The organism is Nonomuraea composti, assembly GCF_012034275.1.
Classification (GTDB): domain Bacteria; phylum Actinomycetota; class Actinomycetes; order Streptosporangiales; family Streptosporangiaceae; genus Nonomuraea; species Nonomuraea composti.
This window is the reverse complement of record NZ_JAATEP010000076.1, coordinates 1-41,637: the sequence shown is the minus strand read 5'-3', so window position 1 is coordinate 41,637 and position 41,637 is coordinate 1. Positions and strand designations below refer to the sequence as shown.

Genomic DNA, 41,637 nt, shown 5'->3' with positions numbered 1-41,637 from the left:
CTCAGCGCTCGATGAGCGTGACCTCCAGGGAGTAGTGCGAGGCCCGGTAGACGTGGGAGCCGTGCTCGACGGCCCGCCCCTGGTCGTCGTAGGTGGTGCGGATCATCGTCAGCAGCGGCGCCCCCCGCCGCTCCTCCAGCAGCCGGGCCTCGGCCTGGGTGGCGGCCCTGGCGCCGATGCGCTGGTTGGCCACGCGCATGCGGACCCCGGCGCCCCGCAGCAGCTCGTACAGGCCCCGGCCCTCCAGGTCGGCGGCCGTGAGCTGGGCCAGCCCCAGCGGGAGCCAGTTGTGCAGGACCGCCAGCGGCTCCCCGGCCGCGAAGCGGACGCGCTCCAGGTAGAGGATCTGCGAGCCCGGCTCCACGCCCAGGATGGCGGCGATCTCCTCCTCCACCGGGCGCGGCTCCAGCGCCAGCACCTGCGTGGCCGGCTCCTGGCCCGACCTGCGCAGGTCGTCGTAGAGGCTCGTCAGCTCCACCGAGCGCTTGACCTGCCCGTGCACGACCTGCGTGCCGACGCCGCGCTTGCGCACCAGCAGGCCCTTGTCCACGAGGTACTGGATGGCCTGGCGGATCGTGGGCCGCGACAGGCCCAGCTTGTCGGCCAGCAGGATCTCGTTGTCCAGCCGCGAGCCGGGGGCCAGGTCGCCGCGGCGGATCGCCTCCGCGATCTGCTCGGCCACCTGGAAGTAGAGCGGCACGGGACTGGACCGGTCCAGGTCGATGGCCAGGTTCGCGGTCATGCTGATCAGCTTAACCCAGGTCAGAATGTCCAGACAAACGAGCGTCATTCGGGACGGGTTCGTGCCGAACGGACCCCCGCGTACGCGCCCGCGCGGGTCCGTGGATGATGTCCGGATGACCAACCGCGCACGACTGCCCGCCGGGCTCATCGCGCTGACCCTCGGCAGCTTCGGGATCGGCCTGACCGAGTTCGTCATCGCCGGGCTGCTCCCGCAGGTGAGCCAGGACCTGAGGGTGTCGGAGGCGGCGGCGGGCCGGCTGATCTCCGGGTACGCGCTGAGCGTCGCCGTCGGCGCGATCGTGCTGACCGCCGCCACCGGCGGGTTGCCGCGCAAGCCGGTCCTCCTCGGCCTGGTGGCATTGTTCGTGGCGGGCAACCTGCTGTCCGCCGTCGCGACCGGCTACCCGATGGCGCTGCTCGGGCGGGTCGTCGCGGCCCTGTGTCACGGCTCGTTCTTCGGCATCGGCTCGCTGGTCGCGCGCAGCATGGTGGCGCCGGAGCGGGCGTCCGGAGCGGTGGCGGTGATGTTCGCGGGGCTGACGCTCGCGAACGTGCTCGGCGTGCCGTTCGGCGCCCTGGTGGGGGAGCGCTGGGGCTGGCGGGCGACGTTCTGGGCGATCACCGTGATCGGCGTGCTCGCGCTGGCCGCCATCGCGGCCCTGGTGCCGGGCTGGGCCGGCGCGGTCGATCGGGCGCATCCGTCGGCGGGCTCCGGGCTGGGCGGGCTGCGGGCCCAGGGGCACGCGTTCCGCTCCTGGCAGGTCTGGCTGACGCTGGCGGCGACCGCGCTCGGATACGGCGGCATGTTCGGGGCGTTCAGCTACATCGCCTACACCTTCACCCGCGTCACCGGCTTCTCCGGCGCCGACGTGGCCTGGCTGCTCGTCGTGTACGGCGCCGGCCTGGTGATCGGGAACCTGGCCGGCGGGCGGGCGGCGGACCTCGACCGGGACCGCACGCTGATCGTCTCTTTGGCGGGTCTGGCGCTGACGCTGCTGGCATTCGGGGCGCTGGCGGCGAGCCCGGTCGCGTCGGTGGTACTGGTCTTCCTGCTCGGCCTGTTCGGGTTCGCGAGCGTGCCCGGCATGATCACCCGCGTGACCGACCACGCGAACGGTGTGCCGCTGGCCGCCAGCGCCAACGTGTCGGCCTCCAACGTGGGCAACGCCCTCGGCGCCTGGCTCGGCGGGCTGGCCATCAGCGCCGGCCTCGGCTACACCGCGCCGCTGTACGTCGGCGCCGCCCTCGTCCTGGCCGCGCTCGCCGTGATGGTGGTCAGCGCGCGACGAGCGGCGGCAGCTCCGCCAGCGCCGTGATGGCGGTCAGCGTGCGACGAGCGGCGGCAGCTCCGCCAGCGACGTGATGCGGGGGAATCCGTCGGGCGGCGGCCCGGCGGTGAGGCGGTCCAGCCAGATCGAGCGCATCCCCGTGACGGCGGGCCCGGTCACGTCGTTGTCGAGGTCGTCGCCGACCAGCAGCACCTCGTGCGGCGGCAGGCCCAGCGCGGCGGCGGCGCCGGTGTAGCAGGCGGGGGCCGGTTTGAAGTGGCCGCCCAGGACCTCGCCCGTCAGCACCGGCCCCACCAGCCCGGCCAGCCCGATCGCGCGGACCTTCGCCTCCTGCATCGGCAGCGTGCCGTTGGTCAGCACCCCGATCGTGTATCCGCCCAGCTCGGCCAGCGCCCCGGCCGCGTCGGGGAACGCCGCCCAGTGCTCCCGGTACAGGGCGGCGAAGGCGTCGTAGGCGGCGTCGAGGTCGCCCGGCACGGGCAGGGCCAGCTCGTCGCACAGCGCGGCCAGCCGCAGCCGCCGCTGCTCCTGCACCGAGCACCGCCCCTCCTGCCACATCGCCAGGTACGGGGCCTCCAGCGCGGCCCAGATCGCCGCCGCCTCGCCGAGCCGCGGATGGCCGGGGAACCGCCGCGCCACCCAGGCCGTGACGGCGGCGTCGGCCGCGCCGCGATGGTCGAACAGGGTGCCGTCGAGGTCGAACAGGATGGCCTTGATCCGGGTCACGGGGTGGCCCCGCGCCGCTGCGGGCCGCCGATCCGGTTCACGGGGCGGCTTCCGCGCCGATGCGGGCCGCCGATCCGGTTCACGGGGCGGCTTCCGCGCCGATGCGGGCCGCCGTCTCCCGGGGCGGGTAGCCGAGCGTCAGGCCGCGCACCGACAGGGCGGCCTGCGCGAACAGCGCCTCGGCGTTCTCGGTGAGCACGTAGTCGAGCGCGGGGGAGCGGGAGCGGTGCGCCTCGAGCGCCTGCGCCTCACGCTCGGCCAGGTCCTTCGGCAGCGCCTCGCGGTAGTCGGCGATCAGCGCGTCGAGGTCGAACAGCTGCCCGTACCGCTCCGACGTGCCCGCCACCACCCGCACCAGCTCGCCGTCCAGTTGCGCCCGGTAGACGAGGTTCGTGCCGCCGCTCTTGGCGAACCAGCGCATCACCTCGTCGGCGGGCAGCGTGAACGCGCCGTACGGCTTGCGGCCGTACAGCAGCGCCTCGGCGATCCACCGGTCGCACCACAGCTCGTCGCGGTAGGGCGCCGGGGCGTGCGGATCGACGGCCAGGCCCTGCGCCAGCACCGGGTTCCAGGCCGACACCATGGGGCTGCTGAAGCGGGGCATGCGCGGGCCGCGCCAGTGGCTCAGCGCGTAGCCGTACCAGACGGTCACGACCTCGACCCTGCGCCTGGGCAGGGGACGCTCGTAGGTGCCGTTCATGATCTGGCCCCCGTCGGGGTGCCGCCATGGGCCGGGGGTGAGGCCGAGGTCTGTGGGGGCCGGAGGGGTCCGGTAGTCGGGATGGAGTATCCACGCGTCCGCCACAGTTTCTCTGCCTTTCGGATTGGCGTATGCATGACGTGTCTGACCACTAGAGTGGCCATCGTGCAACACCCGTCACTCGGTTTCAATAGACCAGGTGTAAACGCTGATATTTGTCATCGATGGTTGTGACAGACGTATGCAGTTAAGCGTTGTCGCGGCCCGGCTCTCCGCTCTGCGCGCCGCGGCCAGGCTGTCGATGAAGTCCGCGGCCGACGCCGCGGGGCTCAACACCTCCACGATCTTCCGCATCGAGCACGGGCTCGTGGCGCCGCGCGAGGCCACCGTGCGCACCCTGCTGGAGCTGTACGGGCAGGGCGAGCACACGGCCCGGCTGCTGTCGCTGCTGCGGGAGGAGCGGGTGCCGGGTTGGTACGACGCTCCCGGCGTGCCGCTGGCGCTGTCGGCGTTCCTGGAGATGGAGGACCAGGCGCAGATCATCTACACCTACTGCCCGTTGCAGATCCCGGCGCTGCTGCAGACCTCGGCCTACGCCCTGTCGGCCGCGCTGGCCGCGCTGCCCGCCGGGGCCACGTACGAGCAGGCCGCGGGCGCCGCCGAGCTGGTGGTGGTGCGGCAGCGGGTGCTCGACCGGCACCAGGGGCCGCACCTGTGGGCGGTGCTCGACCGGGCGGCGCTGACCGACCCGCCGCTGGGACGGCCGGAGGACCGGCTCGCCCAGCTCGACGCGCTCGCCAAGGCGGCCAGGCAGCCGCATCTGGCCGTGCAGGTGGCCCGGCCGGTCAGCGAGAGCGGCTACCTCTACCAGGGGCCGCCGTTCACGCTGCTGCGCTTCCCCGAGCGGGACCGGCCCGACGCGCTGGTGCTGCACCTGCTGCACGCGCCGGTCGTCATCGAGGACCGGCGGCGGGTCGAGGAGCACCAGCAGGCGTTCGCGCGGCTGTCGTTGTCGGCGCTGCCGGTGGAGTCCACCCCCGACGTGCTGAACGAAATCCGCACCACCCTGCCCTGCTGAGGCGCCCCCGTCGGCGCCGCCGTCGGTGTCGCCGGCGGGCCGCCCTGCCCTGGTGACCCCGCCCCCGTCAGTGTCGCCTTCAGCGTCGCCTTCAGTGTCGCCGATGGGTCACGTTGGCCTGCTGACCCGCCCCGTCAGTGTTGCTGGCGGAACTCGCCGGCGCGGCGCACGTGGTCGATCATGATGCGTTCGGCCGTGTCGGCGTCGCCTGACTCCAGGGCGGAAAGGATGCCCTCGTGCGCCTCCAGCTGGGCCTTGACCTGCGTCTCGTCGAGCCACAGTGACGCCTCGGCGGGCACGGGGAAGCTGTTGCGCACCGACCTGGCGTGCGCGCCCAGGAAGGCCGGGCCGCCGATGTCGACGATGCGCAGGTGGAAGCGCCTGCTCTGCTCGCCGAGCCGGTCGTGCCTGCCCCGCGCGGCGTCGTCGGCCATCGAGGCGTGCAGCTCGCGCAGCTCGGCCAGCTCGGACGCGGTGATGCGGGCCGCCGCCAGCCGTGCCCCCAGCCCCTCGACGACCGCGCGCACCCCGTAGTACTCGGCCAGCGCCTCGTCGCCCAGGTCCACCACGGTCGCGCCGTGGTGGGCCTCGTAGCTGATCAGCCGGTCCTTCTCCAGCCTGCGCAGCGCCTCGCGCACGGGCGTGACCGACACCCCCAGGCGCTTGGCCACCTCCCCGGCCCGCAGCGCCGTCCCTCCGGGGATCCGGCCGGTGCGGATCTCCTCCAGCAGCACGCTGTAGACGTAGTCGGCCTTGCTCATGGGCGGCCGGGGCTCGGTGGATGACATGTGCTCCAGTGTCTCGCAGAACGGGCTCGTCCTTGACCTATGACATATTTCTTATAAGTTACACACTTATGACGAGCCTCGAGGACCTCAAGGTCATCGACGCGGCGACGCTGTTCGCCGGTCCCTCCGCCGCCATGATGCTGGGCGACTTCGGCGCCGACGTGATCAAGATCGAGCACCCCCGCCGGGGCGACCCCTCGCGCGGGCACGGCGCCGCCGGCCTGTGGTGGAAGACACTGTCGCGCAACAAGCGCGCCGCCGCCGTGGACCTGTCGCACGCCGAGGGGCAGGAGATCCTGCGCCGCCTGGCCGAGCGGTCCGACGTGCTGATCGAGAACTTCCGCCCCGGCACCCTCGAACGCTGGAACCTCGACCCGCGGGACCTCCTGAAGCTCAACCCCCGCCTGATCGTGGCCAGGATGACCGGCTTCGGGCAGTTCGGGCCGATGGCCAAGCGGCCCGGCTTCGGCACCCTGGCCGAGGCCATGAGCGGGTTCGCCGCCATGACCGGGCAGCCCGACGGGCCGCCCACGCTGCCGCCGCTCGCCCTGGCCGACGGCATCGCGGGCCTGGCCATGTCGTATGCGATCATGGTCGCCCTGCACGCCCGCGAGCGGACCGGACGCGGCCAGGTCATCGACATGGCGATCATCGAGCCCATCATCGGCCTGCTCGGGCCGCAGATGAGCGGCTACAAGGCCCTCGGCATCGTCCAGCAGCGCACCGGCAACCGCTCCAGCAGCAACGCGCCGCGCAACACCTACCGCACCCGCGACGGCCGCTGGCTGGCCATCTCCACCAGCGCCCAGCCCATCGCCGAGCGCGTCGTCACCCTCGTCGGGCGGCCCGACCTCGTCGAGCAGCCGTGGTTCGCCAGCGGGCACGGCCGCGTGCAGCACGTGGACGAGCTGGACGAGGCCGTCGCCTCCTGGATCGCCGAACGCGACGCCGACGAGGTCATCGCCAGGTTCGAGGAGGTGCAGGCCGCCGTCGCGCCCATCTACGACGTCACCGACATCGCCGAGGACCCGCAGTACGCGGCGCTGAACACGTTCGTGGAGGTGCCGGACGACGAGTTCGGCACGCTCACCATGCAGAACGTCCTGTTCCGCCTGTCCGAGACGCCCGGCGGGATCCGCTGGACGGGCCGCCCCCTCGGCCGCGACACCGACGACGTGCTCGCCGAGCTCGACTACCCCGCCGAGCGGATCGCCGCCCTGCGCGCGGACGGGGTGATCGCGTGACCCCGCCCCCCGTGACCCCGCCCCCCGTGACCTGGCTGCCCGTGACCTGGCTGTACGTGCCCGGGGACCGGCCCGAGCGGTTCGCCAAGGCCGTGGCGTCCGGCGCCGACGTGGTCATCATCGACCTGGAGGACGCGGTCGCGCCCGCCAGGAAGGACGCGGCCAGGGAGAACGCGGTCGCCTACCTGCGCGACCGCCGAGCCACCCTTGGTCCTCAGACGCACGTGCGGGCCGACGCCCCGGGCCCTCAGGTGCACGTGCGGGTCAACGACCCGGCCACCGGGTGCGGGCGGGACGACCTGGCCGCCGTCGGGGAGCTCGCCGACGCCGTACGGCTGCCGAAGGTCGAGTCGGCGGCCGTGCTCGACGCGCTCACCGGCGCGCCCGCGTACGCGCTGCTGGAGTCCGCGGCGGGGATCGTCTCGGCCCGGCAGATCGCCGCGCACCCGCGCGTGGCCGGGGTGGCGCTTGGCGAGCAGGACCTCGCGGCCGAGCTGGCCATCACCGATGAGCAGGCCATGAACCACCTCAGGCTCCAGGTCGTCCTCGCCGCCGCCGCGGCCGGGCTGCCGCCGGTGCCCATGTCCGTCTACCCCGACGTCAAGGACGAGGCGGGGCTGCTGGCCTCGTGCCTGGCCGGGCGCGCGATCGGGCTGTTCGGCCGGACCGCGATCCACCCGCGCCAGATCCCCGTCATCAGGCGCGCCTTCCGGCCGACCGAGGAGGAGGCCGCCCGGGCCGCCGAGGTCGTCGCGGCGGCCGAGCGGGCCGAGCGGGCGGGCGTCGGCGCGGTCGCGCTGCCCGACGGCCGGTTCGTGGACGCCCCCATCGTGGCCAGGGCCCGCCGCACGGTGGAGCTGGCCCGCCGCCTCGCCGACCCGCCGCCTCGGCCCGCACCCGGTTCCGCCGGCCCGCCGCCCCCGTCGACGCCCGGTTCCGCCGACCCGCCCTGACCCGTACCCGGCTCCGCCGGGGCCAAGCCGCACACCCCCAGCACAACCCCCCATTGGAGGCCACTTCGCCATGGGAATCGCCGTATGGGCGCTCATCGCCTACATCGCCATCATCGTCGTCTGGAACGGCGTGCTGAAACGCAACATCGGTGAGGCGATGCTCATCGGTTTCGCCGGAGTGTGCCTCTTCGGCGGCACGAGCTTCTTCGAGCTGGCGTGGGCGGGCATCGCCGACGCCATGGCGGAGGAGGTCGTCTTCGCCGCCCTGGCGTTCGTCTTCATGGGCTACCTGCTCACCAGGCTGGGGCTGATCCAGGAGCAGGTCACCGTACTGAACTCGATCTTCGGCCGGCTGCGCGGCGGCGCCGGGTACGTCTCGACCTCCGCCGCCGCGCTGCTCGGCGGCCCCTCCGGGTCGGGCTCCGGCATCTCCGCGTCCGTCGGCTCCGTCACCATCCCGTGGATGATCCGCTCGAACTGGCGGCCCGACCTGGCCGCCTCGCTGGTGGCGGGCAACGCCGGCCTGGGCATCTCGATCCCGCCCAGCTCGTCGATGTTCCTGCTGCTCGGCTCGGCCGCCGTGGCGCCCGTGCTGACCGCCGACCAGCTCTTCGTGCCCGCCCTCATCGGCGGGTTGTGGACGGTGGCCTACCGGTTCGTCGTGGTGTTCCTGTGGGTGCGCCGGCACGGCATCGCCGCCACCGACGCGGCCGACCTCGTGCCGCTGCGCGCGGCGCTGCGGGCCGGGTGGACGTCGCTGCTGGTGTACGCGGGCATCCTCGTCCCGGTGCTGATGACGCTGGACTTCGGGGTGGCGCTGATGGAGTCGCGGGTCGGCGAGGCGGCCGGCGACATCAGCATCATCGTGTGGATCCCCGTGCTGACCGTGCTGGCCACGTTCGCCGTGGCGTGGAAGCGGCTGCCGCGCACCGGCCGCGCCTGGAGCGAGCTGCTCGGCGAGATGGCCCCCAGGTACGCCGTCATCGGCGCGACCTTGTTCTTCGCCTTCGCCGCCGCGGCCAGCCTGGGCGAGCTGGGCCTGGTGGACCAGCTCACCGCGATCCTGCGAGGGCTGGACGCGCCCGCCGTCGTCATCGCCACCATCGTCGGCCTGCTGCTGGTGATCATCGCCGCGCCGTTGACCGGCACCGCGACGATCGCCGCCGTCGGCGGGGTGGCCTTCAGCGCGCTGACCGCGGCCGGGGTCGCCCCGGCGGCCGCCGCCACCGCCATCATGATCTTCGCCTCGACCGAGGGGGCGTCGCCGCCGGGAGCGGCCCCGATCTACATCGCCAGCGGCATCGCCCAGGTGGACCCGGCCAGGACGTTCGGCCGGCTGATCCTGTGGTTCGTCATCCCGACCCTGGTCATCGGCGTGCTGGTCGCGACCGGCGTGCTGCCGATCTGAGAGGAGACCCCCTCATGAAGAGCCTCATCATGGTCCTGTTCAAGATCGGCCTGGTGCTGTTCCTCGCGCTCGGCGTCGCCGTCGTGCTGGTGCAGGCGGCCGGGCTCGTCGCGGGCAGCCCCGGCCTGGTCTCGGGCGCGGTGTCGGCGCTCGGCCTGGCGATGACCGTGTCGGCCGGGGTGACCGGGCTGCTCGGCTTCGTGATGTCGTACCTGTTCCACTGGAAGACCGGCGAGGACTGACCGCGCCTGCTCGTGCGTCTCCGGCCGCCCGCCCGCCTTCACCCGCGCGGTCGCCAGCGGGCGGCGAGCTCCTCGTCGCGCGGCTCGGGGCCGGGCAGGTCACGGCGGGCCGGGGGGACGCGCAGGGCGTCCATCATCAGCGTCAGATAGCGGTGGCGGAGCTGCGCGACCCGTTCCTCGTCGCCCAGCTTGATCGAGGCGAGCTGCTCGAACAGCAGCGCGATGTCGGCCGTCGTCACGTCGGGCCGCAGCACGCCCGCCGCGACCGCCCGCGCGTGCACCTCGGTGGCCAGGGACGAGGCCCTGGCCGCGAGCTTGCCCAGCTCCTCCGTCGGCGTGAACGTGCCCGCCAGCTTGATCGTCAGCGAGCTGGAGTCGGCGTCCACGATGCCGCGCAGGTAGCTCGCGAACGCCTCCCACGGGTCGCCGTCGTCGGCCAGCGACCGCTCGCTGACCTCGATGTAGAGCCGCAGCCCGTCACCGCACAGCTTCTGCAGCAGCGCCTCCTTGCTGGGGTAGCGGCGGTAGAGCGCGCTGATCCCGACGCCCGCCTTCTCGGCCACGGCCGCGATGGGGGCGCCGGGCTCGGCGGTGAAGACGGCCCGCGCCGCCTGGAGGATCAGCTCGTCGTTGCGTGCGGCCTGTGCCTTGCGGCCGCTCATGGGTGCGCTGCTCATCCTCCCAGTGTAAGGGAACGTAGGGTTCCGTTCTATAGTACCGCGCCGAATGGCTCCCCTCCATGATCGACGACTTCCTCACGGCCCGATCCCTCCTGCGGTTTCGGACGTGCCGTCGCTGGGCAATCGACCGGTCCGCCGCGTACGCTGCGCAGGGTCACGCGCCCTGCCGCCGATCACGCTCGCGGGAGGCGGCCCCGTGAGCCCCAGGGAGGGGACATGACGCAGCAGGAAGGGCAGCGCACCGTGCGGGTGCTGCTCTCGCCCGCGAACATCTGGCGGGTGGGCTTCGCCGTCGTCGCGGTCGTCGCCGTGGTGCTCTTCGCGCGGTTCGTGCTGGCCGACGCGGGCGGGCTGATCGTCGTGGTGGTGATGGCCTGGTTCGTCTCGCTGGCCATGGAGCCCGCCGTCGGCCGGTTAGCCAGGCACATGCGGCGCGGCGCGGCGGCGCTGCTGGTGATGGCGGCGTTCCTGATCGTCTCGGGGATCTTCCTGTTCCTGTTCGGGAGCCTGCTGGCGGAGCAGGTCGCCATCCTGGTGCGGGAGCTGCCCGACATCCTCACCGGAGCCGTCGCCTGGGTGAACGGGCAGTTCGGGACCAACTACCACGTCGGCGACATCCTCACCTCGCTCAACCTCACCCCGCAGCAAGCCGCCCAGTATGCCCAGGACGTGCTCGGCAACGTCCTCGGCGTGCTCGGCACCCTCACCGGCGCGATCGTCAACCTGTTCACGCTGCTCCTGCTGATCTTCTACCTGTCCGCCGACGGCCCCCGGCTGCGGCTGTGGCTCGCCCGGCTCCTGCCCGCGAACGTCCAGCGCGTCTTCCTCACCGTCTGGGACGTCTCCCTCGTCAAGACCGGCGGGTACGTCTGGGCCCGGCTCATCCTGGCCGCCGTCAACGCCACCGCCTCGGCCGTGGTGTTCCTGGTGATCGGCATGCCGTCCTGGCTCGCGCTCGGCCTGTGGACCGGGCTGATCGCGCAGTTCGTGCCCACCATCGGCACCTACATCTCCGTCGTGCTGCCCGTAGTGGTCGGCCTGGTCTCGCCGCGGCCGTGGATCGGGCTCGTCGCGCTCGGCTGGGGCGTGCTGTACCAGCAGGTGGAGAACCTGACGCTGGAGCCCCGGATCAGCGGCAGGTCGGTGGACATGCATCCCGGGGTGGCGTTCGCGGCGGTGATCCTGGGGGCGTCGCTGTTCGGGGCGGTGGGCGCGCTGCTGGCCGTGCCGGTGGTGGCCATGCTGCTGTCGATGATCGACACGTTCGTCACCCGGCAGGACCTGGTCGAGCCCGTGCCCACCAGCCAGCAGGCCGCCGCCCCGCCACCCGAACCGGCCCCTGAACCCGAGCCCGAACCGGTCCCCGAGCCTGAAGTCGAGCGCGGGCGGGGCGCGCCCGGCTGAGCGCGCGCCCGGGCGCCCGCCTCAACCCCGCCGGAACAGCCCGGACAGTACCCCCATCACCTGGCCCGTCCGGTAGAACAGGCGCGGCGGCACGTGCGGCAGCAGCGCCGAGTGCCGCGAGTTGAGCAGCGCGATCATCTCCCTGGGCGGCCGGTCGATGTAGCGCGGGACGTTCTCGTACCACCGCGAGCTGCGCCGCGCCGCCCGCTGGGCGGGCCGGATCGCGGCCATGCGCTCGCGCTCGTACCGGGTCAGGGCCGCCCCCAGGTCCGAGTCGGCATGCAGCGCGTCCACCAGGTACGCGGCGTCGCCCAGCGCCAGCGCGGTGCCGGCGCCGATCGAGTAGTGGGTGGTGTGCGCCGAGTCGCCCAGCAGGACGAGGTTCCCCCGGTGCCAGGTGCGGTTGGTCAGCGTGCGGAAGTGCAGCCAGTGCGCGGCGCCGCCCGCCTGCGTGCGCCCGATCAGCGGATGCCCGTCCAGCACCTCCGCGAACAGCTTCTCCAGGTGGGCGAGGCCGTCGGCCTCGTTCGCCACGTCGAGCCCCAGCGCGCGCCACGTGTCCGGCGCGCACTCCACGATGAACGTGCTGTGCTCCTCGCTGTACGGGTAGCCGTAGCACCAGATCCAGCCGTGCTCGGTCTCGACGAAGGCGAAGGTGAAGGAGTCGAAGACCTTGGTGGTGCCGAGCCAGACGTACGGGTTGGCCCCGACGGCCATCTCGGAGCCGAAGTGCTCGGCGTGCCGCTCGCGCAGCCGGCTGTTGACGCCGTCGCCGGCCACGACGAGGTCGGCGTCGGCCACGTCCTCCTCGCCGGAGATCTCGTGCTCGTACTCGACCCGCACGCCGAGGGATTCCGCCCGGTCGGACAGGATGCCGAGCAGCCGCCGCCGGCTGATGCCGTAGCCCTTGTCGCCGTGCCCGACCGTCACCGTGGCCCGCTCGTGCAGGTGCACGACCCAGCTGTCCCAGCGGGCCGAGGTGGCGCTGATCTCGCGGGCCGACTCGGGGTCGACGTCGTGCAGGTAGCCGAACAGCTCGTCCCAGTACGTCACGCCCCAGCCGTACGTCGAGCCGGCCGGGTTGCGCTCGTACACGGTGATGTCGTGAGCCGGGTCCACCCGTTTCATCAGGATCGAGAAGTACAGGCTGGCGGGCCCGCCGCCGACGCACGCGACCTTCACAACAGCTCCCCGCTATACGAAAAGTGAGCAATATATAACGGAGAGTAGCAGTCGGTGGTGTTGTGTCGGCGGAGGGTCACCGCCGTGTCGGCTAATGCCGGGCGAGGCGCTGGAGCTGGCCCTGGTGCACGTCGCTCACCCACTCCCAGCCGGGCCTGGCCGACGGGCCGATCCGCGGATCGTCGGGGGTGCGGCCGTCACGCAGGGCGAGCACGTACGCGCGGTCCCGGTCGATCCGCGCGCGCACCTCGTCGGCGCCGCCGGGCGAGCCGTGGCCGGGGACGACGACCTCGACGCCGCCCGCCACGCCCTCCAGCAGCCGCAGCGCGTCGAGGTAGTCCCCGATCGGGTCGGCGGCGCCGTTCAGGTCGAGCATCGGCACCAGGACGTCCGACAACATGTCGCCGGCGACGAGCACCCCGCGTTCCTCGATGAGCAGCGCCGCGTGGCCGGGCGCGTGCGCCCGATGCTCGATGATCCGGGCGCGCGGGCCGTCCCACGGCACCTGTGCCGCGCCGGCCGGCAGGGCCGTGACGAGGCCGAGCAGGTCCAGCGGGACCTGCCCCGCGATCTCCGTCTCCATCAGGTGCTCGGCGACGCGGTCCGTCGCCTCCGGGCCGGAGAGCTGATCCCGGACGGTGGCCGCGCAGCTCGCCGTGCCGTAACGCGGGGCCGGGCCGAGGCGGGGGTGCCAGAGCAGGTGATCCCAGTCGGGATGCGTCGAGAAGCCCGCCGCCACGCTCTGGCCCGCGCCGGCCAGGTCGTCCGCCAGGCAGGTCAGCTCGTGCTCCTGGATGCCGGGGTCGACGAGCAGCACGCCGGAGCGGCCGTGCACGACGACGGTGTTGCTCTGGACGAACGCGCTCTGGTGGACCAGCACGCCCTCCGCGACCTGCGCCAGCATGGGGTTCCTTCCGCTTCGCGGTGCGTCACCGCTCTGCCGCGACCGTAGTGACCGGCGGCAGCGGCCGCAAGGGAGACGCAGGAGCACCGGGGTCAGGGGGGGACACCGTGGCGCGGACCAGGCGGCACAGGCCGGCGGGCCGCAGCCCGGCCGCGCGCCGCCACAGCGCGGGATCGACGCAGTCGGCCTGCCGGACGTGCTCCACCACCTCCATGTGTACCTCCAAGCGGCGCGGGCCGTGACCTGGGCGCGGGTGCCGAAGAGAACGACGTGGTCGCCGTGCCCGCGGTGGCGTGCGCACCTCGGCACATGCGGAGGAAGACGGCGATCGTGGTGCTGCTCGGACTGCTGCCGGCGAGCGGCTGGCCTGACGGCGGCAGGCGCCGCCCGGGGCGCTCCGAGCCCCGGGCGGCGCGCAGGCACGCACGTGTCGGATCGGGCGCCTCGCATGCACGCCCGCAGTGGATCAGGCGGGCCGCATGCGAGGCGGTGCGGGGTCCTGAGGCGGTTTCAGCTGGTGGGGCGGTGCACCTCCAGGCGTACCCTGGCCAGCCAGGCGCCCCAGCCGTCCTCAGGGCGGCTGTCCGCGAGGCGCAGATAGAACGTGCGGCCCTCACCCAGGTCGACGGTGCGGGGCTGCCGGTTGGACAGGTCGCGGACGTTCGCGTCCTCGCGCAGCACCGTCCGCCAGGTCCGGTTGTCGGGGGAGACCTGGACGAGGAACTGGTTGCCGACGTCCAGCGTCACCGAGGCGCCGCTCGTCCCGGCCGGCAGCTCGAAGCGGTAGATCGCCTGGCGGTCGCCGTCGGTGAAGCGGGCGCGCCCGTCGTGGACCTCGCCGTCGAGCTGCGAGCCGCCCTCGTCGAACAGCCACGGCTCCTCGGCGGCGGTGCCGGGCGTGAACTCCACGACGTCGCCGACCACGGTGACCGTCACCCGCCCGAGCGTCGTGCCCAGGCCGGAGACCGCCGCCAGCCGTACGGGATGGCTGCCGGAAGCCGCCGTCGCCGGCACCGTCACCCGGAACGGCACCACCTGCGACGCGCCCGCCGCGAGCGGCCCGAACGCGGCGGAGCCCGGCTCGACGGCCCAGCCCTGCGGCCCGGCCGCCGTGAGCTGCCCCGAGGCCGGGCGGCGTGCGGCGTCGCCGGTCGCGTGGTTGGTCACGGTCACCGGCACCGTCACGGTCTCCCCGGGCGCCGCGAACACCCCCGCCGCGTCGAGGACCAGCGGCGACGTCTCCGGCGGGGCGGGCGCGAGCAGCTCGATCTCCGCCAGCGACGCCGGTGACGCCTGTGACGCCGAGGACCCCGCCGACGCCGGTGACGCTGACGAGCCCGCTGACGCCGATCCTGGTGACGCCGGCGAGCCGGTGCCCGTGAACGTGAGCCGGTAGTGCGCGTACGCGCCCGGCTTCGCCACCTTGAACGGCCGCGTCTGCAGTCGCCACGCGAAGCTCTCGCCGGCCCGCTCGTCGAGCACCCGCCACGACACGCCGTCGGCGGAGCCCTCCAGCACCCATCCGGCCGGGTCCTGGCCTTCCTGCGCGCCCGACGTGAGCGTGTAGAAGGTCACGCGCCGTTCGGCGGGCAGGTCGTAACGCACCCATGCGGGCAGCGCCGCCCGGGTGGCCGAGGTGTCGTCGAACAGCGCGGCCACGTCGGCGCCGCCCGCCCCGGACGCCGTGCCCCGGCCGGGGCCGGTGACGTCGCGCAGCGGCGCGGGGACGCGGGAGTCGCGGGTGATGGAGGGCGGCGCGGCGTCCTCGCCGGTGCCCCACCGCGACGGCTTCGGCCCCATCTCGAAGACCAGCTCGCCGCCCTTGGCGAGCAGGTCGTGCGGCAGGTACGTCTTGCCGTACGGCCGCCCATTCACCTTGAGCCCCTGCACGTAGACGTTGCGCGGGCTGTTGCCCGGTGCCCTGATGACGAGCTTCCTGCCGTTCTCCAGCCGCACCGTCACCTTCTCGAACAGCGGCGAGCCGATCGCGTAGTACGGGCTGCCCATCTGCAGCGGGTAGAAGCCGAGCGCGCCGAACACCTGCCAGGCCGACATCTCCCCGTTGTCCTCGTCGCCGGGGTAGCCCTGGCCGATCTCGCTGCCGAGGTACAGCCGCGACAGCGCCTCGCGCACCTTGGCCTGCGTCTTCCACGGCTGTCCCGCGTAGTCGTACATGTAGGCGATGTGGTGGGAGGGCTGGTTGCTGTGCCCGTACTGGCCCATGCGCACGTCCCTGGCCTCGCGCATCTCGTGGATGAGGCCGCCGTACGAGCCGGGGAAGGCGGCCGTCTCCTGATCGGCGAAGAACGCGTCGAGTTTGCCGGCCAGCTTGTCGGTGCCGCCGTACAGGTTGGCCAGGCCGCGCCCGTCGTGCGGGACGTGGAAGGCCATGTTCCAGCCGTTCGTCTCGGTGTAGTCGAACCCCCACACCCGGGGGTCGTAGGCGCCGGGTTTGCGGCGGAACGACCCGTCGGCGTTCCTGCCCTGGAAGAAGCCCACGGCCGGGTCGAACAGGTGCACGTAGTTCAGCGCCCGGTCGCGGAAGTACTCGTGCTCCTCCAGGTAGCGGGCCCGCGCCGGGCCGGTGGCGCGGGCGGCCAGGGCCTTGGCCAGGTTCGCGATGCCGAAGTCGTTGATGGAGCCGTCCATCGCCCACGACATGGCCTCGCCGGTGGACTGGATGCTCGTGTACCCGAGGAAGGCGGAGGTGGCCAGGCCCTTGCGGCCGACGTTCTGGCTGGGCGGGACGACGGTGGCGTTCTTGAGCGCGGCGGCGTAGGCGGCCTCGGCGTCGAACCCCGTCACGCCCTTCAGGGAGGCGTCGGCGAAGGCCACGTCGGAGCTGGTGCCCACCATGAGGTCGGCGTACCCCGGCGACGACCAGCGCGCGATCCAGCCGCCGTCCCGGTACTGCTGCACGAACCCGGCCGCCAGCTCGCCCGCCGTTCCCGGCGTGAGCAGCGCGTACGCGGGCCACGTCGTCCGGTAGGTGTCCCAGAAGCCGTTGTTGACGTACACCTTCCCGTCCACCACCCGCGCGCCCGTCTCGGTGGGAGTGCTGGGCGGGGTGCTGGTGGCCGACTGGACGGCGTGCCGGTACACCGGCGCGTCGGCGGTGCCGGTGTTCTCGAAGCCGGAGTTCGGATACAGGAACAGCCGGTACAGGTTGGAGTAGAGCGTGACGAGCTGGTCCTGGCTCGCGCCCTCGACCTCGATGACGCCCAGCTTGGCGTCCCAGGCGCGCCGCGCCCGCTCGCTGACCGACTCCAGCGTGTCGCTGGCGGCGATCTCCAGCTCCAGGTTCTTCCTCGCCTGCGCGACGCTGATCAGCGAGGACGCGATGCGCATGCTCACCGCACGGCCGGGGCCCGCGTCGAAGGAGAGGTAGCCGAGCACGTTGTCGCGGCCCTGCCCGGCCAGCTTGCCGCCGCCGGTGACCGGGCGGTCGAAGACGGCGTAGAAGAACATCCGGGTGGCGCCCGTGGACAGGTCGCTGCGCACGTCGGAGTAGCCGGTGACGACCCCGGCGGCGACGTCGAGCGTCAGGCCGCCACGGTTGTCGACGTTGTCGAAGATCAGCTTCGCCTCGGGGCCGGGGAAGGTGAAGCGGGCCAGCGCCGCGTGGTCCGACGGGGCGATCTCGGTCGTGATCCCGTTGTCGAACGTGACCGCGTACAGGTGCGGGCGCGCCACCTCGCGCTCGTGCCGGAACGGCAGCGCCCGTGCCGTGCGCGACGGGTCCGGGACGCCCTCGGCCGCCGAGGGCATGAACTGGAAGGTCTGCCGGTCGCCCATCCACGGGCTCGTCTCATGGCTGGCGGTGAACGCCTGGATCTCCGGCAGGTTCGCGGCGTTGTTGGCGCGGTGGTACTCGTACAGCCAGCTCGTCGAGCCCGCGTTCGTCATCGGCGTCCAGAAATTGAAGCCGTGCGGGAGCGCGGTGGCCGGGAAGTTGTTGCCCCGGGAGAAGCCGCCGGTGGAGTGCGTCCCCCGCGTGGTCACCACATATTCTGACGGGTGGCGGCTCTGGTGGTGCGCGGGGCGCGCCTCGTACGGCTGCCGCCTGCGCTCCGAGACGATCCTGATGTCGTCCACCCAGCCCCGGAACCCCGCCATCCCCGCCGGGCTGTCGTAGGCCACCAGGACGCGGACGATCCGCTTGCCCCTGGCGACCCTGCCCAGCTCGGCGCGCTTGAAGTTCCACTGGTCGGCGTACAGGGTCTTGGATTCGCCCTGCTCCTTCGGCGCCAGCCGGACGCCGTGCTGGTCCACGGCCTTCAGGTCGCTGAGGTAGGTGCCGTCGTCGAAGGCCAGGTCCACCGACACGTACGTGCTGGGGTAGCGCAGGTCGCCGGCGGTGAGCTCGGGGAAGACGAGGTACGACAGCTCCGTGCCGGCCGTCACCGGCACGTCCACCTCGAACACCTTGTTGAGCGAGCGGCCGCCGCCGGCGGAGGTGGTGCCGCCCGCGTACCTCAAGGCGCGCAGCCCGGTGAAGCCGGCGCGCGGCTTGGACGTGAACCCGCGCGTCGGGCCCGCGCCCACCTCGGTGCGCATGGGGATGGGCGGCCTGGAACCGCTGCTGCCGTCCGACAGCTCCCACTCGGCGAGCTGCAGGGTGGAGCCGCCGCCGATGCGGGTGACGGCCAGCCGGTAGCGGGCGTAGGCCATGGTGTTGGCGAAGCGGTACTCCTTGCGCTGGTGGCGGGCGGTGAACGTCTCGCCGGTGCGGGTGTCGAGCGTGGTCCACTCCCGGCCGTCCTGGGAGCCCTGCAGCTCCCAGTCGCGCGGGTCGCGCTCGGGCGCGTCGCCGGCGGAGGTCAGCGCGTAGTGCGTGACCGCGACGGGCTCGGACAGGTCGTACTGGGCCCAGCCGGTGGCGGCGAACACCAGCCACTTGGTGGTGGCGTCGGTGTCGGCGAGGTTCTCCGCCACCTCGCCCGCGGCCGCGTACTCGCCGCTGGCCCGCACCTGGGCGATCCTGTCGGCGATGCCGCCCTCGATGCCGCCGGGCAGGACGCCGGTGATGTTCCTGGACTTCTCGGCCGTGTTGGTCCACGTCGGCTGCGGGTCGCCGTCCTCGAAGGAGGTGGCGAACGCGGCGCCTTCCGCCCTGGCCAGGCTCTGGCCGTCGCGGGCGGCCCGGCGCGCCTCGGCGGCGGGCGGGGCCGGCTCGGCGGCGGCCGCGTCGGGCGGCGGGCTGGAGGACGGACCCGGGGAGGGGGTGCCCGAAGGGCCTGGGTTCGGAATGGGATCAGGACCTTTCCGTGCGGTGAGCGCGGCGGTGGCGGGCGCCGCCAGGGCGAGGGTGAGGAGGGGAGCTAAGACTGCTGTCAGGACGGATCGCTTCATCGGGACCTTTCCGCAGGTCAGCACGCCGGTAGGACTTGATCTGACAACGTTGTCAACCCCGATCTGGTACGAAAGTTTCAAACGGGGGCCGCCATGTCAAGACAGCGCTGTCATGGAGCGCTTCGGCGATTCGCTCCGGTATGCGGGTACTCGGTCGCCGAGGGGCTGTCCCAGGCCGCCAGGGACACCGAGGAGGTCTTGCTCGTCCGCTACACCGGGCCGCCACGACGCTCACGGCGTCGTCCGGGCGTGGGACGCCCACCGGCTCGACCGGCCCGCCGCGCTCGTTCACCGGCCTCAAGGGCGCCATCCGCAGGGCGGCGCTCAGCGCCGACGGCTCGGCGATCGCCAGCATCGACTCGGAGGGATGCGCGCGCGTCCGGTCCGCGGCGGCCCAGGGACAGGCCGGCCCCCGACTGGGCGGCCTGGCGGCCCCTCCCGCTGCGGCGCCGGCGTGCGAGCGGCCGGCCACTCGCCCGCACGGCACCCCGGAACGGGGCCGCCACCTCGGCGGCCTCTCGGTCCGCGAGACCTGCCGCCTCTGAGCTCAAGGCGACAGGCCCGCATCGGTTATCTGGAAGGGCGGCTCAGTCCGGGTAGGGCCGGTTGAAGCGGGGCGGGACGAACGGGACGTACCGGGGCGCCGCGTCGGCGCCCAGGGCCGCCGCCCGGGCGTTCATCGCCGGGGCGGACGTCGCCGGCCAGTGGCCCGTGCGCAGCCGGTCGAGCATCGTGGCCAGCGCCGCCTGCTGCTCCGCCGGTGAGAAGTCGCAGTGGCCGACGGTCTCGGTGTACGTCTGGCGCAGCAGGGCGCCCGCCCCGGCCCGGCGCGCCTTGTCCTCGTACGACTGCTGCTGGGCGACCGTGGAGATCTGGTCGCCGGTGCCGGACAGGGTCAGGACGGGGATCCGGAGGCGGCCGTCCAGGACGATGCCGCGCGAGAACCGTTCGACGGCGGCCGGGTCCGCCGCGATGCGGGGCGCGACGGCCAGCGTCCGAAGGTCGGCCGCGAGTTCCAGGCCCGCCGCCTCGTACAGCTCGCGGACGGCGCGCCGCAGGGCGGGGTCGGCGAGGCGGAGCTGCCTGGTGTAGTCGACGCCGGTGTTCCAGGACGGGTTCCCGCCGGCCACCGCCATGAGCTGGCGGCGGCTGCTCATGGCCTGCCCGACGTAGGGGAGGGGCCCGCCGGCGAGCGCCAGGTAGGCGCCCTGCTCCAGCGCGCCGGCGTCCCGGCCGTCCGGCGGCGGGGGCGCGGACCCGTCCGGGTTGCGGCCCCAGGCGGGCAGCTGGCCGATCGCGGCGGCCAGGGCGATCCGGGCCCGGCCCTCGGGCGTCCGCTGCGCGGCGGCGAGGGCGTCGATCCACGCCTTCCTGGCCTGCTCGACGTCCTGCGGGATGTCGATGACGGGCAGGCCCGGCGCGATCAGCCGTTCGAGCACGAAGAGCGTGTCGAGCTTCTGGTTCCACTGGGCGACGGACCCGCTCAGTCCCCCGCACATCGGGACGGCCGCGTCGAAGGTGCCGGGGTGGACCTGGGCGACGCCGGCGGCGACGAAGCCGCCCATGGACGTGCCGGACGCGATCGCCGTGCGCGCCCGGCCGTAGGCGCGCTCGAAGCGGGCCAGCGCTTCGGCCTGGTTGTCGATGGCGGCGCGGATGTTCCATCCGGTGACGGTCCGGCTCGTCCCGCCGCGGGCCACGCCGGCGGCCAGCAACCGCGCGGTCAGGGCCTCGTCCCGGCCCTGACCGGCGAAGTCGAGGGCGACCACGACGGTGCCGTTCCACGCGGCGGGCACGACGAACTCGTACGGCGTGCCGTCGTCGAGGGTGCCGCTGACGCAGGTGGGGCGGGCGGGCGAGTCCGGCAGGCACGGCGTCCCCCCGGAGGGGCTCGCGGCGGCGGGTGTGCTTGCCGTGGCGGTGGTCACCGCGATGGCCAGGCACGCGATCATCGCGCGGCGGATCACAGGGACAGTCCCTTCGACTCGACCGTCCAGCCGTCCTCGCCGCACAGCCCGCAGTCCGGGCCGACGAAGCGCGCCCCGGCGGCCCGGTCCCCGCGCAGAACGTAGTCGAACCAGTCCGCGGCCACCTGCCAGCCCTCGATGGCCTCAAGGCCCGCGATCAGGCCGACGTGCCCGGCCGCCGCGTCGGAGGCCAGGACGGCGGGGACGCCGAGCAGGGCGTAGTTCTCGACGCTGTTCTGGTAGGCGACGTCGTCGGGGCCGCCGTTGACCAGCAGCGTCGGCGTGTGCAGGGCGGCGAGGCGGTCGCGGCCGTAGCCGCCGAAGCTCGGCTGCGGGAAGTACCCGGTGTTGAAGCCGGCGACCGCGTCCACGATCGGGTCGGTCCCGGCGGCCAGGGCCTCGATCCCGCCGCAGCTGTGGCCGAGCACGCCGACGCGCGTCGGGTCCACCCGCCCGTCGAACTGCTTGCGGGCCTGCTTCGACCCGGTGGCCCAGCGGGCCGCCGCCAGAAGCGCCTCGGGGTGCGCCGTCGTCTGGTCGGGCGTGCTGGGGACGGGGAAGTCGGCCACGCCGCCGTTGGCGATGACGATGTACCCCTGGGAGGCGAGGCCGGTGAGGAACGCGATCCCTTCGAGGTTGCTCGTCGCGCAGGCGCCGTTCCCGTGGACGATCACCGGCAGGCTGCCCTTGCGCAGCGCCTTGAGGTCGGCCGGGCGGTAGACGGTGTGCCCGGGCAGCCCGTCGGCGGCCTCCCTGACCGTGGCCAGCACGGTACGGGCCGGGGCGCCGGTCGCGGCCGGCCCTAAGGGTGCGGCCGTCGCGGTCCCGGAGGCGGTGAGGACGACCGCTGCCACGGTCGCCGCGAGCAGGGCCCGCAGGGTCTTGAAGCGGGTGGACATGGGGTTCTGCCTCCACGTTGTCGGGTGGTTTCAGGAACGGGGGACGAGGTGCAGCGGTGCTGATCGGGGCCCGAATTCGAGCCAGTTGAACATCTCCACCTCCCCGCCCGGCTCGACGCGGGAGGTGCCGGCGAGCAGCTCGCCCAGCGCGGCCGCCAGCTCCAGCCGGGCCATCGCCGCGCCGGGGCAGCGGTGCGCGCCCCGGCCGAACGCGAGGTGCCGGTTGGGCCGCCGCTCCAGGTCGAGCCGGTCGGCGTCGGCGAACACGGCCTCGTCCCTGTTCGCCGACGGGAAGATCATCGTGATGGCCTCGCCGGCTCGCACCGTCCGGCCGCCGAGCTCGACGTCGCGGGTGGCGGTGCGGGCGAACACCCGGTAGGGGGCGTACAGCCGGAGCAGCTCCTCGATCGCGGCCGGCAGCAGCGCGGGGTCGGCGCGCAGCCGGTCCTGGAGGTCGGGGTCGCGCGAGAGGTGGACGGCGGCGCTGCCCAGCACGGCGTGCGGCGCGCCGATCCCGGCCACGACGGTCTGCCGGACGGTGGCCACGACCAGCTCGTACGGGATCGGCCGGGCCGGGTCGCCCGACGCCCGCAGCAGGCTGGACACCAGGTCCTCGTCCGGGTCGCGGGGCCGGGCCCGGCGCTCCTCGACGATGGCCAGGGCGATCGCGTACAGCTCGTCGCTGGCCTTCATGACCCGCGCCCGGTCCATCTCCTGGATGGCGAAGCTGTACTCCACGCCGATCCGGCGGATCTCCAGCACCTGCTCGACCGGCAGGCCGAGGAAGAGCGCGAAGCACTGCGCCGCGTACGGCAGCGCGAACTCCCGCGCGTAGTCGCCGCCGCCGCGCGCCAGCAGCGGCTCCAGCAGCTCGCGCGCCGCCGCCGCGAACGCCGGTTCGAGCCGGCGCACCACGGCGCGGCGCAGCACCCGGTCCATGGGGGCGCGGTAGACGCCGTGCTCGGGCGGGTCGAAGTGCAGCGGCGGCCGGCGCTGGGCGCGCGGCACGTGCGGGACGACGTTCTGCACGGCGGTGCTGAACGTGCCGCTGTCGCGGGCCACCCGCACCACGTCGGCGTAGCGGGTGGCGGCCCAGAAGCCGCCGAAGGCGTCGCTCCACGGCACCGGGCAGCGCCGCCGCAGGTCGGTGTAGACCTCGTGGGAGCTGTCGAAGGTCTCGGGCGCGGTGGGGTCCCAGTCGGAGGCGCGTCCGGTTTCAGAGGAGGTCATGATGCGGTCCCTTCGTCACAGCAGGTGCCGGCGGGCGATGCGGGCGAGCGTCTCGATGGCGTACACGACGACGGCGATGGCGATGACGATCGCGGCGGTGGTGTCGTACCGGAGCGTGGCGATCGACTCCTGCATGAGGTAGCCGACGCCGCCCGCGCCGGCGATGCCGAGCACGACCGACTCGCGCAGCGCCAGGTCGGCCACGAACAGGCCGTTGCCGGTGAACGACGGCACGAACCGCGGCCAGGTCCCGGCGGTGAACGCCTGCCACGGGCGGGCGCCGGTCGCGGTCAGCGCCTCGTACGGGAGCGGGTCGAGCTGTTCGAGGGAGTCGGCGAAGAGCTTGGCGGCCAGCGCGGTGGAGGAGATCCACAGCGCCAGGAAGCCGGCGAACGGCCCGAGGCCCAGCGCGGCCACGAACAGCAGCGCGTACACCAGGTCCGGGACGCCCCGCACGACCACCAGCAGCACGCGGACCACGGCGGACAAGGGCCGCCAGGGGGTGGTGCCGGCGGCGGTGAGCAGGGCGAGCGCCAGCCCGCACGCGGCGCCCGCCGTGGCGGCGCCCAGCGCCATGAGCAGGCTCTCCAGCACCGCCATGAGCAGGTCGCCGGTGAACGCGGGCGGCCACAGGCCGGCGAGGAGGTCCCGCAGGTTCGGCCAGGCGCCGGCCAGCCGGCCCGGGTCGGGGCTCAGCGTCACCAGCGACACCAGGAAGACCGCCGTGACGGTGACCGCGCCGGCCGCCCGCAGCGCCCGCCGGCGGTCCCACCCGACGTCGTACGGGGTACGCCCGGCGGGCAGCACGGCCGTGCCCGTCGTGCCGCCCGCCCGGGTGCGGCGGCGAGGCGTGCCCCCGGTGGCGCGGCCGGCTCCGGTGCGGCGGCGCAGCGCCACTGACAGCAGCTCCAGCAGCAGCACCAGGACGACGATCACGCAGATGATCCCGGCGGCCCGGTGGTAGTTGAGGCTGCCCAGCGCGGTCTGCAACGCCACGCCGATGCCGCCCGCCCCGACGACGCCGAGCACGGCCGACGCCCGGATGTTGATGTCCAGGCGGTACAGCACGATGGTGGTCAGCGCGGGGAGCACGCGGGGCAGGACGGCGGAGACGGCCACCTGCGCTTCGCCGGCCCCGCAGGCGCGGGCCGCCTCGGCGGGGGCGGGGTCGGCCTCCTCGACGGCGTCGGCCAGCAGCTTGGCGATCATGCCGACGGAGTGCACGGCGACGGCCAGCGCGCCGGCCAGCGGGCCCAGGCCGAAGATCCGGACGAACAGGATGGCGAACGCCAGCGTCGGCACGGCCCTGGTCAGCACGACGACCGTCCGCGCGATCGGCCGTAGCCAGCGGGGCCCCAGGTGGGTGCGGGCGGCGACGAAGGCCAGCGGCACCGACGCCAGCGCCGCCAGGCCGGTGCCGGCCACCGCGATGAGCAGCGTCTCGGCGACCATCCTGGCCACGTCGGCGGCGCCGGGCAGGTCCGGCGGCCACATGCGGGCCAGCAGCCGCGCGGTGTCGTCCAGCCCGGCCGCCAAGGAGGTGGGGGACAGGCCGATCCACCAGAACGCCAGCCACGTGACGGCCACGGCCGCGACCAGCAGCGCCGCCGCGACGACGGCACGGCTGCTCAACGGCGGCCGCGCCGAGACCGGCGCCGGCGCGCGCCTGACGGGAGCGGCGCTAACCATCGCGAGCCTCCGCCTGACCGTCACGGGCCTCCGCCTGGTCGTCACGGGCCTCCGCCTGGTCGTCACGGACGTCCGCCTGGTCGTCACGGACGTCCGCATGGTCATCGCGGCCCTCCACCCGGCCGTCGCGGGTCTCCGCCGGGTCGTAGATCGCCCGCAGCCGCTCGGCGGTGAGATCGGCGGCGGGCTCGTCGAGCACCAGCCGGCCGCCGCGCAGCGCCACGACCCGGTCGGCGGTGGCGAGGGCGAGCTCGATCTGGTGCAGGCTGCACACGACGGAGATGCCGTCCTCGGCGCTGATGCGCTTGAGTGTGTCCAGCACCAGCATGCTCGCGGCGGGGTCGAGCGAGGCGACCGGCTCGTCGGCGAGGATCAGCTCGGGGCCCTGCAGCAGGGTACGGGCCACCGCGACCCGCTGCTGCTGCCCGCCGGACAGCGTGTCGCAGCGCTGGAACCGCAGCTCCGCCAGCCCGACCCGGTCGAGCTGCTCCACGGCGCGGGCCCGTAGCGCGCGCGGGTAGCTCATCACCCCGTACCGGGGCAGCCGCAGGCTCGCCAGCGACCCCATCAGCACGTTCTCCAGCGCGGACAGCCGCCCGACGAGCCCGAACTGCTGGAAGACGAAGCCGACCCTGGCGCGCAGGGCGCGCAGCCGGCCGCGGGAGCAGGCGGCGGGGTTCTCGCCGAGGGTGCGGACGGTACCGCTGTCGGGCAGGTGCATGCCGTTGACGAGCCGCAGCAGCGTGGACTTGCCGGCGCCGGAGGGCCCGGCCAGGGCGACGAACTGCCCTTGCGGGACGTCCAGGGAGATGCCGTCGAGCACGGTGGTGCCGTGGAAGCCCTTGCCGACCTCCGACAGGCTCAGCACGGGTTCGCCGTCGATTCGCTCAGCCACCGGACGTGCACACCTCGGCCTTGGTGACCTCGCAGATGCGCGCGATCGGCTGGTAGGTGGCGTCGGTGGCCTTGACGAACGTCCAGGCGGTGGAGGTGCCGAGGGTGCAGGCCGGGGCGCCGGCGTACTGGCCCCAGGCCTTCGGGCCCTTGATCTCGCTGCCCTTGCACAGCCCGGCGGAGGCGGCGCCGGCGGCGGTCAGGCCGGTCACGGCCTTGGAGATCTTGTCGCGGACGTCCTGCGGCAGCCACGTGCCGACGACGATCGGCGGGCCGGGGATGAGCGGCGAGGTCCACACCTTGCCGACCTGCCCCGGCTTGAGCAGGCCGCGGGCGGGCAGCAGCTGGTCGACGAACACGTCGCCGACGAAGGCGAGGTCGCAGTCGCCGGCCAGCAGCGAGGCCACCGCCGTGTCGTGCCCGTGGGTGAAGACCGTCTTGACGTCCTTGTCCACGTCGACGCCGGCCTCCCGCAGCGAGGCTAGGGGCTGCAGGTAGCCGGTGGTGGAGCCGGGGTCGGTGAAGCAGACGTCCTTGCCGGCGGCGTCCTTGAGCGCGGTGATGCTGCGGTCGTCGCCGCGGGTCACCCCGTAGGCGTACGCGCCGGGCTCGCCTCCGGGGGCGGCCAGCGGGACGGCGACGGGCTCGACGGCGGCGCGGCTGCGGGCCAGGTAGTAGCTGAAGGCCCCGTAGACGGCGATGTCCACCCGCTTGGCGACCTGCGCCTCGACGACGGCGGCGTTGCTGGTGACGGCCTGGAAGCGGACGGGGACGCCGAGCTGCTTGGTCAGTGCGGAGACGATCGGGGCGAACGACGCCTCGAGGTTGTCGCTCTGCTCCGACGGGATGGCGGCGAAGACCAGCTCGCCGGGCCGGCCATCGCCGGCGGCCGCGCCGCGGGCGCTTCCCGGGCCGGCCCCGCAGGCGGTCAGAAGTGCGAGCGCGGCACCCGCCGCGACGACGCCCAGAGCTGATTGTCGGAACATCGGGGCTCCTCACATGCAGGTGGTCGGGCCAAGGTAAACAGGCCCGCGAGCATTGTCAACAGTTCTGTGACGACCGTAGGATTAGTGTCTAGCGTTTAGTGCGGCTCCTGGAGGCGGACATCAACCACCGTTCAGTGATCAAACGGGCGGCCCGGGGCGTAGTGGCGCTCTCGACCGCGGCCCTCACGCTCACCCCCACCCCGGCTGCTGGCGAGGACGGCCCCATCAGCGTCACGGGCGTGCACCCGAGCGGCGCCACCTACGCGATCGAGGTGCCGCGCGGCTGGAACGGCACCGTCCTGTCGTTCAGCCCCGGCTACGGTCAGGGCGCCGGGCCGCAGCACCTGCCCGCCGACCTCGGCGGCGACGCCACCGCGCGGAGCTGGCTGCTGGCCCACGGGTACGCCCTGGCCGGCACCCGCCCCTACGGTGACGGCTGGGCCGTCGAGGAGACCCTGCGGAACTCCGCCGACACGCTCGCCGCGTTCGCCAAGGTGGCCGGGCAACCCGCCGTCACCCTGGCCTGGGGCGGCTCGATGGGCGGGGCCATCGCGGCCGGCCTGGCCGAGCGCCGGCCCGACCTGATCGACGGCGCGCTGCCGTACTGCGCGTCGGTCGCCGGGCCCGTGGCGATGCTCAACCAGTCGCTCGACGCGGCCTTCGCGTTCAAGACGCTGCTGGCCCCCGGCGACGATGCCGTGAAGCTGGTGCGGCTGGGCTCGGCCGAGGAGGAGGCGCGCAGCGTCGCGGCGGCCCGCGCCGTCCTCGACGCCGCGCAGCGCGATCCGGCCGGTCAGGCGCGCATCGCCCTGGCGGCGTCCTTCGCCCAGGTCTCCACCTGGTCGGTGCCCGGCACGCCCGAGCCGGGGGCGCGCGACTGGGCGGGGCAGCAGGCCCAGGAGTACGCGGCGTTCATGGCGACCGTCTTCTCCCCCCGGTACCCCCTGGAGCGCCGGGCGGGCGGCAACTTCTCCTGGAACGCGGGCGTGGACTACCGCCGCGAGCTGCACGAGTCCGGCCGGTTGCGGCAGGTGCGCGCCCTCTACGACCGTGCCGGGCTGGATCTCGACGCCGACCTCGCGGCCCTGGCGGCGGCCCCGCGGGTCTCCGCCGACCCCGGCGCGGTCGCGTACATGGAGAGCTACTTCACCCCGCGCGGCGCGCTCGGCGTGCCCGTCCTGACGGTGCACGAGCGCGGCGACAACTACCCCACCGTCACCCAGGCCCGCGCCTACGCCGACGTGGTCCGGCGGGCGGGCAACGGCGCGCTGCTGCGCCAGGCGTTCGTCGACCGGCCCGGCCACTGCCGCTACACCGCGGCCGAGCTGGTCGCCGCGGTGCGGGCGTTGAGGAGCCGGGTGCTCACGGGCCACTGGACGGGCACGGACGCCCACCGGCTGAACGAGGTGGCCGCGCGGGACCCGGCCCTGGGCACCGCCGAGTTCGTCCCTTACACCCCCGGCCGTTTCCTGCGCCCGCACGTGCCTCGGTGAAGCGGGCCGTAGGATTCACGCACGGTGATCCGGAAAGGCCGAGCCGGCTGAGGAGTCTGACGATGAGGGACGCCACGTGACCGCGTCGCCCGAGCCCGGCTCCCTGCCCCGGGCCAGGCAGGGGGCCGAGCCGCAGCGGCTGCTGACCACGCTCCTGGGCGACTACTGGTTCTGGCGGCAGGAGCACATCCCGTCGGCGGCGCTGGTGCGGCTGCTGGAGGAGTTCGGCATCACCGAGGTCAGCGCCCGCGCCGCCCTGCGGCGGCTCACCTCGCGGGGGCTGCTGACCAGCTCCCGCAACGGCCGCACCACCGCGTACGGGCTGCCGCCGCGCGCGAACGACGTGATCGTGGCGCACATGCGCCGGCTGCTGACGTTCGGCGCCGTCACCCCGAGCTGGGACGGGGAGTGGACGGTCGTCATGTTCTCCGTGCCCGAGGAGCAGCGCGACACCCGGCGGGCGCTGCGCGACGGGCTGCGCCTGCTGCACTTCGGCATGATCTTCGACGCGGTGTGGGTGTCCCCGCACGACCGGACGGACGACGTCGTCGAGCTGGCCCGCAGGGTGGGCGTGCGCGGGGTGGCGGTGTTCCGTGCCCGCAAGGTCGCCGACGACGACCTGGAGCCGGTGCTCGACCGCGCCTTCGACCTCGACACCCTGCGCGAACGCTACGAGCGTTTCATCGACAGCCACCGGCCGGTCGCCGAGCGGCTGGCGGCGGCCGCCCCGAGCCCGGGGGAGGCGCTGCGGCTGCGTACGGCGATCATGACGGACTGGCGGGTGTTCCCCACGCTCGACCCCGGCCTGCCCGCCGAGCTGCTGCCCGACGGCTGGCCGCGCGACGAGGCCAGGCGGTTGTGCGTGCGGATCTACGACTCGCTCGGGAAGCCGGCGGAGCGGCGGTTCCGGGAGATCCTCGCCGAGTTCGACCCCGAGCTGGCCGGGCTGGCCGCGCACCACACGTTCGCGCAGGTGTCCGCCCTGGAGTCGCCGGCGACGCGGCGGCACACGAGCTTCGACGAGACGACCGACCGCGACCGCCTCGACGTCCTCGACCGCAGCACCGGGAGCCGCCGGCATGGTGGATAGGAGCCACCCGCAAAGCATGACATCTTGATGGCGAGCGCAATCGTAAGCGTTGTCAATATACTCGGGTTGTGAATGATCGCGAGCTGTTCGAAGCAGGGGACGTCGACTTTCCGCGCTTCCAGGTGGGCGCGCCCCCGCAGCACCTGATTACCACGCTGCTCGGGGACTACTGGATCAGCCGGCCCGAGCAGCTCCCGTCCGCGGCCCTGGTGCGGCTGGCCGAGGAGTTCGGGGTCTCCGCCGTGGCGGCGCGGGCCGCGCTCAGCCGCCTGACCAGGCGAGAGCTGCTGGTCTCCTCCAAGGCGGGGCGGCGCACCTACTACCGGCTCACGGACCGGGCCGCCGCCGTGCTGCAGGAGGGGCGGCAGCGGATCATGTCCTTCGGCCTGGAGCAGGGCGCGTGGGACGGGCGGTGGGTGATGGCCGCGTTCTCCATCTCCGAGGAGCAGCGCGACCTGCGGCACGCGCTGCGCGCGCGGCTGCGCTGGCTCGGCTTCGCCCCGCTCTACGACGGGCTGTGGGTCTCGCCGCGGGCCGACGCCGACGGCGCGGCGGCGGTGCTCACCGAGTTGGAGATCCCCATAGCCACGGTCTTCCGCGCCGAGGCCCTGGACCTGGCGGGCATGCGCGCGCCGCAGGAGGCGTGGGACTTCGACCAGCTCCGGCGCACCTATGAGGGGTTCGCCGCCCAGTACGCGCCGCTCCTGGAACGGGTGCGCAGGGGGGTGGTCGGCGCGTCGGAGGCGCTGGTGGCCCGCACGGGGATCATGGACACCTGGCGGACGTTCCCCAACCACGACCCCGACCTGCCGGCGGAGCTGCTGCCCGCCGACTGGCCGCGCGCCGCCGCCCGGGACCTGTTCGTGGAGATCTACGACACCCTCGGGCCACTCGCGGAGTTCCGCGTCAAGCAGATCGTCGCCGCGTTCGACCCCGCGCTGGCCGAGCTGGTCGCCCACCACCGGACCAGCTCCATCCTCGCGCTCACCTGACCCTCCTTCCGCCCGCCCGCGCCGCACAGCCGCCTCTTGACAGGTGTGCACCCTTAGGTGTGACACTTACTCCAACGACCGCAAAACTAACTGCAGTATGAGCCGGTCGTGGAAGGATCACCATGAGACTGCCCAGGACCATCCTCGCGGGCACGGCGGCCTTAACTCTCGTCAGCGCCGCGGCTTGCGGCGGAGGCGGCGGTGACGCGCAGCGGCCGGCCGGCGCGACGGCTCTGTACGACGCCCTACCCGACAGCATCAAGGAGACGGGCGTCATCCGATTTGCCGGGGATTCCCACCCGCCCTACCGGATCGTCGCCAACGACGGCAAGACCGTCACGGGCATCGACAAGGAGCTGCAGGACGCCCTCGGCAAGGTGCTGGGAGTCCGCACCGAGATCTCCATCGTCAACGGCCTGCCCGCCGCGCTGTCCGGCATGCTCGCCTCCCGCTACGACGCCTTCAACGGGCCGGTCAAGGACAGCGCCGAGCGCGAGAAGCAGTTCGACGCGATCGTCTGGATGGTCACCCGGACCTCGTACCTCATCCCCAAGGCCGGGTCGGCGGCCATCAAGAGCTCCGGCGACCTGTGCGGCAAGCGCGTCGCCGGCACCGCCGGCAGCATCGTGGAGGACCAGGCCAAGCGCCTGACCGAATGGTGCACCAAGCACGGCAAGCCGGGCATCGACTTCATGGGCCTGGCCGACACGAACGGCACCATCCTCGCCGCCAAGTCCGGCCGCGCCGACGCCGCCGGCATGACCGAGAGCGCCGCCCTCGACGTGCTGGGCAAGGAAAAGGACGCCTTCACCTACGTCACCCAGACCGACGAGCAGGGCGCCGGCGTCGACCAGCTCGCGATGCTCGTGCCCAAGTCCAGCGGCCTCGGCCCGGTCATGCTCGACGCGTTCAAGAAGATCTTCGAGAACGGCGAGTACAAGAAGATCATGGACAAGTACGGGCTCCAGAACGTGGCGGTCCCGGAGCCCAAGATGAACACCGCGGCGACACCATGAGCACGGCGCCCCAAGCCGTGGACGTCGCGCCCCAGCCAGTGGACGTCGCCACGGCCCGGCCCCGCGTCCGCCCCCTGCGGTGGGTGGCCGGAGCCGTGCTGCTCGTGCTCGCCGCGCAGTTCGCCTGGTTCCTCGTCACCAACCCGCGCTTCGCCTGGCCGGTGGTCGGCACGTACCTGTTCGACCCGAACATCCTGCGCGGCCTCGGCATGTCGCTGCTGCTCACCGTCATCGGGATGGTGCTCGGCAGCCTGCTCGGGGTGCTGCTCGCGGCGGGCCGGCTGAGCGGCTTCACGCCGGTGGCCTGGGCCTGCGGCGTCTACGTCGCGGTCTTCCGCGGCGTGCCGCCCCTGGTCCAGCTCATCTTCTGGTTCAACCTCGGGTACCTGCTGCCGCGGATCTCGCTCGGCGTGCCCTTCGGGCCGACCTTCGTCTCCTGGCCGACCAACTCCGTGATCAGCTCCCTGACCGCCGCGATCATCGGGCTCACCCTGCACGAGGCCGCGTACATGGCCGAGATCGTCAGGGCCGGCATCCTCGCCGTGGACGGCGGGCAGCGCGACGCGGCCCGCGCCATGGGGTTCACGGCCGGGCAGAGCTTCGTCAAGGTCGTGCTCCCGCAGGCGATGCGGGTGATCGTCCCGCCCACCGGCAGCCAGTTCATCAGCCTGCTCAAGGGCACCTCGCTGGTCAGCGTGATCGCGATGGCCGACCTGCTCTACTCCGTGCAGGTCATCTACAACAGGACCTACGAGATCGTGCCGCTGCTGATCGTCGCCTGCGCCTGGTACCTGGCGGTGGTCACCGTCCTGTCGCTCGGGCAGCGGCGCCTGGAGCGGCACTTCGGGAAGGGGCAGCGGTGAGCGGCACGCCGGTCCTGCGGATCCAGGACGTGCGCAAGCGGTTCGGCGACCACCAGGCGCTCGACGGGGTGAGCCTCGACGTGCACGAGGGCGAGGTCGTCACCGTCATCGGGCCGTCCGGGTCGGGCAAGTCCACCCTGGTCCGCTGCGTCCACCAGCTCGAGAGCATCGACGGCGGTGCCATGTACCTCGACGGGGAGCTGCTCGGCTACGAGCTGCGCGGCGGCCACCTGCGTCCCCTGCCGGACCGGCGCGTGGCCGCCCAGCGCGGCCGCATGGGCATGGTCTTCCAGCAGTTCAACCTGTTCCCGCACTGGAGCGTGCTGCGCAACGTCGTCGAGGCGCAGGTCGCGGTGCACGGCCGCAAGCCGGAGGAGGCGCGCGAGCAGGCGCTGCGGCTGCTGGAGCGGGTGGGGCTCGCCGGGCGCGCGAACGCCCACCCCCGGATGCTCTCCGGCGGCCAGCAGCAGCGCGTCGCCATCGCCAGGGCGCTGGCCACGCACCCGAGGATCATGCTGTTCGACGAGCCCACCAGCGCCCTGGACCCCGAGCTGGTGGACGAGGTGCTGCGCGTCGTGCTCGACCTGGCACGCGGCGGCATGACCATGATCATCGTGACGCACGAGATGAGCTTCGCCCGCGAGGTGGCCGATCGCTGCGTCTTCATGGAGGCGGGCCGCGTCGTCGAGACCGGCACCCCCGAGGAGATCTTCGACAACCCCGTCTCGCCCCGCCTGCGCGCCTTCCTGTCCCGCTTCTCGGGGCGCGCTGCTTCTGAGGAGATCGCCTCTTGAGTTCCACGGTGATGGCCGTCGGCGACCTCGTCGTCGACGAGCCCGACCCCGCGTCCTTCTTCGACCCGGCCCGCGAGACGCTGAGCAGGGGCGATGTGGTGATCGGCCACATCGAGGTGCCCCACAGCACGTCCACCGCCCAGGTCAGCACCGACGTCCCCGCGCCGCCCGCCGACCCCGCCGCGCTCACCGCGGTCGCCGCCGCCGGCTTCCACGTGGTGACGCTCGCGGGCAACCACGTCTACGACGCCGGCGACCAGGGGGTGGCCGACACGATCAGGTACGCCTCCGAGGCCGGCCTGGCCACCGCGGGCGCCGGCCTGACGCTCGGCGAGGCCCGCCGCCCCGCCGTCGTGGAGCACGACGGGCTGCGGATCGGCGTGCTCAGCTACAACTGCGTCGGCCCGCGCGAGTCGTGGGCGACCAGCCGCAAGCCGGGCTGCGCCTACATCAAGGTGCTCACCCACTACGAGCTCGACCACGCCAGCCCCGGCGGGCCGCCCGCCGTCTACACCTTCGCCGACCCCGCCTGCCTGGAGCGGATGGCCGCCGACGTGGCCGCCCTGGCCGCCGAGGCCGACGTCGTGCTGGTGTCGCTGCACAAGGGCGTCGGGCACACGCCCGCCGCGCTGGCCATGTACGAGCGGCCCGTCGCCCACGCCGCCGTGGACGCGGGCGCGCACGCCGTGTTCGCCCACCACGCCCACATCATGCGGGGCGTCGAGATGTACCGCGGCAGGCCCATCTACCACGGGCTGGGCAACTTCGTGACCGTCACCCACGCCCTGACGCCCGCGACGGGCGACGAGGGCGAGCGGGCCGCGTGGGCGCGCCGCAGGGTCGAGCTGTACGGCTTCGCCCCCGACCCCGGCATGCCGCACTACCCCTTCCACCCCGAGAGCAGGAACACCGCGATCGCGCTCTGCCGCTTCGACCGCGACGGCCTGGTCTCGGCCGGCCTCGTGCCCTGCTGGATCGACGGCGCCGGCCGCCCGGTCCCGCTCGGGAACGACGACGAGGGGCGGCGGGTCGTGGCGTACATCGAGGACATCACGCGGCGGGCGGGCCTGACGACGGAGTTCCGCTGGGAAGGGGACGAGGTGGTGCTGCGTGGCTGAACGCCCGCTCGCCGGCCGTACGGTGATCGATCTGACCACCGCGCTGTCCGGCCCGTACGCGACCCTGCTGCTGGCCGGGCTCGGCGCCCGCGTCATCAAGGTGGAGAACCCGCTGACCGGCGGCGACAGCTCCCGCAACAACGCCCCCTACCTCGGCGCGGGCGGGCTGACCCTGGCTCGCGACGGGGACGACGACATGTCCGTGTCGATGCTCCTGCGGGGCCGCAACAAGCAGAGCGTCACGCTCAACCTCAAGCACCCCAAGGCCCGCGACCTCCTCGCCGGGCTGGTCCGGGTGTCGGACGTGATGATCGACAACTACAGCGCCGGCGTCATGGCCCGGCTCGGCATCGGCCACGACTGGGCGAGCGCCATCAACCCGCGCATCGTGTGCACGTCGATCAGCGGGTTCGGCGCGCAGGGCGGCCCCGGCTCCGGCAAGGCCATGGACACCATCATCCAGGCGCTCAGCGGCGTGATGATGACCGCGGGCGCGCCCGGCGAGCCGCCCGTCCGCTTCGGGCTGCCCGTGGGCGACCTGGTCGCGCCGCTGTACGCGGTGATCGGCACGCTCGCCGCCGTCCTGCGGGCCGACGCGACCGGCCAGGGCCAGCACGTGGACGTGTCCATGCTGGGGGCGCTCACCTCGCTGGTCGCGTGCGAGCCGTTCGACGCCTACGAGAAGCTGGGCCTGCCCATGCGCACGGGGACGACCGTGCCCAGGCTGGCACCGTTCGGCACGTTCCCCGCCGCCGACGGCTGGTTCGCGCTGTGCGGCCCCACCGACGCCTTCGCCCGCGGCCTGTTCGAGGCGATGGGACGCGCCGACCTGGCCGCCGACCCGCGCTTCGCCACCCGGGACGCGCGCGTGGCCAACGCCGGGGAGCTGCACGAGCTCGTCGGCGCGTGGGCCGCCGGCCGGCCGCTCGCCGCGATCCTCGACCTGCTCGCCCGGCACGGCGTGCCCGCCGCCGAGGTGCGCGGGCCCGGCGACGCCGTCCGCGACCCGCTCGTCCTGGAACGCGAGGAGGTCGTGCCCCTGGAGCACCCGCACCACGGCCGCCCCGCCGACCTGTACGGGACCGGGGTGCCGATCCGCTTCTCCGACTCCGAGGCGGCGCTCGACCGGCCGGCGCCCGGCCTCGGCGAGCACAACGCCGAGATCTACGGCCACCTGCTCGGCCACTCCGACGACGAGCTCGAGGCCCTGGCCGCCGAAGGGGTGATCTGACATGCCCGAAGCGCTGGCCGCGCTGGAGGAGGCGTACGCCAGGCGTGCCCCAGACGGTCCCGCTCCGGTCATCGGCTACGTCGGGGCGGACGTGCCGGTCGAGCTGCTGACCGCCGCCGGAGCCCGCGCGTTCCGCCTCACGGGCGACCCGGACGCCGGCTCCGGGACCGGCGACCGGTACCTGGGGCTCGGGGTGGACCCGGCGGCCCGCTCGGTGCTGTCGCGGTTGCTCGCCGGGTCCTACGGCCACCTGGACCGCGTCGTGGTCTCGCACGACTGCGAGGCGTCGCTGCGGCTGTTCTACGCGCTGCGCGAGCTGCGCCGGGTGGAGCCGGGCACGGCGCTGCCGGAGGCGTACCTGGTGGACCTCCTGCACCTGCCGCACCGCACCACCGCCCGCTACAACCGGCGCAGGATCGGCGAGTTCGCCGCCAGGCTCGAAGCCTGGACCGGCCGCCCCCTCGACCTTCCCCGGGCGGTGGCGGCGCACGACGAGCGGCGCCGGCTGCTGGCCGCCGCCGCCGAGCTGCGCAGGGCCGTGCCCGCCCGCCTCACGGGCCGGCAGTTCCTCGCCGTCCTCAACGCGCCCCTGCCGGTGGACGAGCACATCGCGCTGCTGCGCCGGCTGCTGGACGAGGCGGACCGCCTCCAGGAGCACCCCGGCCGGCGGGTCTTCCTGAGCGGCAGCGACCACGACACGCCGCACGTGTACGAGGCCGTCGAGTCGGAGGGCTACGTGATCGTCGGCGAGGACCACTCGTTCGGCGACCTGTCCGTGACCGACCCGATCGGCACAGGCGACCCCGGCGCGAGCGGCCTCGGACCGGCCGGCCTCGGCACGGGCAGCCTCGGAGCCGGCCTCGGCGCGGGCGGCCTCGATGTGCTGGCCGAGCACTACCACCGCAGCGGCCCGACCGCCCACCGCGCCACGGCGGGCGAGCGCGCCGCGCACGCCGCCGCGGCCGTGAAGCGCTGCCGGGCCGAGCTGTTCGTCGCGTATTCCAGGGCCGGTGACGAGGCCCCGGCCTGGGACTTCCCCGCGCAGCGCGCGGCGCTGGACGTCCCCGCCGTGCTGCTGGAGCGCCAGGAGTACGGGCGCGCCGACCTGACCGCACTGAAGGACCTGACATGCGCAGTGTGAAGTCGCTCGCCACCGCCGCCGAGGCGGGCCGCCACCAGCGGGAATGGTTCGCCGACCTGCGCGCGCGGGTCGCCGCAGGCGAGCCGTTCGCGCTGCTGAACGCGGACGTCCCGCACGAGATCTTCCGCACCATGGACATCCCGTACGCCGTCAGCCAGTGGTGGGCGTCCCTGGTCACGGCCAAGCAGCGCTCGGGCCACTACCTGGGGCTGGTACGGCAACGCGGCTACCCCGACTACTCCGAGCAGTACAACTCGGTCACCCTGGGCTCCGCGTTCGACCCGGAGCCGGAGGCGGGCCCGTGGGGCGGCCTGCCCCGCCCGGACATCATCGTCGGCGACGCCTCCGGCGACGTCACCCGCAAGATCTTCGACATCTGGGGCCAGGAGCCCGGCGTCACCTTCTACCCGCTGGAGAGCGGCGCGGAGAACGAGGTGCCCGCCAACTGGTGGGAGCTCATGCCGCACCGGTGGGAGGAGGCCGTCGGCCCGGCCCGGCTGGACCTGCTCACCGCGGAGCTGGAGAACCTCGTCAGGTTCCTGGAGACGACCACCGGCAGGCGCTTCGGTGAGTCCCGCTTCCGGGAGGTGATGGCGCTGGTCAACGAGCAGGAGGAGTGGAACAGGAAGACGCGCGACCTCATCGCCCGCACGCGGCCCGCGCCGCTGAGCGTCGTCGACAGCATCCCCAGCGTCATGCTGCCGCAGTGGCACCGCGGCACCGAGTGGGCCAGGGACCTCGCCAGGCGCTTCTATGAGGAGGTGCGCGACCGCGTGGACGCGGGCCACGCCGCGTGCCCGGGGGAGCGGGCGCGGCTGATGTGGATCGGCCGCGGCCTCTGGTACGACATGGGCTTCTACCAGCGCTTCCAGGAGGAGTACGGCGCGGTGTTCGTCTGGTCGATGTACCTGGCGATCGCCGCCGACGGGTACGTCCGCTACGGCGACGACCCCATGAGGGCGCTGGCCGCGCGCTTCGCCGCCTTCAGCGACCAGCTCTACACGCCGCCGTGGTCGAGCGAGTGGTACGTGAAGGAGGCCCGCCTGCACGGCATCGACGGCGTCGTCCACCTCGTGTCGGACGATCCCCGGGGCAGCTACTTCACGGCCAGGGCGCTGGAGTCGGCCGGGTTCCCGGTGATCGAGATCCACGCCGACAACGTCGACACCCGCACGTTCGACGACGACATCACCGGACGCGTCGGCCGGTGGCTGGAGGACGTCGTGCTGCCCCGCCGCGCCTCTTCAGGGTCGCCGGCCGCCTGAGGAGGGCATCACGCGGCCGGCGGCCTTGCCGGGCAGGGCATCATGCGGTGGGTGGGAGGACGACGTCCTTGCCGGGCAGGGCATCATGCGCCGGGCGGGAGGACGACGAGCTTGCCGGGAAGGGTGCCCGCGGCGGCCCTGGCGTGGACGGCCGGCAGGTCGGCGAGCGGCACCCGCTCGGCGACGTCGACACGCAGCTCGCCGCCGTCGACCAGCGCCACCAGCCGCGCCAGCTGCTCGGCGTCGCTGCGGACGTACAGGTCGATGCCGCGCACGCCGCGCTCCTCGTCGGCGGGCGCGGGCATCCACACCGTCGTGTTGACGAGGACCCCGCCGGAACGGACGAGGGTGACCAGCCCGGCCAGCTCGGCGGGGTCGATCGGGGCGAGGTTGAGCACGACGTCGACCGGCTCGCTGACGGCCTCGGTCACGCGGGTGGTGGTGTGGTCGACGACCTCGTCGGCGCCGGCCGACTTGACCGCGTCGCCGCTGCGCGGCCCGGCCGTGGCGATCACGTGGGCGCCGGCGTGCCGGGCGAGCTGCACGGCGTAGCGGCCGACCGCCCCGCCCGCGCCGTTGATCAGCACGCGCTGCCCGGCGGTGAGCCGGGCGTGGTCGAACAGCGCCTGCCACGCGGTCAGGCCCACGACGGGCAGCGCGGCGCTGTCGGGCAGGGGGATGCTGGTGGGCGCCGCCGTTAGGATCTCGGCCGGCGCGAGGACGTACTCCGCCGCCGCGCCCGTCCCGTTCATCGGCAGGAAACCGATCACCCGGTCGCCGGCCTCGAGGCCGGTCACGCCCTCGCCGAGCGCGTCGACCGTGCCGGCGACGTCGAGGCCGGGGGTGTGCGGCAGCGTCACCGGGATGGGGCCGCGCATGAAGCCGCCGCGGATGTTGCCGTCGACGCCGTTGAACGACGTGCCCGCGACGCGGATCCGGACCTGGCCGGCGCCGGGGACGGGCTGCTCCACGTCCTCGTAACGCAGGACGTCGGGGGTGCCGTACTCGTGGAAACGCACTGCCTTCATGGGGGAGCTCGCTCTCGCTCGGAGCCACTTGCTTCGAATCCGAAGCAACTGACGGCCACGCTAGCACCGCTTCGAATTCGAAGCAAACTATTCGGCGGCGGCCTGATCGTGCGCGGCCTGGGCGGCGAGGATGTCGCCCGCGTGATCGCGCACCCAGTCGAACAGCGGTTGCAGCGACCTGGTGACGCCCTCGCCGAGGCCGGTCAGGGCGTAGCTGACCTGCGGTGGCCTCGACGGCTTGACCGTCCGGCGGACGAAACCGTCCCGGACGAGCGTGCGCAGCGTCTGCGACAACATCTTCTCGCTGACGCCCTCCACCCTCGCCCGCAACTCGTGAAAGCGGTGAGGGCCGTCGCCCAGGGCCGTCAGCACGAGCACCGCCCAGCGCCCCGAGACGTGATCGAGCACCATGCGTGCCGGGCAGTCCTGGTGAAACGCGTCACTCACGCGCCGCCCACCCCTTCCACGACCTGACCGCCGACCCGGCGGTAGGGGACTAACCCGGAGGTACGTCCTTACTTTTCGTTAGCTGCGACCCTAGTGTCGGCACGCATGGAACGCATCGCCCTCATCACCGGCGCCGGCCGCGGCATCGGCGCCGCGACGGCCCGGGAACTGGCCCGCCGCGGCTTCCACGCCATCGTCAACTACCGCACCGACACCGAGGCCGCCGCCTCCGTGGTCAAGAGCATCGAGGCGGCCGGCGGCACGGCGCGGGCCGTGCGCGCCGACGTGCGCGACCCCGGCGACGTGGCCGGCCTCGTCGGCGCCTGCCCCCGGGTGGACGCCCTCGTCTGCAACGCCAACATCAGCCCGCCGTTCGCCCCGCTCGCCGAGCTGTCCTGGGCGGACTTCGCCGGCAAGGTCACCGGCGAGCTGGCCGCCGTCTTCCACGTCACCCAGCGCGTCCTCCCGCTCATGCGCGAGCGGCGGGGCGGCCGGATCGTGTACGTCTCCAGCGTCAGCGCCGGCCTCGCCCGCCCCGCCGCGATCGCGCACGGCACCGCCAAGGCCGCGCTCGACTCCTTCGCCCGGCACGTCGCCGCCGAGGCGGGCGCGTGGGGCACCACCGTGAACGTCGTGGCGCCCGGCGCCGTCCGCACCGAGGGCAGCGCGGCGATGCGCACCCCCGAGGCGGAGCGCTCGCTGGCCCGACGCTCGGTGCTCGGCCGGATGACCGAGCCCGAGGACGTGGCCGCGGTGATCGGCGCGCTCGTGGACGGCGGCTTCGGCGCGGTGACCGGCGCCCACATCCCGGTCGACGCCGGCGCCCGGCTCATCCCGTGAGGCATCTGCGGATGCCGCTGAGCGACGGCCGGCGCCCTCACGCTCCGTTCTTGCGGCGGCGCGGCGCCGCCGAGCGCGGCGGCGCCGAGCGCATGTGAGCCCGCACCGGCTCCAGCAGGCCGGCGAGGGCCACGACGTCGTCGTGCGAGAGCGGCTCGAACAGCAGGCCGCTGACCACCTCGATGTGGCCGGGCAGCACCTTCTCCAGCAGCGCGCGCCCGGCCTCGGTGATGGTGACCGTGATGCTCCGCTCGTCGTCCGCGGAGGGGCCGCGCGTGACCAGGCCCGCCTTCTCCAGCAGACCCGCCTGGTACGTCAGCCCGCTGCGGCTGTAGACGACGCCGTCGGCCAGATCGGTCATGCGGTGGCTGCCCGTCGGTGAGTCCCCGAGCCGGGCGAGGAGCTGGAACTGGACGTAGCTGAGATCACCGGCCTCGCGCAGCTGCTGCTCCACCGCGTGCCGCAGCAGGCTCGTCACCTCGATGAGCGAGAAGTAGGCGCCGAGCTGCACCGGATCGAGCGACGGCGGTGAATCAGACATGGCAGGAGTTTAGGCCCGTGCCGCCGGCCGAGCAGCCGGGTGGTCGGCGTGGATCACACATTCGTGCGATGTACGGTAGATCGTCACCCGGGCCGGGTGGGCCCCACACGAACGACATTCAGGACGGACCATGGACGAACAGCAGATCCTCCAGCGCATCCACGCCCTCGTGGACGAGGAGCACGACCTGCTCTCCCGGCGCGAGTCCGCCGGCCCCGAGCAGCACGCCCGCATCGCCCACCTGGAGGAGACCCTCGACCAGTGCTGGGACCTGCTGCGCCGCCGCCGCGCCCGCCGGTCGGCCGGGCTGGACCCCGACGACGCCCAGGTGGCGCCGGTCTCCCAGGTCGAGGGCTACCTGCAGTGACCACCCCGCGCTGACGAGGAGCACAACGATGCCGCGCACCTGGTTGACCGACCGGTTCGGGCTGGACGTGCCGCTGGTCGGGGCGCCGATGGCGGGCGTCGCCGACGGGCGGCTGGCCGCCGCCGTGTCCGCGGCGGGCGCGCTCGGCATGTTCGGCGTGCCCGCCGCCGCGCCGGCCCCGTGGATCGCCGAGCAGGCCGCCGTCGCCGCCGCGGGCGGGCGCCCGTACGGCATCGGGCTCATGGCGTGGGCGCTGGCCGGCAACCCCGCCCAGCTCGACGCCGTCCTCGAAGTCCGGCCGGCGCTCGTCTCGGTGAGCTTCGGGGACTTCGCCCCGTACGTCGAGCCGCTGCGCCGCGCCGGCATCACCGTCGCCGTGCAGGCGGGCACCACCCGCGAGGCCAAGGAGGCCGAGCGGGCCGGGGCCGACGTGGTGGTGGCCAGGGGCGGCGAGGGCGGCGGTCACGGCCGCGACGAGGTGGCCACGCTGCCGCTGCTGCAGAGCGTGCTGGAGGAGGTGCGGGTGCCGGTGCTGGCCGCTGGCGGCATCGCCACGGCCAGGGGCCTGGCCGCCGTGCTGGCCGCCGGCGCGCAGGGCGGGTGGGCCGGCACCGCGTTCCTCGGCTGCGCCGAGACCACGCTGCCCGCGGCCGCCCGGGCGCGGGTGCTGGCCGCCGAGGAGACCGGCACCGCCTACGGCCGCGTCTTCGACGTGGCGCAGCGGCTCGCGTGGCCGCCCGAGTTCGGCGGGCGCGGCCTGCGGAACGCGTTCTTCGAGCGGTGGCACGGGCGGGAGGACGAACTGGCCGGGGACGAGACGGCGCAGGCGGAGCTGGAGGCGGCCCGCGCCTCCGGCGACTTCGCCACCGCGTACGTCTACGCGGGTCAGGCGGTCGGCATGGTGCGGGGCGCGGTGACGGACGCGGTGACCGGCGCGGAGGAGCGGTTGCCCACGGCCGCCGACGTGGTGCAGGGCTTCGCCGCCGCCGACGCGCTGCTCCGCCGCTTCTCCGGCGACCGCTGACCCCGGCCGACCCACCGCGCCGACCCAC

General features: G+C 73.7%; 38 protein-coding genes. 20 read left to right on the top strand and 18 right to left on the bottom strand.

From position 1 onward, the window contains the following. Position 1: 1 nt before the first annotated feature. Positions 2 to 742: a GntR family transcriptional regulator gene (locus tag HCN51_RS52395; protein ID WP_168020875.1), complete on the bottom strand. Its 741-nt coding sequence runs from the start codon at positions 740 to 742 to the stop codon at positions 2 to 4. 115 nt (positions 743 to 857) lie between these two features. Here HCN51_RS52395 and HCN51_RS52390 point away from each other — a divergent pair, with 115 nt between their 5' ends. Next, entirely contained in the window at positions 858 to 2,060 is a 1,203-nt protein-coding gene (locus HCN51_RS52390) for an MFS transporter (protein WP_240974153.1), read from the top strand. A gap of 6 nt (positions 2,061 to 2,066) precedes the next feature. Here HCN51_RS52390 and HCN51_RS52385 read toward each other — a convergent pair whose 3' ends face one another. Continuing rightward, entirely contained in the window at positions 2,067 to 2,759 is a 693-nt protein-coding gene (locus HCN51_RS52385) for an HAD-IA family hydrolase (RefSeq protein ID WP_168020873.1), read from the bottom strand. A 79-nt stretch (positions 2,760 to 2,838) separates the two neighbouring features. Further along, entirely contained in the window at positions 2,839 to 3,459 is a 621-nt protein-coding gene (locus HCN51_RS52380) for a hypothetical protein (protein ID WP_168020871.1), read from the bottom strand. Positions 3,460 to 3,700: 241 nt separating this feature from the next. Between HCN51_RS52380 and HCN51_RS52375 the strand changes: the two genes are divergently transcribed. Then, positions 3,701 to 4,537, top strand: coding sequence for a DUF5753 domain-containing protein (locus HCN51_RS52375; protein WP_168020856.1), 837 nt, complete (start codon positions 3,701 to 3,703; stop codon positions 4,535 to 4,537). A 134-nt stretch (positions 4,538 to 4,671) separates the two neighbouring features. Here HCN51_RS52375 and HCN51_RS52370 read toward each other — a convergent pair whose 3' ends face one another. Beyond that, on the bottom strand, positions 4,672 to 5,325 hold the full coding sequence (locus HCN51_RS52370; RefSeq protein ID WP_240974152.1) for a GntR family transcriptional regulator: 654 nt from the start codon (positions 5,323 to 5,325) through the stop codon (positions 4,672 to 4,674). Positions 5,326 to 5,393: 68 nt separating this feature from the next. On the opposite strand from HCN51_RS52370, the gene HCN51_RS52365 reads away from it, so the two are divergent. From HCN51_RS52365 to HCN51_RS52350, 4 genes are all read left to right on the top strand, one after another. Next, entirely contained in the window at positions 5,394 to 6,569 is a 1,176-nt protein-coding gene (locus HCN51_RS52365; RefSeq protein WP_168020854.1) for a CaiB/BaiF CoA transferase family protein, read from the top strand. Next, complete coding sequence (locus HCN51_RS52360; protein WP_346434127.1) at positions 6,566 to 7,522, top strand: HpcH/HpaI aldolase/citrate lyase family protein; 957 nt, start codon at positions 6,566 to 6,568, stop codon at positions 7,520 to 7,522. Before HCN51_RS52365 ends, HCN51_RS52360 begins: the two co-directional genes overlap by 4 nt. Positions 7,523 to 7,592: 70 nt before the next feature. Next, on the top strand, positions 7,593 to 8,930 hold the full coding sequence (locus HCN51_RS52355) for a TRAP transporter large permease subunit (protein ID WP_168020852.1): 1,338 nt from the start codon (positions 7,593 to 7,595) through the stop codon (positions 8,928 to 8,930). A gap of 14 nt (positions 8,931 to 8,944) precedes the next feature. Further along, positions 8,945 to 9,172: a hypothetical protein gene (locus HCN51_RS52350; protein ID WP_080037316.1), complete on the top strand. Its 228-nt coding sequence runs from the start codon at positions 8,945 to 8,947 to the stop codon at positions 9,170 to 9,172. A 38-nt stretch (positions 9,173 to 9,210) separates the two neighbouring features. Here HCN51_RS52350 and HCN51_RS52345 read toward each other — a convergent pair whose 3' ends face one another. Then, positions 9,211 to 9,849 (bottom strand): TetR/AcrR family transcriptional regulator, encoded by a 639-nt coding sequence (locus HCN51_RS52345; RefSeq protein ID WP_240974151.1) that lies wholly within the window; start codon positions 9,847 to 9,849, stop codon positions 9,211 to 9,213. A gap of 219 nt (positions 9,850 to 10,068) precedes the next feature. Here HCN51_RS52345 and HCN51_RS52340 point away from each other — a divergent pair, with 219 nt between their 5' ends. Further along, the gene (locus tag HCN51_RS52340) at positions 10,069 to 11,256 is read left to right on the top strand and encodes an AI-2E family transporter (protein WP_206068933.1); all 1,188 of its coding nucleotides are present in this window, start codon (positions 10,069 to 10,071) and stop codon (positions 11,254 to 11,256) included. Between the two features lie 21 nt (positions 11,257 to 11,277). Here the strand turns inward: HCN51_RS52340 and HCN51_RS52335 are convergent, their stop codons facing one another. From HCN51_RS52335 to HCN51_RS52290, 10 genes are all read right to left on the bottom strand, one after another. Further along, positions 11,278 to 12,438, bottom strand: a complete 1,161-nt coding sequence (locus HCN51_RS52335) for an FAD-dependent monooxygenase (RefSeq protein WP_346434126.1) — start codon at positions 12,436 to 12,438, stop codon at positions 11,278 to 11,280. Between the two features lie 91 nt (positions 12,439 to 12,529). Continuing rightward, entirely contained in the window at positions 12,530 to 13,342 is an 813-nt protein-coding gene (locus HCN51_RS52330) for an MBL fold metallo-hydrolase (RefSeq protein WP_168020811.1), read from the bottom strand. Between the two features lie 25 nt (positions 13,343 to 13,367). Continuing rightward, the gene (locus tag HCN51_RS52325; RefSeq protein ID WP_168020809.1) at positions 13,368 to 13,556 is read right to left on the bottom strand and encodes a hypothetical protein; all 189 of its coding nucleotides are present in this window, start codon (positions 13,554 to 13,556) and stop codon (positions 13,368 to 13,370) included. Between the two features lie 296 nt (positions 13,557 to 13,852). Further along, positions 13,853 to 18,694 (bottom strand): GH92 family glycosyl hydrolase, encoded by a 4,842-nt coding sequence (locus tag HCN51_RS52320; protein WP_168020807.1) that lies wholly within the window; start codon positions 18,692 to 18,694, stop codon positions 13,853 to 13,855. A gap of 587 nt (positions 18,695 to 19,281) precedes the next feature. Then, positions 19,282 to 20,661 (bottom strand): alpha/beta hydrolase family protein, encoded by a 1,380-nt coding sequence (locus HCN51_RS52315; RefSeq protein WP_206068932.1) that lies wholly within the window; start codon positions 20,659 to 20,661, stop codon positions 19,282 to 19,284. Beyond that, complete coding sequence (locus HCN51_RS52310; RefSeq protein WP_168020805.1) at positions 20,658 to 21,560, bottom strand: alpha/beta hydrolase family protein; 903 nt, start codon at positions 21,558 to 21,560, stop codon at positions 20,658 to 20,660. Before HCN51_RS52310 ends, HCN51_RS52315 begins: the two co-directional genes overlap by 4 nt. A gap of 30 nt (positions 21,561 to 21,590) precedes the next feature. Further along, positions 21,591 to 22,790 carry a cytochrome P450 gene (locus HCN51_RS52305; RefSeq protein WP_168020803.1) on the bottom strand — a complete coding sequence of 400 codons (1,200 nt, stop codon included), beginning with the start codon at positions 22,788 to 22,790 and terminating at the stop codon, positions 21,591 to 21,593. A gap of 15 nt (positions 22,791 to 22,805) precedes the next feature. Next, positions 22,806 to 24,479 carry a phosphonate ABC transporter, permease protein PhnE gene (phnE, locus tag HCN51_RS52300; RefSeq protein WP_168020801.1) on the bottom strand — a complete coding sequence of 558 codons (1,674 nt, stop codon included), beginning with the start codon at positions 24,477 to 24,479 and terminating at the stop codon, positions 22,806 to 22,808. Then, positions 24,472 to 25,374 carry an ATP-binding cassette domain-containing protein gene (locus HCN51_RS52295; RefSeq protein ID WP_206068931.1) on the bottom strand — a complete coding sequence of 301 codons (903 nt, stop codon included), beginning with the start codon at positions 25,372 to 25,374 and terminating at the stop codon, positions 24,472 to 24,474. The genes phnE and HCN51_RS52295 overlap by 8 nt, the downstream gene beginning before the upstream one ends. Next, positions 25,367 to 26,359, bottom strand: coding sequence for a phosphate/phosphite/phosphonate ABC transporter substrate-binding protein (locus HCN51_RS52290; protein WP_168020799.1), 993 nt, complete (start codon positions 26,357 to 26,359; stop codon positions 25,367 to 25,369). Before HCN51_RS52290 ends, HCN51_RS52295 begins: the two co-directional genes overlap by 8 nt. A gap of 134 nt (positions 26,360 to 26,493) precedes the next feature. On the opposite strand from HCN51_RS52290, the gene HCN51_RS52285 reads away from it, so the two are divergent. The 10 genes from HCN51_RS52285 (at position 26,494) to HCN51_RS52240 (ending at position 37,362) form a co-directional block, all read left to right on the top strand. Continuing rightward, positions 26,494 to 27,852, top strand: a complete 1,359-nt coding sequence (locus tag HCN51_RS52285; protein ID WP_168020797.1) for an alpha/beta fold hydrolase — start codon at positions 26,494 to 26,496, stop codon at positions 27,850 to 27,852. A gap of 76 nt (positions 27,853 to 27,928) precedes the next feature. Next, a complete protein-coding gene (locus tag HCN51_RS52280) occupies positions 27,929 to 28,942 on the top strand; it encodes a PaaX family transcriptional regulator C-terminal domain-containing protein (protein ID WP_168020795.1) in 1,014 nt (337 codons plus the stop codon). A 68-nt stretch (positions 28,943 to 29,010) separates the two neighbouring features. Beyond that, a complete protein-coding gene (locus HCN51_RS52275; protein WP_346434125.1) occupies positions 29,011 to 29,934 on the top strand; it encodes a PaaX family transcriptional regulator in 924 nt (307 codons plus the stop codon). Positions 29,935 to 30,056: 122 nt separating this feature from the next. Beyond that, positions 30,057 to 30,950: a transporter substrate-binding domain-containing protein gene (locus HCN51_RS52270; RefSeq protein ID WP_168020793.1), complete on the top strand. Its 894-nt coding sequence runs from the start codon at positions 30,057 to 30,059 to the stop codon at positions 30,948 to 30,950. Next, positions 30,947 to 31,813 carry an amino acid ABC transporter permease gene (locus HCN51_RS52265; protein ID WP_168020791.1) on the top strand — a complete coding sequence of 289 codons (867 nt, stop codon included), beginning with the start codon at positions 30,947 to 30,949 and terminating at the stop codon, positions 31,811 to 31,813. The genes HCN51_RS52270 and HCN51_RS52265 overlap by 4 nt, the downstream gene beginning before the upstream one ends. Further along, a complete protein-coding gene (locus HCN51_RS52260) occupies positions 31,810 to 32,607 on the top strand; it encodes an ATP-binding cassette domain-containing protein (protein ID WP_168020789.1) in 798 nt (265 codons plus the stop codon). Before HCN51_RS52265 ends, HCN51_RS52260 begins: the two co-directional genes overlap by 4 nt. Continuing rightward, the gene (locus tag HCN51_RS52255; protein ID WP_240974150.1) at positions 32,604 to 33,725 is read left to right on the top strand and encodes a CapA family protein; all 1,122 of its coding nucleotides are present in this window, start codon (positions 32,604 to 32,606) and stop codon (positions 33,723 to 33,725) included. Before HCN51_RS52260 ends, HCN51_RS52255 begins: the two co-directional genes overlap by 4 nt. After that, positions 33,718 to 34,956 carry a CoA transferase gene (locus HCN51_RS52250; RefSeq protein ID WP_168020787.1) on the top strand — a complete coding sequence of 413 codons (1,239 nt, stop codon included), beginning with the start codon at positions 33,718 to 33,720 and terminating at the stop codon, positions 34,954 to 34,956. The genes HCN51_RS52255 and HCN51_RS52250 overlap by 8 nt, the downstream gene beginning before the upstream one ends. A gap of 1 nt (position 34,957) precedes the next feature. Beyond that, positions 34,958 to 36,097 carry a 2-hydroxyacyl-CoA dehydratase family protein gene (locus tag HCN51_RS52245; protein WP_168020786.1) on the top strand — a complete coding sequence of 380 codons (1,140 nt, stop codon included), beginning with the start codon at positions 34,958 to 34,960 and terminating at the stop codon, positions 36,095 to 36,097. Beyond that, positions 36,085 to 37,362 (top strand): 2-hydroxyacyl-CoA dehydratase family protein, encoded by a 1,278-nt coding sequence (locus tag HCN51_RS52240; protein ID WP_168020784.1) that lies wholly within the window; start codon positions 36,085 to 36,087, stop codon positions 37,360 to 37,362. Before HCN51_RS52245 ends, HCN51_RS52240 begins: the two co-directional genes overlap by 13 nt. Positions 37,363 to 37,445: 83 nt before the next feature. Here the strand turns inward: HCN51_RS52240 and HCN51_RS52235 are convergent, their stop codons facing one another. Beyond that, positions 37,446 to 38,390: an NADP-dependent oxidoreductase gene (locus HCN51_RS52235; RefSeq protein ID WP_168020782.1), complete on the bottom strand. Its 945-nt coding sequence runs from the start codon at positions 38,388 to 38,390 to the stop codon at positions 37,446 to 37,448. An 87-nt stretch (positions 38,391 to 38,477) separates the two neighbouring features. Continuing rightward, positions 38,478 to 38,837, bottom strand: coding sequence for a winged helix-turn-helix transcriptional regulator (locus HCN51_RS52230; RefSeq protein WP_346434124.1), 360 nt, complete (start codon positions 38,835 to 38,837; stop codon positions 38,478 to 38,480). Positions 38,838 to 38,942: 105 nt separating this feature from the next. On the opposite strand from HCN51_RS52230, the gene HCN51_RS52225 reads away from it, so the two are divergent. Next, complete coding sequence (locus HCN51_RS52225) at positions 38,943 to 39,677, top strand: SDR family oxidoreductase (RefSeq protein WP_168020780.1); 735 nt, start codon at positions 38,943 to 38,945, stop codon at positions 39,675 to 39,677. A 37-nt stretch (positions 39,678 to 39,714) separates the two neighbouring features. Here HCN51_RS52225 and HCN51_RS52220 read toward each other — a convergent pair whose 3' ends face one another. Next, entirely contained in the window at positions 39,715 to 40,218 is a 504-nt protein-coding gene (locus tag HCN51_RS52220; protein WP_168020778.1) for a MarR family winged helix-turn-helix transcriptional regulator, read from the bottom strand. 130 nt (positions 40,219 to 40,348) lie between these two features. On the opposite strand from HCN51_RS52220, the gene HCN51_RS52215 reads away from it, so the two are divergent. Together HCN51_RS52215 and HCN51_RS52210 are read left to right on the top strand one after the other, a co-directional pair. Further along, on the top strand, positions 40,349 to 40,585 hold the full coding sequence (locus HCN51_RS52215) for a DUF2630 family protein (RefSeq protein ID WP_168020776.1): 237 nt from the start codon (positions 40,349 to 40,351) through the stop codon (positions 40,583 to 40,585). 28 nt (positions 40,586 to 40,613) lie between these two features. Next, complete coding sequence (locus tag HCN51_RS52210; protein ID WP_168020774.1) at positions 40,614 to 41,609, top strand: NAD(P)H-dependent flavin oxidoreductase; 996 nt, start codon at positions 40,614 to 40,616, stop codon at positions 41,607 to 41,609. The last annotated feature ends 28 nt before the right edge of the window (positions 41,610 to 41,637 follow it).

Bases quoted from the DNA above. Each gene is read 5' to 3' on its own strand.
- HCN51_RS52395 (WP_168020875.1), bottom strand. From the start codon at position 742: ATGACCGCGAACCTGGCCATCGACCTGGACCGGTCCAGTCCCGTGCCG.
- HCN51_RS52390 (WP_240974153.1), top strand. From the start codon at position 858: ATGACCAACCGCGCACGACTGCCCGCCGGGCTCATCGCGCTGACCCTC.
- HCN51_RS52380 (WP_168020871.1), bottom strand. From the start codon at position 3,459: ATGAACGGCACCTACGAGCGTCCCCTGCCCAGGCGCAGGGTCGAGGTC.
- HCN51_RS52375 (WP_168020856.1), top strand. From the start codon at position 3,701: ATGCAGTTAAGCGTTGTCGCGGCCCGGCTCTCCGCTCTGCGCGCCGCG.
- HCN51_RS52370 (WP_240974152.1), bottom strand. From the start codon at position 5,325: ATGTCATCCACCGAGCCCCGGCCGCCCATGAGCAAGGCCGACTACGTC.
- HCN51_RS52365 (WP_168020854.1), top strand. From the start codon at position 5,394: ATGACGAGCCTCGAGGACCTCAAGGTCATCGACGCGGCGACGCTGTTC.
- HCN51_RS52355 (WP_168020852.1), top strand. From the start codon at position 7,593: ATGGGAATCGCCGTATGGGCGCTCATCGCCTACATCGCCATCATCGTC.
- HCN51_RS52350 (WP_080037316.1), top strand. From the start codon at position 8,945: ATGAAGAGCCTCATCATGGTCCTGTTCAAGATCGGCCTGGTGCTGTTC.
- HCN51_RS52345 (WP_240974151.1), bottom strand. From the start codon at position 9,849: ATGAGCAGCGCACCCATGAGCGGCCGCAAGGCACAGGCCGCACGCAAC.
- HCN51_RS52340 (WP_206068933.1), top strand. From the start codon at position 10,069: ATGACGCAGCAGGAAGGGCAGCGCACCGTGCGGGTGCTGCTCTCGCCC.
- HCN51_RS52330 (WP_168020811.1), bottom strand. From the start codon at position 13,342: ATGCTGGCGCAGGTCGCGGAGGGCGTGCTGGTCCACCAGAGCGCGTTC.
- HCN51_RS52325 (WP_168020809.1), bottom strand. From the start codon at position 13,556: ATGGAGGTGGTGGAGCACGTCCGGCAGGCCGACTGCGTCGATCCCGCG.
- HCN51_RS52320 (WP_168020807.1), bottom strand. From the start codon at position 18,694: ATGAAGCGATCCGTCCTGACAGCAGTCTTAGCTCCCCTCCTCACCCTC.
- HCN51_RS52310 (WP_168020805.1), bottom strand. From the start codon at position 21,560: ATGTCCACCCGCTTCAAGACCCTGCGGGCCCTGCTCGCGGCGACCGTG.
- HCN51_RS52305 (WP_168020803.1), bottom strand. From the start codon at position 22,790: ATGACCTCCTCTGAAACCGGACGCGCCTCCGACTGGGACCCCACCGCG.
- phnE (WP_168020801.1), bottom strand. From the start codon at position 24,479: ATGGTTAGCGCCGCTCCCGTCAGGCGCGCGCCGGCGCCGGTCTCGGCG.
- HCN51_RS52290 (WP_168020799.1), bottom strand. From the start codon at position 26,359: ATGTTCCGACAATCAGCTCTGGGCGTCGTCGCGGCGGGTGCCGCGCTC.
- HCN51_RS52270 (WP_168020793.1), top strand. From the start codon at position 30,057: ATGAGACTGCCCAGGACCATCCTCGCGGGCACGGCGGCCTTAACTCTC.
- HCN51_RS52265 (WP_168020791.1), top strand. From the start codon at position 30,947: ATGAGCACGGCGCCCCAAGCCGTGGACGTCGCGCCCCAGCCAGTGGAC.
- HCN51_RS52245 (WP_168020786.1), top strand. From the start codon at position 34,958: ATGCCCGAAGCGCTGGCCGCGCTGGAGGAGGCGTACGCCAGGCGTGCC.
- HCN51_RS52240 (WP_168020784.1), top strand. From the start codon at position 36,085: ATGCGCAGTGTGAAGTCGCTCGCCACCGCCGCCGAGGCGGGCCGCCAC.
- HCN51_RS52235 (WP_168020782.1), bottom strand. From the start codon at position 38,390: ATGAAGGCAGTGCGTTTCCACGAGTACGGCACCCCCGACGTCCTGCGT.
- HCN51_RS52225 (WP_168020780.1), top strand. From the start codon at position 38,943: ATGGAACGCATCGCCCTCATCACCGGCGCCGGCCGCGGCATCGGCGCC.
- HCN51_RS52220 (WP_168020778.1), bottom strand. From the start codon at position 40,218: ATGTCTGATTCACCGCCGTCGCTCGATCCGGTGCAGCTCGGCGCCTAC.
- HCN51_RS52215 (WP_168020776.1), top strand. From the start codon at position 40,349: ATGGACGAACAGCAGATCCTCCAGCGCATCCACGCCCTCGTGGACGAG.
- HCN51_RS52210 (WP_168020774.1), top strand. From the start codon at position 40,614: ATGCCGCGCACCTGGTTGACCGACCGGTTCGGGCTGGACGTGCCGCTG.